This window comes from Nocardia flavorosea NBRC 108225, from assembly GCF_001613385.1.
Taxonomy (GTDB): Bacteria; Actinomycetota; Actinomycetes; order Mycobacteriales; family Mycobacteriaceae; genus Nocardia; species Nocardia flavorosea.
On record NZ_BDCG01000023.1, the window covers coordinates 171,917 to 220,245 of the forward strand.

Here is a 48,329-nt window from a genome sequence, read left to right on the forward strand (position 1 = left end):
GCACGCCGAGGACCGGGTTGTCGAGAACGGCGCGGAGCCGGTCCAGCGCGACCCGCGGCGGGGCAGGGACCGGGGTGGCCGGTGGGGCGGCGAAACCGGCCGCGATCAGATCACGTTGCTGTTCCGGTTTGCGCAGGTACTCGGCGAACAGGCCGGCGATGAGATTCTCGGCCTTGTCCACCCACGGCCCGGACATCACGGCGGCCGGATAGTCGGCCACGGGTGCCGCGCCGGCCGGGAGATAGTAGGTGGCGCCGGGGTTCGCGGCGAGCAACCGCTGAGTCACCGGCACCGCGTGGACCGCGGCCTCCGCCGGGGCGTCCGCCGACAGTGCCGTGATCGCCGCCGAGGTGTCCGTCACCTCCGGCGCGGCGGCCGCCAGCGCGGAGACAGCGGAAACGGCCTGCCCGCCGGTCGCCGCCTCCTCGGTGAGCGGCTCGGTTCCGGAGATGGCGCCGGCGACCGCGGCGGCCGCCGCCAGGGTGGTGTCGCCCGGCGGCAGCGCCAACTGCAAGCCGTTCCAGCCCGGCAGGCCGATGGCTTCCAGCGAACCCTGTTGCAGCCGGGGCAGATCCGCCCACGAGGTCTGAGTGGCGGCGAGCGCGTGACGAAGCACTTCGGGGACGGCCAGCACGATCGGGCTGGATGCGATGGAGCGCGGTGTGCCCTCGATCAGACCGGGCACCCGCATCGATTCGACCTGCCTGGTCGATACCGGAATCCACAGAGCGGGACGGGGTCCGAGCACGGGATTCCAGGTGGCGTCGGAGGTGAAGGCGGCGACCATATCGGTGGCCGGCCGCTCGGTGACCACTACCTCGGCACAATGGTCGAGGACCACCGGCCGGGCCTCGTTGTAGCGGGCCGCGATGGTGCGCACCGGATCGGCGATCTCCGGGTCGACGGTGACATCCAGGATGGCCGGACCTTCCGCACACGTGCCGCCGGCGGTCGTCCCGCCCGCCGAATCCGGCCGTAATTGCCACCAGCCGACAATGACCGCAAGCAGGGCCACGACCACCAGCGCGGTGATCACCGGCCCCTTGCTGATTTCCCGGGAAGAGCCGGTGCTGCGATGGGTACCCACAGGCAGTCAGTCTAAGGAGCACAACCGATCGTGGCGCTACGGACAGCGCTGCCCACGACGCCGGGGCGGCGCGGACAGCACCGCCTCCGGCGTCGTACCGGGTTGTGCCGGTTACTCGCGGATCATCTTTCCCCGGTCGAATTCGTGCCCGCCCCACACCCCGGACTGGCCCGTCCGTTCGGCGAAGCCGCGGCAGTCCGGCCGGATCGGGCACCGGCCGCAGACAGCACGCGCGTACTCGAAGTCCTGCGATGGATACGGAAACCACGCTTCGTGGTTCGGGTCGCCACGGCAGGCGGCGCGATGCCAGCCGTGGCTGTCGGATATGGGCAGCAGATCTGCCAGCACTTCGACGGTCATATCGATCCCCTCCTTTCGCGGATCGGTTCAGGGTGTCGCGGCCAGGTGCTTCCACACCTGCCGCTGTTCACGGGCCAGCGGTTGGGGCGCCCGCGGCTCCCAGAGCAGCCGCATGCCCGCCTCTTCGGGGGTACGGTCGGCCTTGCCGGTGTTGCAGGGCACACAGCAGGCGATCAGGTTCTCCCAGGTGTTGGGTCCGCCCCGGCTGCGTGGCCGGATGTGGTCGACGGTCGGTGCCCAGTCGCCGCAGTACCCGCACCGGTTGCCGTCGCGGCGCAGCACCGCGGCATGGGTAGCCCGGCTGCCCGGCGACCGGACGGTGATGTGAGCGAGGTACCGGTAGCGCACCAGCCGGATGGTCTCGGGCAGCAGGATCTCGGTGTGCCGGGACCGGATCGGGAAATGCGGCCGGCGCACCACGACCGATTCGGCGATCCCGCCGACCAGCAGCACCACTGCCCGGTCGGCGGTGACCTGGTCCAGTGCCTCGTAACTGGCGTTGAGCACCAGCACTCGGCTGTGTATCCAATTGTCCGGCGTGAGAGTCACCGGTCCGGCGACAGCAGGAATCGGCATAGGAATCACCAGGTTTCGACGGCCGGGGACGACCCGGACTTCAACAGGGGAGAGAATGCGAACGCGTCAGCGACGCTGCGGGAGGAGTCGGTCGATCACGCGATCGCCGGCGGGTTTCGCCTGCCGCGACTGTTCGGCGTCCGCCGGCGGTGCCGGCATCGGCGGGCACTGCGATACGGTGCGCTGCCGTGACCGGGCGCTGTTCGCCGGTGCGATGGGATACAAGATCACTCCTCCCTTCTGAGAATCGTCGGCCGCCCCTGTGGTGGCCGGGTGGAATACATGGTGGCACAGGGCAGTAGCGGTTGTCGGCCTATTTTCTCCGGGACTGCGCTGCCGGCCGTCCTTGGGCGGGTGCCTCGGTCGATGCCGGCCCGGGGCGGTGGCGGTAGGAACCGGCCGGCACCGGCTACTCCGATCGGGTGCGGGGCATACCGCACCGGCATTCGGTCACCGTCCGTGCCGGCCGGGTCGCATGTGGCCGGGCCCCGATCGGCCGGCGCCGCCTGGATGTTCTCCGGTATCGCGCGGCTCGAAGGTGCGCTCTACGACACAAGTGCCCGGGGTAGGGGCGGTCGGGCGGCGGCGCCCGGGGGCACCCCGCCGTCCGATACCGAGACCGCGGTGGTTACCGCAGGGCGCGGTACCCGGTGAGCCCCTTGCTGTGGGCGGGGTTCGTCCGGAGCCGCTGTCGCGGGTGCCGCGACAGAGTCCCGGGTGCCTGTCGGCAACGGAGTAGAGTCCGGAGCGGACAGCGGCACCCGCCCGCCCTCTCACCCGGCGGCCGAAGCAGCACTACCGGTCGGTAACATATCCATCGACTTTCCACCCGGTATTCGCGGAAGTGAGGCAAGTAGATGACAGAGCGGAAAAAGGTCGGCGGGCTCGAGGTTGCCACCGTTCTCCACGACTTCGTCGAGAACGAGGCGTTGCCAGGCACCGGCGTCGATTCCGCCGCGTTCTGGGCCGGCGCCGAGCGGATCATCAATGAATTCGCTCCGCGTAACCGGGCCCTGCTGGCCGAACGCGACGAAATCCAGGGCAAACTCGACGCCTGGCACAGCGAGCACCCGGGCGCGAACTACGATCGCTCAGCTTATAAGCAGTTCCTGACCGAGATCGGCTACCTGCGCCCCGAACCCGCGGATTTCACGATCGGCACCACCGGCGTCGACGACGAGATCAGCAGCACCGCCGGCCCGCAGCTGGTCGTCCCGGTCAGCAATGCCCGCTTTGCCATCAATGCCGCCAATGCGCGCTGGGGTTCGCTCTACGACGCGCTCTACGGCACCGACGCCATCCCGGAGACCGGCGGCGCGGAAAAGGGCACCGGCTACAACAAGGTGCGTGGCGACAAGGTCATCGAATGGGCGCGTAATTTCCTCGACGACGCCGTCACCCTGATCACCGGTTCGCATATCGGGTCCACCTCGTACACGATCGTCGACGGGGAACTCGAGGTCGGGCTGGAGGACGGCACCACGATCGGCCTGGCCGATGCCGGCCAGCTCGTCGGCTATATCGGTGACCCGGCCGCGCCCACCGCGATCCTGCTGAAGCACAACGGCCTGCATATCGAGATCCAGATCGATCCCGAATCGCCCATCGGCAGCACCGACACCGCCGGTGTCAAGGATGTCGTCATCGAATCCGCGGTCACCACGATCATGGACTTCGAGGATTCGGTCGCCGCGGTCGACGCCGACGACAAGACGCTGTGCTACCGCAACTGGCTGGGCCTGATGAAGGGCGATCTCGCCGAAGAGGTCAGCAAGAACGGCAAGACCTTCACCCGCACTATGAACCCGGACCGGATCTACACCGGGCTCGACGGTTCCGAGCTGGCGTTGCACGGCCGCTCGCTGCTGTTCGTCCGCAACGTCGGGCATCTGATGACCAGCGACGCCATCCTGGACGCCGAGGGTAACGAAGTGCCCGAGGGCATCATGGACGGCATCCTCACCTCCCTCATCGCCAAGCATTCGCTGCGCGCGGATGTGGCGCTGTCCAACAGCCGCACCGGCTCGGTGTACATCGTCAAGCCGAAGATGCACGGCCCGGACGAGGTCGCATTCACCAACGACCTGTTCGCCGCTGTCGAGGATGTGCTGGGCCTGCCGCGCAACACCCTCAAGGTCGGGATCATGGACGAGGAACGCCGCACCACGGTGAACCTGAAGGCATGTATCGATGCCGCCGCCGACCGGGTGGTGTTCATCAATACCGGCTTCCTGGACCGCACCGGCGACGAGATCCATACCTCGATGCTGGCGGGCCCGATGATCCGCAAGGCCGAGATGAAGACCCAGCGCTGGATCCTGGCCTACGAGGACTGGAACGTCGATACCGGCCTCGCCGCGGGACTGCCCGGCAAGGCGCAGATCGGCAAGGGTATGTGGGCCATGCCCGACCTGATGGCCGGGATGCTCGAACAGAAGATCGGCCATCCGAAGGCGGGCGCGACCACCGCCTGGGTGCCCTCGCCGACGGCTGCCACCCTGCACGCCACCCACTACCACCTCGTGGACGTGTTCAAGCGGCAGGCCGAGATCGCCAGGGGCGGTGCCCGCGCGAGTGTCGACGAGATCCTGGAGATCCCGCTGGCGGCCGATACGAATTGGAGCGACGCCGACAAGCAGCAGGAACTGGACAACAACTCGCAGTCGATCCTCGGTTATGTCGTGCGCTGGATCGATCAGGGCGTGGGCTGCTCCAAGGTCCCCGATATCTCCGATATCGCGCTCATGGAGGATCGCGCCACGCTGCGTATCTCCAGCCAGCTGATGGCCAACTGGCTGCGGCACGGCGTGGTCACCACCGACCAGGTGATCGCCAGCCTGGAGCGGATGGCACCGGTGGTGGACCGCCAGAACGCAGGTGACCCGGGCTACCGGCCGATGGCCCCGGATTTTGCCGGGAGCGTCGCCTTCCAGGCCGCGAAGGAACTGATCCTGGAGGGCACCACGCAGCCCAACGGCTACACCGAGCCGATCCTGCACCGCCGCCGCCGCGAGGCGAAGGCCAAGTGCAAGTGAGTGATGTTCAGTGATTGAAAAGTAGCTTTTGACAGCACTTTTCGAAACGAGTCCCCTCATCTGGAACACCAGGTGAGGGGACTCTGTTATCACTGGAGATCAGTGTGGATACCGGCTCGTCACGCTCAAAACGGTCACAAAAACGGTCACACGCGGGAAGGAGTCGGTGTTCAGAAAGCGAATGCTCTACCAGCACCGATGCCTGCCGTCATCGTTGATGGGCATGGTCGTGGCGTAAGGAAAGTGTGAGATTTTGGTGGGCGGCCGGTGGTGCGTTGCTCCGATACAGTGGATCGTCCAGTGCGTCAGCGGTCCACCGCCGGGGTGGGGTCCGAGCGTCAAACGCTTCCGCGACCGGCGCGGCCGCGCAGCTGCCGATCATGTTCTTCCGGCGTGTCGTCGCACCGAAACGCCGACGGATTTTCGCGGCAGCTAATCTTTGGCAATCGTCGGAGTCAACTACACGCGCCTGCCCCGACCAAGTCCTACCCCATCAGACACGGACCGTCACACGGGTGCTCGACCCGGCTCCTCGCCTGCGCCTATCGAGCGTGGATCGACCGCCGCGACCCCGGCATTGGTCACCGCAGATTCGGGGAGAAGCGCTCGTGATCCGTACGATTCCTAGCCTCCGACACTCGAGGCTCTCATCGTTTGGCGACCTCACCGGTGGGTCAGTGCGGCCGAACACAAGTGGGCCTGACGAGCAGTTGGACTGTGGCGCACCACTCACGCTGGCTACCTGCCACAAACGACGATGTGCGTCATCTAGACGCGATCCGGGCACAGTCCGCATCCAGCACCCGCTCTGGCCGCCCACATAAGTTCTCGAATCCGGGTTGAGTTCTCATTGGGCCCACCCTATTCTTTAATAGATCAATTATCTAACGTATACTCGAAACTGGTGTGGGAGGTTCCTGTGGTCGCGGCTGATCTGGGCGGCCGGGTGGCACTCGTCACCGGCGCCGGTCGAGGTCTCGGGGAGGCGCATGCGCGGGAGCTGGCGCGTGCGGGTGCCACTGTTGTCGTCAATGACTTCGGTGTCGATATCAATGGTGACGCGCCCGATTTCGCCGTGGCCGAACGGGTTGCTGCCGCCATCCGTGCCGATGGCGGCAAAGCAGTGGCCGAAACGTCCGATATCGCAAGCTTCGCCGGTGCTACCGGGGCGGTGGAACACACTGTCGCCGAGTTCGGTCGCATCGATATCCTGGTGAACAACGCCGGCATCATCGGAGCCGGCAGTGCCTTGGATTCGATTACGCAGGATGAACTCGAGCGTTTGCTTGCTGTGCATACCGTCGGCACGGTCGGTGCCATCGCAGCGGCCCTCCCGCATATGAGGCGAGCAGGGTTCGGCCGGATCATCAATACGACCTCCGAGGCCTCGCTGGCCACCGATATCGCCGCGGGTGCGGCCTATGCCGCCGCGAAGTCCGCGGTATGGGGAATCACCATGTCGGCCTCGAAGGAGGCCGGCGCGGGAATCACGGTTAATGCCGTGTCCCCGGGGGCGCTCACGCGGATGTCGGAGGGCTTCCTTCTCGAATCAGGCATCCCGGATGGCCTGGATCTGTCGCCGGTCCAGGTGTCTCGTGTTGTCGTGGCCCTGTGTACCGAGGAGGCCGGACGATTCACCGGACGGGTGCCGCACACCGCGGGCGGCTTTGTCCGGGAATATGTGCTGCGGCGGCGCGATGACACCGATCTCGCGGAATATCTGCGTGAACAGCTACTTCTCTGAACTGGGGGTCGTCGGCACGGGTGTCTGTTGCGTAATGACATGAGGAGCAAGTGATATGTCGGCCTCCGAATCGTATGCGCCCCATTTCGGCGCCGCTCGAACCGGCGATCTCGCCGGGGTGTCGCCCGTCGAACGCCTCGTTGCCCACGATGAGATACGGCAGCTCGCTTCGCGGTACGCACTCGCCATATCGGCGGGCGATCTGGACGCGCTCGTGGAGTTGTTCGTCGACGATGCTCTCGGTGCACACGGAGAGCGCGGGCCTGCGGCTCTGCGTTCCCTGTTCACCGGGCATCTGCGTCTTACACCCGTGAATATCCTGCTGATAGCCGGACATGTCATCAACCTGCGCGACGCCGATCACGCGGCCGGCACCGTGTCCTGTATTGCCGAACTGGGCGACGAGAACCGCTGGATCCGGCAGGCGATCGCGTACGAGGATCGCTACGAGCGGCGTTCGGGCCGTTGGTACTTCGTCGATCGGCGGCACCGCCTCTTCTACGGCCTCGAGGTGCCGGAGCGGCCCATGGCGCAGCCCGACGCCAAGTGGCCGCGCAACATCGTCGGAAGGGGCAGTATCCCGATGGGGTGGAGCTCATGGCAGGGCCTGCATGCAGGCGCGGAGTCCAGCCTTCCGCCGTCGCAAGGTCAGGGTTAGAGCTCTCCAGAGTCTGTTGGACGGCGGACTCGGCCACCGTCGATCACCCACACCTGTCTTGGGACGTACGGTGTTTCGTCGTCGTCCGCGAGAAAGCAACCACGGCGGGTGGTCGCCTGTATGCGCTGCGCCCCACCGCGGCGTACAGCCCTGGCAGCTCCCCGTACCGTCGGCGGGAATTCGGTCGGTTGGTTCGCTGACCCGGCACTCAGCGAACCAGCCGCCTTTCAGATCTTGGTCGCGCCGTGATCGACGGTGAGCTGCGTTCCGGTTACGGTTCTCGACTCGTCCGACGCGAGAAACAGGACGGCATCGGCAATGTCTTCCGGCTGTGAGATCGGGGGATCGAACCAGTACTGCCCCATCGCGCTCTGATACGACGGGTTGTCCTCGAAAACCTTGGCCCCCTCGGATCCCATCCGGCCCATCGGCGTATCGACTCCCCAGGGATGCACAGTATTGACGCGGATCCGGTACGGCGCGAGCTCGATCGCGGCGGCTTTGGCCAGCCCGACGACGCCATGTTTCGCGGCGCTGTAATGGGCCTGGCCGGGCAGCGATTTGATACCGGCGGTCGAACTCGTGCAGATGATCGATCCGCCGTTGTCCGCGTCGATCATGATCGGCGCGGCGACACGCAAGGTGTTGAAGACACCGGTGAGGTTGATATCGATCATCGCCTGCCACCGCTCCACCGATATTTCCCAGAAGCGGCCCCAGGAGACGATACCGGCGTTGGCGACCACGATATCGAGCCGGCCGAGCTCCGCCGCGCCGCGCCGGACGAGCGCATCCAGCGTCTCCAGGTCGCGAACGTCCACTGTCGCCGAGACGGCCCGGCGACCGAGCTTTTCGACACGGTCGACCGTCTCCGCGAGCTCGTCGGAGGTGGCCGGCGGATAGTCGAGCGCGGTGGGGGAGTCGCAGATATCGCAGATGATGACGTCGGCTCCCTCCTCGGCGAGCCGGATGGCCTCGGCTCGTCCTTGGCCGCGCGCCGCGCCGGTGATGAGCGCAACCTTTCCCTCGACTCGTCCCATATGCCCTTCTCCTATCACATCTTTCGCTTGGTGCCGGGCCCGTTCACCGGACGGCGCGTGTCTGGGACCGGGTAGCACCCCAGCTGTGCAGGACGGCCGCATGAAGACCGCCGAGTCCGCCGGCCGTCAGGACGATGACGTCGTCCGGGCTGTCGGCAAGGTGCACGAGTCCCTGGTGGTCCACTCGACCGAGGGCTTCGATCGGGCCGCGGTGGGTGCTGGGGAACTGATCCAGCGGGAGGGCGGCATGGTTCCACAACCGCGCTGCGACGTCGGTTATGTCGGGAAACTCCCGGCCGATGATATCGGCCCACACCGGGTTCACTGCGACCATAACCTCGGAAAACACTGTCGAGGTGAGGAACCCGTTCGCGCCCGGGTAGGCCATCGACTTGCCGATGATCTCCAGTAGCTCGGATCCGGTCGATGCCGCGATATCGCAGATGTTGACCGTCCCCATCGCGCCGTAGACGGTCACCGCGTCGCCGGGTACTCCGCGCCGCTCGGCGAGAGGTGCCCAAGGAGATCGTTCCTCCCACTCACCGAAGACGATTCCGGCCACACGACCGGGTGTGCCGTAGACACTCTGGGACGTCACGCCGACACGCTGGCCTGCGATATTGCGCATCGTCAGGCGTAGGGCGCGGCCGATCGACGGCGCTCCACCGTCCGCACCGCCCAGGCACCCCGGGCCGAACGGGATTTCCAGCTCGTGGCGGACCTTTCCGTTGACCACAACAGCCGGAACCACCGACCCGGTGGTCGCGTTCAGGGCATGGAGGTCGAAAGCGGGCTCGGCCATCGCCGCCAAGGCCGAGCGGAGCAAGGGGAGCGAAGCGGGTGGCGCTCCGGCCATCACCGCATTCGCGGCCAGTCCGGCGAGTGTGCACGGCGCACCCGACGGCGGAAGTTCGGCCACGACCTCGTCCGGGTCGCCGTCGACTGCGGCGAGGAATTCGTGGACTCGCTCCGGCGTCGGGGGGATCAGCGGCAGCCCGTCGGACCAGCCGGCCGTGCGGGCGTACCGGCTGAACTCGGCTGTGCCGGCGGGCACTTCGGTAAGGGCTTCGAGCGCGGACTGCCGCACGGTCTGGGTGGTCATCTCAGCTCACCGCCGCGCTGGTTGCCGCGAACTGTGCGGCGAGATCCCGGTAGTGTTCCCGGCCGATCTCGCGTACTTCCCGCTCGGGTCTGATATCGAGGGGATACGGCAGTTCGTGCACGCGCAGACCTGATCGGCCGTATTGTGCGGCCAGCGTCCGGGCGAGCGGACGGAACTGTGCGGTCGCGACAGCGACGGTCGGCAGCCCGGTACGTAGTGCGGTGACGGCATCCTTGACGGTCCACGACGTGCACGAGCCGCAGTTCGCCAGCCCGGATACCACCGCGTCCACCGAGGCCAGGAATTCGGCGTAGGAGGCTTCCTGGTCGTGGCCGGCCGCGCGGTCCAGGCCCTGGGCTCGCCGCCAGATCACGGGTTCCGCGCCGAGCGCGCGAAGGGCGGCCGCCCATTCGTCGACGATCCAGTCCCACGAGCGCCACAGCACGTCTACCCGGAATCCGATCCGTTTACCCGCCAGGTTGTCCAGGTCCGGGCCGGGATCGGCATCGTCGGCTACGGCGACCGCACAGGGGTCGACGACGCGAAGCGCAGCCCTTGTATCGGTGGCTTCGACACTCCCTTTCGGGATGGCGGAGGGGACTTCGCTCGCCTGGTTTCCATCCCCTACCCGGGGGTCGGCGACGAGGACGGCGTAGTCGCCGGGATGGCTTCGTTTCAGCGCCGATTCGGCCATCCGCTGCAAAGCGTCCGGCGGGAGAACACACTCGGCGCATTCTGCGGATTCCAGGTCGAGTTGCAATTCCACCTGACGGCGACGGGTGTCGATTCGGACGAGCCTGAGATCGGCGCCATCCCCGCTGACCGTCTCGCGCAGGCGGGCTGCCGCCGTCGCGATCTCGTTGATCTCCATAGTTAAAAGATACATCTAATTGTGCTATAAAATGGGCGAATCGTCCTCTTCGACCGGTCATTCGCGGACCGGATGTTCACGGGTAGCGGATGACTTCGTCCTGCGATTCCGGCGGCCGGAGTTCCGTATGGAACGTGATACCGAGATCGATAAAGGAGCAGTTCATGACCGACACAGTTGTCTGGATCACCGGAGCGACCCGAGGGCTGGGAGCCGGCCTGGCGCGGACGTGCCCGTACCCGCGGGCCCGGATCATCAACGCGTCACGATCACCGCATCCCGACCTCGAGAACATTCGCTTCGACCTCGGCGATCCGTCCAGTTGGTCCGCGCTGCGCGCATCATTCGACGAGGTGCTGAACGGTTTCACCGGCAAACGCGCCATTTTCGTGCACAACGCGCTGTTCGATGGATCGACGGGGTATGCGGGCGAGATGGACGAGGATCTCTATTACCGCGATGTGATCGGAAATGCCGCCGCCCCACTGGTATTGGCGGACTGGTTTCTGCGTGCGGTGGGGCCGGGATACGAGTCCGGAATCCTGCTGATGTCCTCGGCGGCGGCCCGGATGCCGATCGAGGGTCACAGCGTCTACGGCGCCGCGAAGGCCGGGGTGGAGCACTGGGTCCGGGTCGTGCGCCGTGAGCGCGCCACCCGGGGGACCGGCCCCTGGGTTGTTGCGGTCCGCCCCGGCATGGTCGACAGTGATACCACGCGGCGGGAAGCCGAACTCGACCCCGCTGTTTACCCCATGGCCGTCCATCTCGGGGCAGCGTTCGAGGCGGGGGAGGCGCTGAGCCCGGACGACGCGGCGCGCGATATCTGGGCGGCGATGCCGCCACCTCCGGATACCTCTGTGCTGTTGTTCGGCGCCCCTCCTTCCGGCGTGCTCGCCGCCGGATCGGCGAACCCCTCGGCTTCGGTCGAGTCCGGCTCATGAGCGGGGCACTGGCCGGCCTGCGGGTCATCGACACGGCCACTCTGTACGCGGCGCCGTATCTCGCGACGCTGCTCGCGGATCACGGCGCCGATGTCGTGAAGATCGAACCACCTGGTGGCGACTCCTACCGCCATCACCCTGGCCGGATGTGGCCGCTGCTGGCTCGCGGGAAGCGCTCCGTGGAGCTCGACCTGCGCAGTGAGGCAGGCTGTGCCGCGCTGCGCCGGCTGGTGGTCGATACCGATGTGCTGGTGGTGAATATGCCGCTCGCGACCCTGCGCAAGCGTGGTCTCGACTATTCGACACTCCGGGCGCTCAATCCCGGTCTCATCTATGTGTCCGTGACCGGCTACGGGCAGGACGGGCCCTACGCCGACAGGCCCGGCAACGGCACCATCGCCGAGGCGTTCAGTGGGCTCACCCATGTCACCGGCGAACAGGACGGGCCCCCGATTCTGCCGAGCGTTCCCACGGGCGACGCGGTGACAGCATTGACCGGGGCGTTCGGGGTGCTCGCCGCCTGTTATCACCGGTTGGCGCACGGCGGCGGCGGTCAGCTCATCGATGTCAATCCGATCGACAGCCTGCTGCAAGCGGTGGCACCCGTCCATACCGCCTACGAGGGCTCGGGAGAACCTCCCGCCCGTCTCGGCAGCAGATTGCGGGACTCGGTGGTGCGCAACGTTTTCCCGACCGAGGACGGCCGCTGGGTGGCCATCGGCGCGTCGACGCCCAGACATCTCGCCGACCTGGCGGCCTTGGCCGGGCACGAAACCCGCGACGAGGCCGGGGCCCCGGTGGGTGACGTGGAGGCGTCGCTGCGGAAATGGACGAGCAAACAGCACCACACCGTGGTGGTAGCGGAGCTGGTGGAACGGCGGCTGCCCGTCTCCCTGGTCCAGAACGCTCGCGATATACGCGATGATCCCCATGTCCGGTCCCGGGCATGCCTGACCGAGGTGACCACCGCCGAGCAGGGCGCGATCACCGTGCCCGCGCCTGCCCCGCGTCTCTCCGGTACCCCGGCGAAGCCGGCGACTCGGACTCCCGACCTCGGCCGGCACACCGGCGAGGTGCTCGGCGAATGACGGGCGTGGCGCGGGGCGGGCTGGTGGAACGTTTGGCACTGATGAACGGATGTCTCGCCACGGTCCCGTTCCGGCGGTTCGTCGCCCTCGCGGCCGCGGCCGGCTTCGAGGCGGTCAGCTGCTGGCCGAACGTATGGCGGCACGCTCGTCGCAAGGACGGTCTCGATCTGGCCGGGATGCGAATGCTTCTGCAGGACAACGGCCTTGTGCTGACCGACTGCGACGGCTGTCGCGAGTGGGTGGGCAGCGCACTCGGCACCGCCGCGACAGCCATCGACGCGGACCGCCATGAGATGTTCGAGGTGTGCAGTGCGCTCGGCGGCACCACGATCACGGCGGTCCACGACACCGGCGACGGACTCGACCTGGATCGCGATGCGGCCGCGTTCGCCCGGCTGTGTGATGACGCGGCCGAACACGGTCTGCGAGTTGCCCTGGAATTCGTACCGTTCACGACGGTAGGGGATGTGGGCACCGCGTGGTCGCTGGTCGAGGCCGCCGGGCGGCCCAACGGGGGACTGGTGTTCGACCTGTGGCATCACGCCCGAAGCGGCGCAGCCGATTCCGACGTGTTACGTGTTCCGGCATCGCGTATCTTCACCGTCCAGCTCGCCGACGGGCCGGGTCGTGCTCCGGGGCCGGACCTTGCGTTGGAGGCCAGGACCGGCCGCCGTCCGCCGGGCGCGGGCGAGATGGGCAATTCCCGGCTCCTCCGGATCCTGGCCGGGATGGGGGTGCGCGCCACCGTCGGGCCGGAGGTGCGGTTGACCGAGGACACCGAGATCGAACACCACGTCAACGACCTCTACCAGGCGACCGTGCGCACCCTTGCCGAGAAGTGATCGAGGTCGACCCGGCAGTGGAATGAACGTGCCTCTGTCGTCCGGGGCCGGGCGATCTCAGCGTCCCGTGAAGCGTGGTATCCGCCGTTCACTGAATGCCGCGAAGCCTTCGCGCGCATCGTCCGTGGCGAACAGATGGTGGAGCCGCTGGAACTCCAGGTCGATGAAGGAGCGGAAGTCGACCCGTGCTGCGGTCAGGTAATGCTGTTTGAGCGCGCGTGCTGCGAGCGGTGCCCGGCCCGCGAGGTGGGCGGCCACCGTGGCCACCGCGGCCGGGAAGTCGGCATCGTCGTGTACCGAGGTGAGCAGACCGAGCTCGAGGGCTTGGCCTGCGCTGAGCTTGTCGTCGAGCAGCGAGAGGCGTTTGGCGGCGGACTCGCCGATGAGCCTGGGCAGCAGCCACGGCAACCCCATATCGCCGGCCACGCCGATCGTCAGGAACGATGAGCGGAACACCGCCGAGCGCGCCGCCACCCGCAGATCGCATGCGCAGGCGAACCCGAAGCCGGCACCGGCGCACGCCCCGTTGACCGCGGCAATGGTGGGCACCGGCAGCTCGTAGAGCCGGATCGGAAGCGAGATATCCGCTGCCACCGGTGATACATCCGCCGGTGCCGGCCCGCCCTGGGCGTTGGATCCGTGCACATCCGCACCGGGACAGAACGATCGGCCGGCGCCGGTGAGCACCAGTACCCGCACCTCCCGATCGCCTGCTACGCGGTCGAGGGCGTCGGTCATCTCGGCAGCCATCGTGACAGTGACGCCGTTGAAGTGCTCCGGCCGGTCGAAGGTCAAGGTGGCCACGCCTGCATCATCGTGGTCGAGCCGGATGGTCGTGTAGTCGGTCATATCTGGCCTCCGGAGCTGAAACGAGTGCGCTCGCAACGTATCACCTATTAACTAAATGTATTAACTAAATCACTGTTGGGCGGGTAGGGTTGTGTTGCTGTGGGGCCGGTCCGCATGAGGGCCGGCGCAACGAGTCGCTGAACACGCTGGGCAAGGAGCTCAGCGATTCCGCCGAGCGGATCCAGGTGCTGTCCGGCCGGGTGGTCCGTGGCCTGCATCCTCTGCTCCGACGCTGAATCACCGCAACGGTAGTGCCGGCACGCCGGCCCGAGGAGGTCTTGTGAACGATTCTGTCTTCGTCGAGCGTATCGATGACGCTCTACTCGGTATCACCCTGAATCGTCCCGATCGGCTCAATGCGATCGAGGATTCCTTCGTGGCTGCCATGCACGCCGCACTGGACGGTGTCGAGGCAGAGCCGGGGGTGCGGGCTGTGGTGCTCACGGGCGCCGGGCGCGGGTTCTGTGCGGGCGCCGATCTGACGGTCACCGCGGATCTCGAACGGCAGACCTCTGCCGACCTCTATCGAGGTCAGCAGCGCCTGGCCGATATGGCGGTCCGGTTGCACGAGCTGCCGGTACCGGTGGTTGCCGCTGTCAACGGACCGGCGGCCGGCGGTGGACTCGCGCTGGCCGCCGCGTGCGATCTGCGGGTGGCATCCACTCGCGCGCACTTCGCGGTGGCCAACGTCCGCATTGGTATCTCGGGTGGTGAGATGGGGCTCAGCTGGCTGCTTCCGCAGTCGGTGGGCCGGGCCCGTGCAACGGAGTTGCTGCTCACCGGGCGTCGCTTCGATGCCGCGGAGGCCCTGGAATGGGGATTCGTCAATCGCCTCGCCGAGCCTGCCGATGTGCTGGCCGAAGCGTGCGCGCTCGCTCGCGCGGTGGCGGGCAACCCCGCGTTCGGAGTCAGGCTGACGAAGGAGATGCTGCGAACCACGGCTACGGCAAGCAGCCTGCGGGACGCGGTCATGCTGGAGAACCGCACACAGGTCCTGGCGGTATATGCGGGCGATATCGATCAGGCCACCGAATCCTTTCGCCGCGACGGCCCGCGCAGTGCCGGCCGGTGACCGGCGGCGTGAACCGCTGAACTCGGCTCGCCTGTATCGAGCGCGAGTACCCCCGATGGTGCTGCCGTGTCGCACGGGTGACCCGGAGAGTTTCGTGGAGTGGCGGCTGGACGGGGACCCGGTGCCCGCTGCCTCGAGCCCACGCCACGATCAGCCGGGTTTCGGTCCGCGCGGTCAGCGCCTTGCCGGAGGTGTCGCCGATCGCCGAGTTCGTCGAGTGGCTCGGGGGTGGGCCGCTAGGGCCGCATATGCGACAACTCTGCCGGCCGTCGAGCGCGGGCCGGTCTGTCACGCCGCGCGCGAGAGGGGGCGGTGCGAATATCGCAAATCGCGCCATTTTCGAGAGTTAGAGCAATTATTTATCTATATTGGTTCGAGCGGCAATGGAGGTGTCATGATCATCTGGAAGAGGTACCGATGACGGTCGAACGATTCCCTGTCGAGGCGGGGCACGTCCTGATGTTTCGACGCGCCGTAGGTCACCGAGACACCGAACGCGGCGCCGATACGTCGGCCGATCTCCCGGTCCCGCCCACATTCGTCCAGGCGGCCGTGCAGTTCGACCCCGAATACGTCCTGCGGCCCGCGCCCGGTCGCACCTGGCACGGCTCCGCGGACGACCCGGGCTTCATACCGTCGGGGGTCGACGGTCTGCATGCCGAGCAGCACTACGAGTTCCACCAGCCGGTTCGCGTCGGCATGGTGCTGCACACCACGGAGCGCGAAGGCCGGACCTGGCAGAAATCCGGCCGCTCCGGCACGCTGCACTTCTCCGAGCAGATCGTGGACTATATCGACGATTCCGGCACCCTGATCGTCACCGCGACGTCGGTCGGCGTACGCCGCGAGCCGGCCGCGGAGGTGCCCCGATGACCGCGCTTGCCGAACTCGAGGTGGGCGCTACGCATTCGGTCGTAGTGGTCGAGAACCTCACCCGGACCCGCCTGGTGCAGTACGCCGGCGCGTCCGGCGACTACAACCCCTTGCACACCGATGAGCCGTTCGCTCGCGAGATCGCCGGCTATCCAGGGGTTTTCGCGCACGGCATGCTCACCATGGGCATGACCGCCCGCGCGCTCACCGACTGGGTGGGCGAGGGACATATCACGCGTATCGGGGTCCGGTTCACCGCCCAGGTATGGCCGGGCGACACACTGACCGCCGTTGTCACCGTGACCGAGGTCGCCGCCGGCCGGGTCGGCTTCGACCTCACGACCACCAACCAGGACGGCACCGTCGTGCTGACCGGCACGGCGGACTGCGCCGCTGGTGCGGGCGGCCTCCGGGTCGCCGCCGTTGCGAGCGGGGCGGGCGCATGAGGGTTGACGTCACCGCGGAGCAGTCACTCGGTTCAGCGTCCGCCGTATCCGCTGAGGAGGCCGGGTACGACGCGATCTGGCTCGGCGAGACCCGCCACGATCCGTTCGTCTCCATTGCGCTGGCGGCGCAGTCCACATCGCAGGTCCAGCTGGGTACCGGCGTGGCGATCGCGCTGGCGCGGTCGCCGATGACACTTGCCGTGACGGCCAACGACCTTCAAACGGTCAGCAAAGGGCGTCTGCTGCTCGGCCTCGGGTCGCAGGTCGAGGCGCACATCACGCGCCGGTTCTCGATGCCATGGGTGCAGCCGATCGGACAGATGCGCGAGTTCGTGCTGGCCCTGCGGGCCATCTGGCGCTCGTGGCACGAGGGCGAAAAGCTCGACTTCGCGGGTGACTACTACTCACATACGTTGATGACGCCGTTCTTCGATCCCGGCCCGAACCCGTTCGGTCCGCCTCCGGTGTTGCTGGCGGGTGTCGGCGCAAAGATGACCGGGCTCGCCGGCGAGGTGGCCGACGGTTTCCTGTGTCACGGTTTCGCCACCGAGCGTTATCTGCGCGAGGTGGTCGTTCCGAGTCTGCGCGAAGGTCGTGCGAAGGTGGGCCGCGGCCTCGAGGGCTTCGAGATCAGCGGCCTCCCGTTCGTGGTCACCGGCGGTACCGAGGAGCAGATGGCCGCGTCCGCCGCGGGCGTGCGTGGACAGATCGCCTTCTACGCCGCGACCCGGGCCTACCGTCCTGTTCTGGAACTCCACGGGTGGGGCGATCTCCAGTCCGAGCTCAACGCGATGACCAAGGCCGGACGCTGGCAGGAGATGGGCGGACTCATCGACGACGAAATGCTCGGCACGTTTGCGGTGGTCGCCGAACCGGACAAGGTCGCGGACGAGGTTTTGCGCCGCTACCGGGGCCTGTTCACCCGCCTGCATCTGTATCTCGTGGGCGAGACCGACCACGAGATACTCGCCGGTATCCGCGAACAACTGCAAGCGGACACATGACCGGCGGCGACCCGGAGCGCACGCTTGAGATCCAGCGCGACCGCGGAGTGTGGATGATCACCCTCAACCGTCCGGGCCGGCGCAACGCGATCAACGCACGGCTCCAAGCGGAACTGGTCGCGGCGCTGGCCGAGTTCGACGCCGCGCCGGAGGCCCGCGTAGCGGTTCTCACCGGCGCCGATCCGGCTTTCTGTGCCGGAATGGACCTGCGGGAACTCGGCAGTGGATCCCTGGGCCACGAAGACGACGGGACGAACTTCGCTCAGGCGATGCGCATGGTCGGTAAGCCGGTCGTCGGCGCGGTCAACGGTCCCGCGGTGGCCGGTGGTCTGGAGCTCGCGCTGGCGTGCGACTTCCTGATCGCCTCGGAACGTGCCTGGTTCGCCGATTCCCATGCCGACGTAGGAGTAGTGCCGGGAGGCGGGCTGACCGTCTACCTGGCGCAGGCCGTCGGGGTGCGTCGGGCCCGGCAGATCAGCCTCACCGGCGAGTACGTGCCGGCCGAGCGTGCGCTCCGCGACGGGTTGGTGACGGAGGTGATCGCGCACGACCAGTTGCTGCCCCGGGCGGCCGAGCTCGCCACCGCGATCGCCGAGCGAGGTGAGCACGTGGTGGCGGCGATTCGCACGGCCTACGACCGCGCGCTCAACCTGCCGGCCGACGAGGCTCTCGACGCCGAGTCCGCCGCATCGCGGGCGGCCGGGATCCCCACCGGCCACGTGCACGAGGTCGCGGAGGGGCTCATTGTGCGAGGCTCCGGTACGACCGGCCGGAAATGAGTACCAGAGCACGCTCATTCGGACTGCGGTGCGGTGGTCCGCACGGCAACGTGTGCCAGCGGCGGTCTGCCGCCCGCCGCGCCGCCGCCGAAAGGGTTTGCGCGGCGTCGAAGGCTCCGGTGTGTCGAATCCTGCAACCGCAGCGGCCATATGGGCTCCGGCCGCGCCTTCGGCCCTCGGTGACCTGGCCCATACATGAGCATGCGGGGGTCCGGCCGGGAACACCGCCGCCATCACGCCGCTGCTGCTTGCGCCGGCGTGAGCCGGGAAGTCAGAGCTGTCCTGGCCGCAACTGCACGAACAAGCCCTCGGCCTCGGCGCATAGTGTGTCGCCGTCCCGGATCGTGCCACGCAGTACCCGTTTGCGGCCTTCCTCGGAGACGAACCATGCCTCGATGTCGAGCTCTTTCTCGACGGGTGTGATGCTGCGGAAATCGACGTGCAGGTAGGCCGTCCGGGCCACGGGCCGGCCGCCCGATACGCACAGGCGGCCGAGTAGATCGTCGAAGACCAGCGGGATCGTCCCACCGTGCGCGGCACCGTTTCCGCCGAGGTGGGCAGTGCCGAAACGAACCCGGCCGCGGATGCTCTTGTCGTCTTCTGCGATATCGCGGACCACCGGCAGCAGAGTCGATCCCCGGCCCGGTAGATCGGCCGCGAACCCACTGATCCGCGACCATTCGTCACGCTCGAAGCCGGCGAGGAGATCGGCTACGCGCCGCATCCCGCGTGCCGCCTCCGCGGTGGCGCGCTCGTCGGGGACCGCCGCGGCGATCCGGTCCTGCAGTTCGCGGGCTGCTTCGATCATCTCCGCGTAGCCGGCGGGTGGAACCGGAGTGGTCCTGCTCTGCCACCAGTTGGGTAGTACCGGGTCCGGAGCCTCGTGCGCCTGCGGCATGGACGACCGTCCTTTCTTCGTGCTGTCGGGGCGAGACCGGTCGGCCCGTGAGGTTTGCGGTGCGAAGGTGCGGAATACGTTGCGGGGTGGGCCGACAGAGCCTGCTCACCCGGTCAGCGCATCGAGAATGATCTGCGCCAGGAACTCCGGCGCGTCGCTCTGGACGGAGTGGCCCGCCCGTTCGACGACGCGGATATCGATGGCCGGCAAGCGTCGGCGAAACTGCGCGATATCGTCGTCTCCGACGAATCTCGACGCGCCGCCGACGACCAGGGTTGTCGGTATCGAGAGGGTGTCGACATCCGCCCAGAGCGGCTCGAAATCGGCGCCGGACAGTTCGTCGTAGCGCCATGTCCATGATCCGTCCGGTAAGCGGCGCGCATTGTGCAGCACGCCGCGACGCAGATGTTCGCGGTCACGACCGGGCGCGCTCCGGACGGTGTGTTCGAACATCGACCCGAAGTCGGGGAACACCCGTTGCCCGCCGACGAGCACGGTGGTACCACGATTCACGTCGGACATGGCGGACTGTCTCCGGGTGACCGAAGGGGTCACGTCGATCATCATCAACCGGCGTGCCAGATGTGGCGCCACGGCGGTGAGCCGCAGGGCGGTGAGTCCGCCCAGCGACATTCCCACCACCAGGTCGGCGTCCGGGGCCAGCTGTTCGAGCACGGGCGTGAGGGTGCGGGCGTTGGACCACGGCATGTAGTCACGGTCGGCCCGCCAGCTCGAGTGGCCGTGGCCCGGCAGATCCACGGCGACGGCGGGCAGCCCGGTGGCCAGGATCGCGGAATCCCAGGTGTGGGCGTTCTGCCCGCCGCCGTGCAGGAACACCAGACGCGGTGTGCCCGCACCCCAGCGGAGCGCGCTGACCTTCCCGTCGGCGGTCGTGACCGACACCCGGCTGACCGGTGGAAGGTCACCGGTCAGCCCGATGGATCGGGCGTTCTCGCGCAGCAGGGCGAACTCCGACAAGGCAGCGAGTTCGTCGTCCACGCTGACCCCGGGAACGTCGTCGGAATGCATCGACATCTCCGTCAATGGGTAGGGGACGGGGCCATTGCGGCCCCGTCCGCTGAATGGCGACGCGTCGTCAGCGGGTCGCCGTTTCATCGGTATGTTGCCTCGCCCGCCGCAGACCTTCGGTGCGGTCGTCGACGACGATCTCCCACCCCGAGCACGAGCAGGCACACCGGAAACCGCCCTCCGGGATCGGGATCACCGACTGCACATCGCAGCTACCCGAGGAGATCGCTTCCTGCATGAGCTCCAGCGGCGAGTCGTACATCACGTTGTCGTCGGACATCTGCTCGGTCCTGTCGTCAGGCGGCCGTCGGGACCGGCGGGACGGTCGGGAACAGCTCACGGAAAGCGCCGATGGTCACGCGTTCCCGCACCGCCGGGTCGGCATTGTCGAAGAGCTGGTGCAGGGTTTCCTGGGTGTGACCGAATGTGCCTTCCATATGGGGGTAATCGCTACCCCACATGACATTGTCGTAGCCCATATAACTTGCTGCCGCCACTGCCGACTGGTCGTGCTGGAAGGAAGCGTAGACCTGGGAGTAGATGATTTCTCGCGGAGAGCGTTTCAGTTTGGGTCGCACCGCCATCTCGTGCTGGCGGTAGCCCTCCTCGATCCGGTCGGCGATGAAGGGGACCCAGGTGGCGCCGCCTTCGGAGATCAGTACCTTGAGGTCGGGGTGGCGGTCCAGTGCGCCGCTGGCCACGAGTTTGGTGACGGCCCGCTGTCCTCCGTAGGTGGTTTCGGTGTAGTTGAGTACGGCGCCCCCGGGGCCACGGAACTTCACTTCGCCGTGGCCTGAGCCGGAGGAGAGGTCGACGGGATCGGTGCCGATATGGAAGGCCAGGACCATGCCGGCGCGTTCGGCTGCGGTCCAGAACGGTTCCCAGACGTCCTGGTTGTAGTCCTTCTGCTGCGGATGGGGCTGCACGGGGAGGAAGACCGCGCGGTAGCCCATCTCGGCGATACGTTCGAGTTCGGCGACGGCGTCGCCGATATCGAGAGTGGATACCTGGCCGGCCGTCACCAGCCTGGGGGAATGCTTCTCGATTTCCTCGTACGCCCAGTCGTTGCTGACACGTAGGGCCTCACGGAGGACCTCGGGGGTGCGGAAGGAAGAGCTCCACATACCCAGCGAGGGAAATACGAGTTCCGCCCAGACGCCCTCTTTGTCGAGATCTTTCATACGGAGAGACATATCCCGCGCGCCGGGGGCGCGATGGGTGGCCTCCAGGAATTCCTTGGCCCTGCCGGTCGGCAGTTTGCGGCGGAACGACATCCCGTCGATATGCACGGTCTCCCATTCCCCGTCGGGGTCTTTATCCGTGCGAGGAACCAGCTCGGCCAGCCGGGCGGGCAGGTTCTTCTGCCACAGGTCTTCGGGCTCCAGGAAATGCGAGTCACCGGAGTTCGCCCAGATCTTGGTCTCGGTCATTGTGTGTGTCTCCCTTCGGTACGACAGTTGATCGGGGCTACGCGGCAGGGTGGGACGGCTGCGGAGCCACCGGGAGGGCAGGTGATGGTGGTGGAACACGGTGCTCGATCGGGTATGCCGTGCCGCCGATGGTGACCCGCTGCATGGGACCTCCTGAATCAAGCCAACCAAAATAGGTATACCATTAAGTTATATTACGAGACTGCTGAATGCTGATATGGCTCACGATCCGTCGCATCGGTCACTTGCCGATGTAGACCGGCGGCCGTTTCTCCAGGAAGGCGGCTCGCGCTTCGGCCGCATCCACGGTGCTGTTGGCCAGGATCTGGGTGCGGTTCTCCACATCCAGTGCTGCGTCGAGGGACGGTGCATCGATATTGCGACGATAAACCTGCTTGGTCATCTTCTGGCCGAACGGGCTCAGTGCAACGATTCTGGCGAGCGTATCCTCGGTGACCGCGCCGGATTCGTCGTCGTCGACGACGGTGGTGACCAGGCCGAGTTCTAGGGCCTCGGCTGCCGACACCGTGCGGTTGGTGAGCATCCACTCCGCCGCTCGGCCCGCGCCGATCAGCCGGGGCAGGAAATAGCTGATCCCGCACTCGCCGGCGGACAGACCGATTCTCGGTGCGCCGATGAGAAAGCGTGCCGAGCGGCCCGCGAGCCGGATATCACCTGCCAAGCTCAACGCGAGCCCGGCCCCTGCTGCGGGACCGTTCACGGCGCTGACCACCGGGCACGGTGCCTGCGCAACAGCGAGAATCATCCGCCCGAACCGTTCTTGCATCGCCATTCCGTCGGCGTTGCTCCGGCCACGTTGGCGCTCGTCCGCGCCGGCGATATCGACTCCGGCGCAGAAGCCTCGTCCGTTGCCGGTGAGCAGCACGGCCCGGTGGGAAACGGCGTCGTTCAGGTGCCGGGTGATCGTGGAGACCATCTCCGGGGTCAGTGCATTGAGCCGTTCCGGCCGGTTGAAACGCACAACTCGTACGCCGTCGTCTCGATCTTCCACGATGACATCCGTCATGTTCGGCCTCTCCGTCGTGTCCACCAGCAACTCGTGTCATACACCGGCATATAGTGTGATAATTCTACTGTAGTTGTGCGCGGGTGAGTCGAACACCCTGGTCCGCGGACTCGACCCATCGATGTCGTGCGCCTCCATGTGTCGGGACGGCGTTCCGGGCAGGGCGCTGGGCGGTGAACCGCCTCGACGAGCGAGACGAGCGGAGGAGTATCGACGTGGATGAGCAACAGGGGGCAGTTGTGCCGGAATCAGTGAAGTTCCGTGGTGGTGCCGGATGGATTGCGGCGGACCGTTTTCCCGGGCGTGGCCCGGCGCGTGGCACCGCGGTGATGTTGCACGGAGGTGGACAGACCCGCCATTCCTGGCGGCGCGCGGCCGCGAAGATCTCGGCGGGTGGCTGGGATGTCTACACCCTCGACGCGCGTGGACACGGTGGAAGTGATTGGGCGGCGGATGGTGATTACACGATAGATGCGTTGGTCGGCGACCTTCGACTCGTCCTCGGCCAACTGGAACACGAGACAGGCGACCCGATTCGGCCGGTGTTGTTCGGGGCATCGATGGGCGGTATGACCAGCCTGGTCACTGAGGGCGAGAATCCGGCATCGGCTCGCGGCCTGGTACTTGTCGATATCACTCCAAGCGTGGAACCGGAAGGGATAGCGCGCATCAGTGAATTCATGCGCGGGGCGCCCGACGGTTTCGCCGATCTCGAAGAGGTCGCCGACGCGGTGGCGCGGTATCAGCCGAACAGGAAACGCCCCCGCAATCCGGAGGGGCTGCGCAAGAACGTTCGCCAAGGGGCGGACGGGCGACTGTATTGGCACTGGGATCCGGCTTTTCACCGACTCGGGGCCAATCTGGACAACCGCCGGGACAATCACATTCGCACCGCGGCGGCCGCGGCACGGGTCGAGGTTCCGACACTGCTGGTCCGGGGCTCGGATTCCGATATCGTCAGCAGCAAGGGGATAGCAGAATTGTGCGATCTCATCCCGCATGCGAAGGTCACCGAGGTCGCGGGCGCCGGTCATATGGTGGTGGGGGACGACAATTCGGTGTTCGTGGAACGGGTCAACGAGTTTCTCGAGTCGGTATGAACGGGCCGGCGCCGCTCCGTGCGCGCTACGCGCGTGGCAACCACGGCTGGCGAAGTGCTGCCGGCCGGGTCAGGTCTGTGTAATGGTCGGCGAGTGCCGCTGTCTGCCTGCACATCAGGCGTACCCGGTCGTCGGCGCCCCCGAGGTGTCGCAGCGCTCGATGTAGCTCGACCGAGGCGCGGGCGATCCGCTCGATCGTGCGTCCGATCGCACGTATGTCCTCGGCGGGCAGGTGCGGCAGCGCGGCCGTCAGCAGCGTCTCGAGGCGGTCGAGGATGTTGTCACAGGATGGGCGTATGTCCGTGTACGCCATCTTGCTGATATCCGTGGCATGCAGCTCTGCGAGGCGCAGTGCATAACTCGAGACCAGCCGGGCGAGTGGACCTCCCGCCGCGTCGACCGAATGCCCCCGCACCGCCCGCAGTAGTTCGAGCGAGGTCGGTAGCACGGCCCCGGCCTCGATATCGGTGCGGGTGGCGTGCATACCGGCGATCCGCGTCTTCGTCACGAGTTTCGGCCGAGCCGGGTTCGACGGTGTGAGAGCGGGTCGGCGCCTGCACTCCTCTTCCGGTGTTGATACGTCCCGGTCACGCAACTATCTCCTTCGACTTCCGTGGCCTGTTGGCGACCATGCTGATATAGCATAACTAATGCACCTATTGTGACCATCCTGGCTCCCGAGGGAGCGCCATCTATATGAGCTGATCGCCGGTGGCCGCCGGTCAGCTCGGCGGCCTGTCTCCTCGGCCGGATGTGCAGTTTCCGCCGGTCGCCCTGGTGGTGTCGGGGCCGGGTCGGCCGCCCTGGTGGGTGGGGGATATCGACTGCGCTGTGAGGCTGTTCCATCGGTATCGCTTCCCGTCGGGTCATATTTTCGTTACAGTGTAATGTATTAGATATATCGCGGATGATCGTTCGGCCGGAGGCGGCGGTTGCGCTCGCCGACATCACCGGTGATACCGGAACAGCGGCGGAAGGAGTCGGAGATGGTCTTCGTTTCACCATGGGATTCGGGCGTGCAGACGTCCGGGGCGGCTGGTGCAGGGAATGAACAGCGCGGGGATCGCGATGGCCGGGAAGGTCGTGCGGTGGTGGCCCGATCGTCGGTCCATGAGGTGCTGGACTATTTCGAGAACTGCCCGCAGTGCGGATATTCCGCCACGGCTACCGCAGTGATTCGAGAGCTGGTGGGCGGGAAGGTCGAGACCGAGGTGTACGTCAGCTGCGGTTTGCCTTGCAGATGGACCGGCGCACCTCGGATCCCGGTAGAGGAGTTGGGTCGTCGTAGGGTGAAGAGGCGCACCGGCCGCGGGGCGTCCGGATTCCTCGCCGGTACCGGGCGCGACCGCTGAGGGCTTCGCCCTGCGCAGTCTGCCGCCCACGCGGTGAGGGAATCTGATCTGCGTCGGGTTCTTCTCGGGTCCGCTCCGTAGCGTCCGGCGCCGAGGGTAATGCGCTGGGTAGTTGTGTCTGCCACGCCGATTCGGTTGTGTAAGAACGCCAATCGAATGCTGAGGCCCATGTGCCGCACCGCGAGCCTGCAAACATGCGACTGTTCCATCACATATGTACGGACAATTAGTGCAATTATCTTGACATATACCTGCAGCTGCTGCGAGTATCGATTCCATCGAACCGGGTCCGTGCTGTAGACGCACGCGGCGGACCGGTGGGCCGGGTGTGCGTATCGAGACGGATTGAGGTAGTCCACGCGTGGCAATGGATCAATCGGCGAACGGGAAGTACGTGGGCGGTCCGTATTTCGATGACCTGGAACACGGTGCCGTCTTCGATTCGGCCCCTGCTGTCACGCTGACCAGCGGGCTGGCGGCGGCCCACCAGGCGATTATCGGCGACCGTCTCCGCCTGCCGCTCGATACCGGGCTGTCCGAGGCCGTAACCGGTTCGGCCGCGCCGGTGGCGCATCCGGCGCTCGTATGGGATATCGCGATCGGCCAGTCGACCTCGGCGACCCATCACGTCAAGGCCAACCTGTTCTACCGGGGATTGCAGTTCCATCGTTTCCCTGTCCTGGGCGATACGTTGTACACCAGAACCGAAGTGGTGGGGCTGCGCGAGAACTCGCACAAACCGGGGCGCGCGCCGACCGGGCTGGCCGCACTGCGGATCACCTCCACCGACCAGCAGGGCCGCACCGTCCTGGATTTCCATCGCTGCGCGATGCTCCCACTGAGTGCCGAGGCCGCCGCGGACAGAACGCGCCGAGCCGATGACCTGGCGACGGTCGGTGCAGGCGATCTCCTGCGGCCCGATGCGGCCGGGGACTGGAATCTCGACGTGTTCCGGCAGCGGGTACCCGGACCGCACGGCGAATCCGCGCCGGTGGGCACGGTGTTCCGCAGCAGCGGCGATGTCGTATCGAGTGCACCGGAACTGGCCCGGCTGACCCTCAACATCGCCGCCGTCCATCACGACGAGCGCGCCGGCGAGGCCGGGCGCCTGGTCTACGGCGGGCACACCATCGGACTCGCGCTGAGCCAGGCGACCCGGGCGCTGCCGAACCTGGTCACGGTGCTGGACTGGGAATCGTGTGAGCACACCGGCCCGGTGCGCGAAGGGGACACTCTCACCAGCGAACTGCGCATCGAAGGCGCCGAAGAGCTCGAGCGGGGGACCGCGCTGCGATTGCGCTCGATTGTGTACGCGCACGATGCGACGGCACCGGATCGACCGGTATTGGACTGGCGATTCACGGGGTTGATGGCATGACGTCGCTGCCCCTCACCGGCGTACGGATCGTCGAGGTATCGAGTTTCGTCGCCTCCCCGCTGTGCGGCCTCACGCTCTCCCAGTTGGGTGCCGAAGTCATTCGAATCGATCCGATCGGTGGCGCGGGAGACAAGAATCGCTGGCCGCTCACCGCTTCCGGGGAAAGTATCTACTGGACCGGACTCAACCGCGGAAAACGGTCGGTGACCTGCGATATGCGCAGTCAGGAGGGGCAGCGCCTGGTGCAGCGCCTGATCACCGCGCCGGGGGGCGGCGTGCTGGTGACCAACGCCGGTGGCCGCGACTGGCTGAGCCATGCGGCGCTGAGCGCACTACGCCCGGATGTCATCACCCTGCAGCTCACCGGCACCCCGGACGGCGGTGCGGCCGTAGACTACACGGTGAACGCGGCCACCGGATTTCCGCTGATCACCGGCCCGGCCGACCATAACGCTCCGGTCAATCATGTGCTGCCCGCCTGGGACGTCGCGGCGGGTCTGTACGCCGCGCTGGCCCTCGTATCGGCGGTGCGACGACGCGAGCAGGCCGGACAGGGCGCCGAAATCCACCTGCCGCTCTCGGATGTGGCGTTGGCGATTTCCGGGTATCTGGGATATCTCACCGAGGTCCAGATCAACGGTGCCGGCCGGGAACCGTCCGGTAACGCGGTGTACGGCACGTACGGCAACGATTTCGTCACCGCAGACGGCGTGCGTTTCATGATCGTGGCGCTCACCCCCCGGCATATGCGTGACCTGGTCCGGGTCACCGAACGGACAGCGGTGATCGAAGCGCTGGAACAGGCATTGGGCGCCGACTTCTCGACCGACGGCGATCGCTACCGCCATCGCGAGGTACTCAACGCCCTTTTCGCCTCCTGGTTCGCCGAACACACCGCAGCCGAAGTCGAGGAGACGTTGCGAACCAGCTCGGTACTGTTCGAGCGCTACCGCAGTTTCGAGGAGCTGGTGACCGGCGGAGAGCTCGATACCAACCCGCTGTTCTCCGAACTGGACCAGCCTCGAATCGGCACGTACCTGGCGGCGGGTCTGCCGGCACGGTTCGACGGTGGCCACTTCGGGGCCGGCGCCGCGCCACTGCTGGGCGCCGACGGCGCCGCGGTGGTGCGGGAATTGCTCGGGTCGGCGCAGGCCGATATCGACGACCTGATCGCACACGGATATCTCGGCGGGCCGCCAGAGTGACACGCGGTCGCGCCCGGCAGACGTGAGTGGTTCGGCAACTCCCGCCGATCCGCACATTCGACAGAAACAGGAGTGAACGATGACCGCCGAGGACAGCAACTCCGGCGCGGAAACGGACCCGGAGGTCTCCGCGGAGGATTTCGCCGATATCCTGGCGCAGACCCGGGCGTTCGTGCGCGACACCGTGGTACCGCGCGAACAGGAGATCGCGGACACCGACGCCATCCCGGACGATATCCGCCGTCACGCGGCGGCGATGGGGTTGTTCGGCTATGCGATTCCGCAGCAATGGGGCGGGCTCGGTCTCGACCTCACCCATGATGTGGAACTCGCGATGGAGTTCGGGTACACGACGCTGGCGTTTCGTTCGATGTTCGGTACCAACAACGGTATCGCCGGTCAGGTGCTGGTGAATTACGGCACCGACGAGCAGAAGCAGCGCTGGCTCGAAGCCATCGCCTCCGGCGAGGTGGTCGCCTCGTTCGCGCTCACCGAACCGGGCGCGGGATCCAACCCGGCCGGACTGCGGACCACTGCCGTTCGAGAGGGCGACGACTGGGTGATCAACGGCGAGAAGCGGTTCATCACCAACGCGCCGTCTGCGAACCTGTTCGTGGTGTTCGCCCGGACCCGGCCCGCGGACTCGGACGGGCCGGGGATCGCGGTGTTCCTGGTGCCAGCGGATACACCGGGTGTCCAGGTAGGCGCCAAGGACCGGAAGATGGGCCAAGAGGGCGCGTTGACCGCGGATGTGCACTTCGACGATGTCCGGGTGCCCGGTTCGGCGGTCGTCGGCGGCAGTGAGGACGTCGGATACAAGGCGGCCATGGTGTCGCTGACCCGGGGCCGGGTGCATATCGCCGCGCTTGCTGTCGGGGCTGCGCAACGGGCACTCGACGAGTCGGTGAACTACGCCGCGACCGCGACCCAGGGCGGCACGGCGATCGGCGATTTCCAATTGGTCCAGGCGATGATCGCCGATCAGTACACCGGGGTGCAGGCGGGGCGGGCGATGGTTCGGGACGTCGCCGCGCGATATGTGTCCGGCGAGGACCGGCGGGTCGGTCCGTCGGCGGTGAAGTTGTACTGCACGGAGATGGTGGGGCGGGCCGCCGATCTGGCCGTGCAGATTCACGGCGGCACCGGCTATATGCGCGATGTCCCGGTGGAACGGCTGTACCGGGATGTGCGCCTGCTGCGTCTCTACGAAGGCACCAGCGAGATCCAGCGCCTGATCATCGGCTCCCAGCTGGTGAAGCAGGCCAAGGCCCAACAGCAGACCGGCGGAGGGCCGCGCTGAGATGAGCCGCCCCGCCACTTTCGAAAGGTTCACCGCATGACCCTCGCCCGCACCGCGGGCCTCACCGAGGTCCAGGCCGAGATGCTCGCCACCGTCCGCTCTTTCGTGGACCGCGAGATCATCCCCCACGCACAGCAACTCGAACACACCGATACCTACCCCGCCGATATCGTCGAGCGGATGAAGGAGATCGGTCTGTTCGGAATCACGATTCCGGAGGAGTACGGCGGTCTCGGGGAGTCGCTGCTCACCTACGCCCTGGTGGTCGAGGAGATCGCGCGCGGCTGGATGAGCGTATCCGGCGTGATCAACACCCATTTCATCGTCGCCCATATGATCGCCCGGCACGGGACCCCCGAACAGCGGGCGCACTACCTTCCGCGGATGGCGACCGGCGAGATCCGCGGGTCGTTCTCGATGTCCGAACCCGATCTAGGGTCGGACGTCGCGGCCGTCCGCACCCGTGCGACCCGGTCGGGCGACGACTACGTCATCGACGGAAACAAGATGTGGCTCACCAACGGGTCCACGTCGAACCTGACGGCCGTGCTGGTGAGAACCGATCTGGGTGAGGCGAAACCACACCGCAATCTGACCACGTTCCTGGTCGAGAAGCCCGTCGGCTACGGGGAGGTGCTCCCCGGGCTGACGATTCCCGGCAAGATCGACAAAATGGGCTACAAGGGAGTGGATACCACCGAGGCGCATTTCGACGGCTTCCGCATCGGTGCCGACGCGATCCTCGGCGGGGCGCCCGGCGCGGGTTTCGCCCACATGATGGACGGTGTCGAGGTGGGCCGGGTCAATGTTGCGGCCCGTGCCTGCGGCGTGGGGATCCGGGCGTTCGAACTGGCGGCGGCCTACGCCCAGCAGCGGTCGACCTTCGGCAAGCCCATCGCCGAACATCAGGCGATTGCCTTCAAACTCGCCGAGATGGCGACGAAGGTGGAGGCGGCCCATCTCATGATGGTCAACGCCGCCCGGCTGAAGGATTCCGGCACTCGCAACGATGTCGCGGCGGGTATGGCGAAACTGCTCGCCAGCGAATACTGCGCCGAGGTCACCCAGGAATCGTTCCGGATCCACGGCGGTTTCGGTTATTCGAAGGACGCCGAGATCGAGCGGTTGATGCGGGAGGCGCCGTTCCTCCTGATCGGCGAAGGCACCAGCGAAATCCAGAAAACCATCATCAGCAAGGGGCTGTTGCGCGACTACCGCGCATAGTCGCACTCCGGCACCGTCGCGGCGGGTCTGTATCCATCGCGGAAATGCCGTACCGGTCGGCGATCCATGGATCGCCGACCGGTACCCCTCATTTCATTCAGGTCAGCTGCCGGTTCCCGTCGCTTCTCCGGCGGGTCGGCAGGGGGCGGGGTCGCCGGCCATTTCGATACCTGCTCGCACAGGATCGGCCGGCTCGGCGCGTGGCTCGCCGACTGCTTCGCGATCGGCGGTCCGGGCTCTGCGCCCGGCGAGAGTGTTGCCGAGGGCGCGCCGGGACAGGAAGAGTACGACGAGCCCGGCAAGCGACACGATTATCACGAGATAAGCGGGCGCGAAACTGTTTCCGGACCAGTTCATCAGGTACTGCGAGACGGAAGGGGTCAGCCCGGCGCCGAAGATGACGCCGATGTTGAACCCGAGCGCAGCGCCCGAGTAGCGGATCCGCCGCGGGAAGAGAGCGGTCGCCAAGCCGAGCATCGGCGGTGTCTGGGTACCGGCGGCGAACTGCCAGATCGCCATGAGTGGCGCGACGACGAGCAGGGTAGGTGTCGCATCGATGAGCCAGAAGATCGGCAGCGCGACGGCGAGTGAACAGATCAGGCCGATACCCAGTACCCGCAGTGCGCCCAGCCGGTCGATGAGCCGTCCCGCGATCAGCATCGCCAGCGCGTTGAACACCGCCATGCCGCCCATCAAGAGGAATACCTGCGCTCGCGGCATGTGCAGGTCGGCGATCAGGTGGACCGTCATATAGGTGGTGCCCACCGCGCCGACCACGTTCACCACCAACGCGAAGCTCGCGACACGGGCGACGTTCGCCGGGTATGCGCGCAGGGCGGTCAGCACCGGAACCTTGGTGATCTCCGATTGTTCCACCATCTGGCGGAATTCGGGGGAGTCCTCGAGTCCCACCCGGACCCAGAGGGCCAGCAGCGTCAGGGGCAGGCACAGCAGGAACGGGATCCGCCAACCCCATTCGCTCATCTGCTCCGGGGTCAATGACAAGGCGATCACTCCCGCGGTGAGCCCGGCCAGGCCGATACCGCAGGTCGATCCGAGCGGAGTGAGCGAGCTGTAGAGGCCGCGCTTGGCTTCCGGTGCCGATTCGGTGACATAGGTCGCCGAGCCGATCATCTCTCCGCCGGCGGAGAAACCCTGGATCAGGCGGGTGATCACCAGCAGAATCGGCGCGAGGGCCCCGACCGCCGAATAGGTGGGCAGAAGCCCCAGGACGACCGACGCACCACCCATCAGTACCACGGTGGCGACCAGCGCGGCGCGGCGTCCGTGGCGGTCGCCGAGCCAGCCGAAATAGATTCCGCCCAGCGGGCGTACGAGGTAGCCCGACGCGAACACCAGCAGGCCCGACAGCACCGAGGTGGCTTCGTTGTCACTGGGGAAGAACTGCGGAGCGATGACGATCGTGAGATGGCCATAGCTGATGAACTCGAAGTACTCGATCAGCGTGCCGAGAAACCCCGCGGTACCGGCTCTTCTGCTGACCTTGGTGCTCACCGCTGGCGGACCGGAGGTATGTGGGGTCATGGCGTACTCTTTCGTGGGCGCACTGGCCGACAGCCGGTGATGTGCAGGCTGCGCGATGAGCGGAGTCAGGGCCGAAGGAGCGCCTTGACGGCTCGGCGGGAATCCATGGCCGCGTATCCGTCCGCCGCCCGGTCCAGCGGCAGCGCCAGGTCGAAGACCTGACCCGGGTCGATTCGGCCTTCCCAGATGAGTTCGATCAGCTCGGGCAGGAATCGGCGGACGGGCGCCGGACCGCCCGCCACCCGGACGTGGGAGAGGAACAGGTCCCGCCCGCTGACGGTGACGCCGTGCGGTAGCCCGACGATCCCGACACCACCGCCGGGGCGTGCCGAACGCAGTGCCTGCTCGAAAGATTCACCGGTGCCGACGCATTCCAGGACCGCGTCGGCACCGAGGCCGGCGGTGAGTTCCTTGATCTGGGCGACGCCGTCGTCGCCGCGTTCGGTGACGATATCGGTGGCGCCGAAGACACGCGCGAGTTTCTGGCGCGACTCGTGCCGGCTCATCACGATGATCCGTTCGGCGCCCAGCTGCCGGGCGGAGAGCACGCCGAGCAGGCCGACCGCACCGTCCCCGACGACCACTGCCGTCGAGCCCGGGCGGACTCCGGCGGCGACGGCGGCGAACCATCCGGTGCCCAGCACATCGGAGGCGGTGAGCAGGCTGGGTAAGAGTTCGTCGTCGGGCAGGCCGGGTGTGGCGACGAGGGTGCCGTCCGCGAGTGGTACCCGCAGCGCCTCGGCCTGGGCCCCGCCGGCGCCGACGTATTGCCGGTGCTCGCAGGAGCTCTGGTAGCCGGCCAGGCAGTGGGGACATGTGTTGTCGGAGGCGGTAAAACTGCCGATCACGAACTGGCCGGGCCGAATGGTGGTGACCTCGGCGCCGACCTCCTCGACGATCCCGCAGTACTCGTGGCCGATCGGCATGGGATCTTTGACCGGGTGGATACCGCGGTAGTCCCAGAGATCCGAGCCGCATACGCAAGTTGCGGAGATCCGGATGATCGCATCGGTCGGGTCGATGATCGCCGGGTCGTTACGGTGTTCGACGCGAACATCGCCTGGGGCGTGCAGGACTACGCCACGCATGAGTTACTTCCTTTCGGCCGGTTTGTCGCGCAGGTGGTCACAGGAGGCCGAGCGCGCGGAGATCGGCGACGTATTTGAGAATCAGCTCCCGGGTGAGGTGCGGGATCTCGGTGTGGCCGGCTACCGGCGTCGCCGCCACGGCGTCCTGAAGCCGCGGGGCGTTCACTGCGGCACCGTTCGCCGGCGGCAACGGGCGCTCGTAGGCCTTCAGCAAGGGCAGCAGGGAGCGCTGCCGTTGTTTCTCGGGGAGGTTGCGCATGACGGCCTCGACCCGTTTCAGCCAGTCGCCGTAGTCGAGACGCTGGATACCGTGGCCGGCCTCGATGAGCCAGTCGACGAAGGTGTCCAGGGAGATGCCGTCGTCGTGGGGGTTGATCAGGTGGTAGGTGTGATACCCCGCAGTGTTGCCGCCGAGGGTGGTGACCGCCGCTGAACTGAAATCTGCGGGCAGACCGTCGTAGTGCGCACGTGGCCGGGCGCCGTCCACCGCGCCGCTGTAGAAGGATCGGGGCGCGAGGCCGGTGGCGACGATGCTGAGCATGAGCCGGGTGAACATATCGGGCACATTGAGCTGTCCGGTGTACCGGCTGTGGGTGAGGATCATATCGGATCGGAAGACCGTCACCGGGAGGCCGAAACGTTCGTATGCCTCACGCAGCAGGACCTCGCCGGCCCATTTGCTGTTCCCGTACCCGTTGGCGTAACCGTCGTGGCAACGGCGGACCGGGCTCACGACCCGGATATCGGCGACCTCGTCGAACCGCGCCGGCTCGATATCGTGCGAGACAGCGATGGTGGACAGGTTCGTGAACGGCTTGATCCGGCCGGTGATTGCCAGGCGGATCAGTTCGGCGGTACCGATGACATTGGGGCCGAAGAGCTGGTCGTAGGGAAGCATGTGATTGACCAGTGCGCCGGGGTGGACGATGGCGTCGACCTCGTCCACCAGCCGTCGCCACGTATCTTCGCCGAGCCCCAGCCGGTATTCGCCGAGGTCGCCCGCGAGTACTTCGAGGTGGTTCGCGGCGAGTTCCCGGTAATGCCGGAGCAGGTACTCGTCGCCGGTGTCGAAGGTCTCCTCGAGCCGCCGACGGGCCGCCGCTTCGTCGGTCGCGCGCACGAGACAGATGAGCTTTCCACCGCGTGCGGCGAGAATTTCGAGCCAATCGATGCACAGGAACCGGCCGAGGTAGCCGGTCGCACCCGTAAGCAGGACGGTCTCGGGCGCGCCGCTCGCAGCGGCGGGCAGGCGTGCGGCCGCGTCGAGGGTCGCCGTATCGATGAAGCGATCCAATGTCAGGTCGCCGGCCCGGATCTCGGTCGCTCCGGCCCCGTGCACGGAGGCAAAGGTCGGACGGGTGTCGGTTTCGGTGCGCTTGGCACGTATGTAGTCGCTGAGTGTTTCCAGCGTGACCGCTGGACTGATCACCACGGAAACCGGCACATCGATCTCGAAGATATCCGCCAGCAGATTCGAGAACGTCAGTGCGGACAGCGAGTCCCCGCCCAGGTCGGTGAAATGCGCATCCGGGCGCAGATCGGCGCCCGGGCAGCCGAGCAGTGCCTGCGCGGCGCGGCCGACCGTCTCGTATACCGGCTGATCGGGACCGCCGGTTCGCAGTGCCTGTAGCTCGTCGGCTTCACCGCGGGCGAGGGTGGCGTAGAGCTCTTCGAGCCGTTCGCCGTACCGTTCGCGCAGGCGTGGCCGCAACAGCTTCCCGACCTCGGACAGTAGCCCGTTCGCGGTGCTGAAGGGCTCTTCCTCGATCAGGAAATCACGTGGGATCTCGTAGGATTCCAGCTCCGCGCGTTTCGCGCTCGACTGCAGCGCCTCGCTCAACCGGGACCGCAGCGCCTCGGCGCTGCCGCTGGTGCGCGCCACTTCCTCGGTCGGCACGATCACCGCCAGCAGGTACGCCTGGGCGCTGTTGCCGTATACGTAGATCTGCCGGATCGCCGGGTCGTCGGTATAGGTTTCCTCGAGCTGGGAGATGGTGACGAACTCGCCCTGGGAAAGCTTTTGCACATTGTTGCGGCGGTCGACATAGACCAGCTCGCCTTCGCCGACTTCGGCCATGATGTCGCCGGTCCGGTAGAAGCCGTCCGCATCGAACATCGACTCGGTGAGCTCCGGACGCCGATAGTAGCCGGCAATGATGTTCTCGGTTTTGACCAGCAGTTCACCCCGCGGATACGGCTTGTCGGTGCGGTGATAGCCGAGTTCCGGTGTGTCGGCGAGCTTGTAGGCGATTACCGGTGGACTCGATATCTTGCCGTCCCGCAGTACGTTCCCGGTCTCCGTCATACCGTAGGCGTCGCGCAAGGGCACTCCGAGGCAGGAGTGCACGAACTCCTTCATCTCCGCGGAGATCGGTGCGCTGCCGACGCTCGCTTCCTGGATCCGCCCGCCGAGAACGGTTTCGCGGACGTGGGTTTTCGCGGCCGCGTCCAGATGCTCCGGATCGCTGAATTCGCCGCGGCGGTTGGCGAGTTCGCTCTGATAGATCTGGTAGATCTGGTCCAGGATGCGGGGGACCGCGTAGAACTCGGTGGGCTTTGCCAGTGCGATGTCCTCGAAGAGCGTCGACAGATTCGAGTGGGCGGTGAAATGGCTGGTTCCGCCACGCTGGAAGGTACGCCAGAGGGTCGCGAGGCCGAACATATGGCCCATCGGCATATAGCTGAGAATGACCGGCGCCTTGCCTTGACTGATCTGGGGAACCTTGCCGGTCCAGTACTTCAGGAGCATGTTTTCGAGGTACATGGCCCCTTTGGGAGCGCCGGTACTGCCCGAGGTGTAGATCAGCAGAGTCAGCGGGTCCGCGCCGGCGTCGGGCACGTACAGCGGTGCGGTGGGTAAGGTCCGCCCGAAGGATTCGATCTCCCGCAGCGATTCGAGCGGGATATCGCCGAACTCCCGGCTCGTTGCTTCGATCGATTCGCGGTCGTCGTCGACATCGGGGTCGTCGTCGAAGAGAACGACCGATGCCCTGGTGCCGGCCGCCGGCACCAGCGCGGCGGCTTTCGCGAGGTGTTCTGTGCTCGCCGCAATCACTCGGGGTTCGGTTTCGGCCACGATGGCGCGCAACGGCTCGACCGGCGCCCCCGCCTGCAGGGGCACGAAGACCCCGCCCAGGGCGGCAACCGCGAGGTGGACCGTCACGTAGTCCACGCTGGCGAATCCGATCGCGACGACGCGATCGCCGGGTTTCACTCCCTGTTCGGACCATGCCGTCGCGATCGCTCGGGCTCGAGACCACAGTTCGAGATAGGTGAGGGTGGTGAACTCCGGCAGTAGATGGCGGGACCGGCGGCCGGTCGCGGAATCCTCGACGAGTTCGGTGGCGCGGCGGGCGAGTGCCGGACGATCCGCGTATCTGGTCATGACCGCGTCGATTGCCTGGGCCAGCCCTTGGCCCGGCTGGGAATCATTGGCCTGGTTCGCGTCGGCTGTACTCATGCGATTGCGCCGTGCCTCCGGCTGGCCAGTGCTCATGGCTTACAACTCCCGTTTGTTCTCTGTACGAGCGACGCCGACTTCGGTGCCCACCGCGACGGTGTTCGTTGCCGGCGGTCGTGCGCTTGCGAGGGCTACGATCGGTAGCCGTGCGAACGACATTAACGGGTTGATTAGTTAACTGTTTGCGTTTTCGCTCAAATTCCCTGCTGCCGACTGTCGGATGCCGGCATGTACTGCGCCGGTCCTCGGCGGTCAGTGGGGCAGCGACCGTGCGACCTCGCCCCAGCGGCCCAGCGCGTCCGGGTCCGACTGCATCGAGTCCTCGGCGAGGGGGCAGACGATGCGGGCGGCGATGCCGCCGTATCGGTCGGTGAGCCGGTCGGCGATTTCGTCCCAGCGGCCGACCACGGCGAAGTGATCCAGCACGTCCTCGGTCACGAGGTCGCGCATGCCGTCGGTATCTCCGCGCTTCAGGCGTTCGTGCAGAGCGGCCGACAGTCCGGTGAACCCGAGGTCGTCGAACTGGAACGCGAAGGCGCGGGTGGTCCCGTAGAAGGCGATCTGGTCGAGGGCGGCGCGGCGCAGCGGGGCGCGTTCCGCCGCGGTGTCCCCGGCCACGATGAACACCGGGATGATGAAGTCGATCGAATCCACCGCCCGCTGCGCCAGTTCGCATCCCTCGCCGACCGCGGGCAGCAGTCGCTCGTGCAGGTAGTGCGCCGAATGCAGCGGATGGACATGGACACCGTCGGCCACCTCGCCGGCCATCCGGCACATCCACGGGCCGACCGCCGAAATGTCTATGGGTATGTGATGACCGTGCGGCTCGGGTGTGCGTGCGGGTGGCAGCAGGTTCATCCGGTAGAACGGTCCCGCGTGGTCGAGCGGCCGGTCGCCGGCGAAGGCGGCGAAGCAGTCTCGCACTGCCGTCACATAGTCGCGTAGCCGTGGGCCCGGGTGGTCGAACTCGGCCGAGTACCGGCGTTCGATATGCGCGCGGACCTGGGTGCCGAGGCCCAGCCGGAACCGGCCGCCGGTATTGCCGGCGAGTTCCCACGCGGTGAGGGCGGTGACCATCGGGCTGGTGGGGAAGGCGACGGCGATACCCGTCGCGAGGTCGAGTTCGGGTGCCGCCCCGGCGGCGGCCGCGACCGACATCCAAGGCGTCTGTGTCGTCTCGGTGAACACCATTCCCGAGATGCCCGCGTCCGCGGCGGCGCGGGCGATGGTTGCGGTCTGCGCCCAGGGTCCCGCGCTCCGCGCTATATCGAACTTCACGATCGTGCCCTTCCTTCGTTTGTGCAGGCCGGTTGCGTGGCCATTAAATAGATAGATATTATGGCTATTTGTGGGCTTCGGTTGTAGGTTCGGCCTGCGGGATGGTTCTCCTACGAAGGCCCCGCTGGCAGCCTTCGTCCGGCTGCCCGGCAGCGGGACGGCGACCGTCCACCAACTGATTCGACTCGGTGAGGAGAACTCGACCAATGGGCATGCTCGAAGGAAAGGTCGCGATCGTGACCGGTGGGGGGCGCGGTCTGGGCCGCGCCCATTGCCTCGCGCTGGCGGCCGCCGGTGCCACCGTCGTCGTCAACGACATCGGTGCCGGGTTGCACGGTGAGCCCGGCCGAGAAAGCCCGGCCGACGACGTCGTGCGCGAGATCACCGAAGCCGGCGGCACCGCCACGGCGAACGGCACCTCGGTGACGGACTGGGCAGGTGTCGAGGGCATGGTGAACTCGACGGTCGAGCAGTTCGGCCGGCTCGACATCGTGGTGAACAATGCCGGAATCGTGCGCGACCGCATGCTGTTCTCGATGTCGGAGGAAGAGTTCGACGCGGTCATCGATGTCCATCTCAAGGGCACGTTCGTTCTCACCCGGCACGCCTGCGCATACTGGCGCGAGGCGAGCAAGGCCGGTGAGCCGGTCAGCGGCCGCATCGTCAACACCACCTCCGGAACCGGCCTGTTCGGCAATGTCGGTCAGGGAAACTATGGCGCCGCCAAGGCCGGGATCGTCTCGCTGACGACGATCACCGCACTCGAAATGGCTCGCTACGGGGTAACGGCCAACGTGGTGTCACCCATCGCCGCCACCCGGATGACCGAAGGAATCAGCTCGGTCGAGGCCGACGTGCGCGCGGACGGTTTCGATCCGCGCGACCCCGCGAACACCTCGGGTGTTGTCGCGTACCTGGCTTCGGACGAATCGGCCTGGCTCACCGGCCAGGTGGTGCGCGTCGACGGCGATAAGTTCCAGCGCCTGACCGGTTGGGCGATCGAGGGCGAATACGCCAGCAGCAGCGGCCGGGCGCTCACACCGGAAGAGCTGGTGGCCGCCGTACCGCGCCTCTACGGCGCGGCGCCCCGGGGCCGGGCCTACCACCGGTGAACACAGCAGACAACTCGGTGTCGGAAATTCAAGAGAGGCGAGACGCGTGATCTCGAACCGTATTACAGAAATATTCGGCGTGGACCATCCCATCGTGCAGGGCGGTATGCAATGGGTGGGGCGCGCGGAGCTCGTCGCGCCGATCGCCGAAGCCGGTGCACTGGGCATGATCACCGCCCTGACCCAGCCGACTCCGGCCGATCTCCGTACCGAGATCGCCCGGTGCCGCGATATGACGGACAAGCCTTTCGGCGTGAATCTCACTGTGCTGCCGTCGATCCGCCCGATGCCGCACCGCGAGTACGCGGAAACCATTGTGGACTGCGGGATCAAGGTCGTGGAGACGGCCGGTTCCAACCCGGAGCCCTTCATGGATCTCTTCAACGAAGCCGGGGTCAAGGTCATCCACAAATGCACCAGCGTGCGGCACGCGGTGAAGGCTCAGCAGGTGGGTGTCGCCGCGGTCAGTGTGGACGGTTTCGAATGCGCCGGGCATCCCGGTGAGGACGACGTCACCAATCTCGTGCTGATCCCGGCTGCCCGGGACGCCCTGGAAATTCCGATCATCGCGTCCGGCGGTATCGGCGACGGGCGCGGGCTCGCGGCGGCGCTCATGCTCGGTGCCGAAGGTGTCAATATGGGCACCAGGTTCATGTGCACCGCCGAGGCGCCCATCCACGAGAACGTCAAGCAGGCCATGGTCGACGCGACCGAACTGGAGACCGACCTCATCCTGCGCACGCTGCGCAATACCGCCCGGGTCGCGAAGAACAGCGTCAGCCAAGAGGTTGTCCGGATCCTGGACGAAGGCGGCCAGTTCGAGGATGTGCGGGAGCTGGTCGCCGGGGCGCGCGGCCGCACCGTGTACGAGACCGGCGATGTCGAGGCCGGCATCTGGACCGCGGGCCTGGTCGTCGGACTGATCAACGATATCCCGACCGTGCATCAACTGGTCACCAGGATGGTTTCCGAAGCCGAACAGTTGATCGCGCGCGCCGGCGCGATGGTCAGCGTCGTGGCGTGACGCGCGAGAGACGTGCAGAGGAGCCCCCATGCCGTTGACCCCTGAAGAGATGAGCGCTCGCGATGCCTGGTTCCGGGAGCACTGGAGCCGGCATGTGCCGTTCAACACCGATATCGGTCTGGACATCACCGACTGGGAGCCGGGGACGGTGCGGGCCCGGCTGAAGTATCAGCCGCGACTCTCGGCGCACGACGGTATTTTCCACGGTGGTGTGCTGGCGACAGCGCTCGACGCCGTCGGTGGCGGAGCGGTCGCGGCGGGCCACGACTACAACCTCGGAAGCCGATTCACCACGGTCACCATGACGGTGCAGTATCTATCGGTCGCCCCCGGTGAGCCCGAAGTTCTCGTCGAGGGGGTCTGCACCAAACGGGGTCGTCGGCTGAACTTTTCCCGTGCCTCGGTACTGACCCGGGACGGGCGAGTTCTCGCCGAGGCAGTGCTGACAGTCAGCGCATCGGGCGAACGACCGCGGGTCGGAAACCCGGAAGGAGCCTGAAATGACGACGACTTTCCGGCGGGAAGTATCCGAAATTCTGGGGCAAGCACGTCTCACCGACGTACTCACCGCCTATATCGGCGGTGAGTTCACGGGGCTGGGTCGTGGCGGCTGGATGGATGTCGACGACCCGGCCACCGGTGCGGTCATCGCCGGTTTCGAGACCAGTTCCGCCGAGGTCGTCGACGCCGCGGTGCGCGACGCGCACGAGGCCTACCGGCGATGGCGCGCGGTATCGCCCGCCGAGCGGGGCCGGCTGCTGGCCGTCGTCGCCGCCGCCATCCGCCGGGACGCCGACCTACTGGCCCGGCTCGAAAGTATCGATTCGGGCAAGCCCCTGATTCAGGCGCAGGCCGATATCGCCGGCAGTGCCCGTTATTTCGAGTACTACGCCGGGCTCGCCGACAAGATCCACGGCGAGACGCTGCCGCAGGCCGCGGGCACTTTCGCGTTCACCCGCCGCGAACCGCTGGGAGTGGTAGCCCACATCACCCCGTGGAATGCGCCGCTCACCCAGTTGACCCGTGGCGTCGCGCCCTGCCTGGCGGCGGGTAATGCCGTGGTGGTCAAACCGTCGGAGCTGACTCCGCTGACCTCGGTGTATTTTGCCCGGCTGCTGGTGGAGTCCGGGCTTCCGGCCGGACTCTGCAATCTGGTCCTGGGCGCCGCGGACCCCACCGGGAAGGCGCTCACGGAGCACGAACTGATCCGCCACATCACGTTCACCGGATCGGTTGCCGGTGGGCGCGCGGTGGGGGAGGTGGCCGCCCGCCGGATCATCGGTGTCAACCTCGAACTGGGTGGTAAATCGCCCACAATAATCTGTGCCGACGCGGATCTGGCGGCTGCCGCCAGGGCGGGCGCTCAGGCAGTGGTCCGCAATTCCGGTCAATCCTGCTTCGCCACCACGCGACTGCTGGTCGACCGCACCGTGCTGCCGGAGTTCGTCGAACTGCTCGCCGCCCGGATGGCGGGACTGTCGGTGGGCCACGGCCTCGACGACCCCGACGTCGGTCCGCTGATCTCCGACCGGCAGCTCGAGCGGGTCGTTTCCTTCATCGATTCGGCGCGGACGGACGGCGCCCGAGTGGTGACCGGCGGTGACCAGCCGGCGGCCGGCGGACGGTTCATCAACCCGACGCTCGTCCAGGGCGTCACCAACGATATGCGAATCGCGCGTGAAGAGGTTTTCGGGCCGGTCCAGTCAGTCCTCGAATTCGGCACGCTCGAGGAGGCCATCGCGATCGCCAACGACACCGAGTACGGACTGTCCGCCGGAGTCTTCACCCGCGACGTGGCGACCGCACACCGGGTCGCCGAACGGCTGGAGGCCGGTCAGGTTCAAGTGAACCGGTATATCGGCGCCGGCGTCGAGGTGCCGTTCGGCGGTTACAAGAACAGCGGGCTGGGACGAGAGAAAGGGACCGAGGCGGTGCAGCATTACACCCAGGTCAAGAGCGTCATTATGGATATCTCATGAGCGAGTCGGGCCCAGAGGCGGCGACACTAGGTTTCATCGGGCTGGGCGTCATGGGTTCGCGGATGTGCGCGAATCTGATCCGCCGCAGTGACCATCCGGTGGTCGTCTACGACCCCGTGGCCACCGCGGTGGCGGCCGCCACGGAACTGGGCGCGCGGGCAGCGGACAGCACCGGTGAGGTCGCCGGGGCCGCCGATATCGTTTTCCTGTCGTTGCCGTCGATCGTGCAGGTCGAATCCGTATGTGCCGAACTCGTCTCGGCCGCGCAGCCGCCCCGGATCATCGTGGATATGAGTACCAGCGATGTCGCGGGTACCCGCACGCTGGCAACCCGCCTCGCCGAATCCGGGACCACGCTGGTTGACGCGCCCGTCGCCCGGCTGCGCCAGGCCGCGGAAGAGGGCACGCTGTTGATCACGGTCGGCGCGGACGCCGAGACCTTCCGTGAGATCGAGCCGCTGCTGTCGTGTATGGGCAGCGATATCGTGCACGCGGGAAGCACCGGCAACGGTCAGGTTCTGAAGATCCTGAACAACATGGTGCTGTTCCTCAATATGAACGCGCTGGCCGAGGCGCTGGCGATCGGCCGGGCGGCCGGCGTCACCCCGGACACATTGTTCTCCACGCTGAAGCTCGGTTCCGCCGACAGCTTCGCGCTGCGCCGCACGGCATCGGCCACCATGCTGGTCGACGAATTCCCCGAACGAGCGTTTCCCGTCGACTACGCGATCAAGGATCTCGCGCTCGCGCTGAAACTCGCCGAGGAGTCGGATATCCCGGCCTCCGCCGGCCTTCAGACGATGGACCTGTTGCAGCGCACCCACGACGCCGGGTACGGCGCGAACTACTACCCGGTCATGATCAAACTGGTCGAAGGCGATGCCTGAGCCGGTCGCCGCGCCCTGGCGGCTCTGGGGCGTCCGGATGGGCCGCGGCGAGCGCCGCACCCAGGACAACTTCCTGGTGCCGGGGGACCGGTGCGGTCACAGCGATATCGACTTCATCGTCTGGGTGGCCGCCCGCGGCGACGATGTCGTGGTCGTCGATACCGGATTCGGTCCCGAGTCGGGCCGGCGGCGCGGTCGCGAACTCGACCTCGGGCCCGGCGCGGCCGTCGAACTGCTCGGGTTCCGGCGCAGCGATGTCCGCGCGGTCGTCCTGACCCACTTGCACTTCGACCATGCCGGAAACCTCGGTGACTTTCCGGACGCGCGCATCGTGGTGCAGAGCGCGGAGATGGCCTATGTGACCGGCTCGGCGATGCGGCACCACCGGCTGAGCCATTTCTACGAGCCCGGCGATGTGGCCGAACTCGTCCACCTGCTGTTCGCCGGCCGCGTCGACATGGTCGACGGCCACCACGAGGTGCTCCCGGGCATCGAGGTCGACCTGGTGGGCGGACACACCCGGGGTTCACAGGTTGTCGCGGTCGATACCGGCCGCGGCCGGGTGGTGCTGGCCGGGGACGCCATCCACTTCGCGGAGAACCTGCGCGACGCGAATCCGTTCCCGGCCATGGTCGATGTCGAAGGTGTGCTCGACGGGTTCGACACCATCCGCCTCCTGGCCGATTCGCCCGCCCACATTGTCCCGGGCCACGACCCGGCGCTCTTCGAACAGTATCCGTTGCTCGACCCCGATGCGGCCGGCCGTATCGCCGTACTGCACGAGCCCCCGCTCGTACCCAGCCAGGAGGACAACCAGTGATCGACGACCCGGAGGTGCTCGCCGAATTCCGTACGGCCACCGAGGCGTTCGCGGCCGACCAGCTCGCCCCGGACGCATTGTCCCGTGCGCATTCACCGGACTACGAGCGTGATACTGCGCGCCTGCTCGCCAAACAAGGTTTGCTCGGTCTGAGCATTCCCGAAGAACTGGGTGGTCAGGGCGCCGGGCTGCTCGCCGCGGTCACCGCCATCCAGGCTGTCGCGAGCGGTTGCCCGCGCAGCGGCGACATCGTGCAAGCCGGCAACTTCGGTCCGATCCGCACGTTCGCCCAGTACGCCTCCGCGGACCAGCGGGCGAAATACCTGCCGGGTCTCCTCTCGGGTGATCTGCTGATCGCACTGGGCATGAGCGAACCGGAGGCGGGTTCGGCCGCCACCGAGATGACCACCAGCGCGACCCGCCGCGGTGACGGCTGGGTGGTGAACGGCACCAAAGTCTTCTCCACCCACAGTGCCGACGCGGATGTCTACCTGGTGTATCTGCGATTCGGACCGGGTGTCGGCGGTATCGGCTCCGTGCTGATCGACCGCGACACCCCCGGCCTGACCGTCGGACCCCCGTCGCGGTACATGAACGGCGAGCACTGGTGCCCGCTGTACTTCGAGGACTGCTTCATCCCGGACGCCCAGGTTCTGCTGGGGGAGGGCGGGTTCAAGAAGCAGATCAGCGGCTTCAACGTGGAACGGCTCGGGAACAGCGCCCGGTCGATCGCGGTCGGCCGCTACGCCTTCGACCGAGCCAAGGAATACGTCCTGACCCGGGAGCAATTCGGCCGGCCGCTGGCGGAGTTCCAGGGGCTGCAGTGGATGTTCGCCGACGCCGCGGTAAAGCTGGAGTCGGCGCAACTGCTGCTGGAACGTGCCGCGCGCAACGGTGACCGGGACGGCCTGCCGACCGCCGGGGAGACCGCCATGGCGAAGCTGGCCGCGAACCAGGCCGGCTTCTTCGCCGCGGACGTCGCGGTCCAGGCGATGGGCGCGACCGGATTCGGCGAGGAAACACTCGTCGAATACTGCTTCCGCCGCACCCGCGGATGGATGATCGCGGGCGGTTCGGTGGAAGTGCTGAAGAACCGCATCGCCGAGGACGTCTTCGGCCGCCGGTTCTCGCAGCGGGCGCGGTGACGGGATGGCACCGGATTTCTATCGGGCGCTGACCGACCCGCGGACTGTTGCCATCGTCGGTGCCTCCAACACACCGGGAAAGACGACCGCACGACCACTCGGTTACCTCCGGGAACACGGCTGGGACGGCGAGGTCTACCCGGTGAACCCCACCCGCGAAACGGTGCTGGGCGAGCGGGCCTGGCCGAGCCTGAGCGCTCTGCCCACCATCCCCGACCACGTCCTGATCCTGACCGGCGCCGATGCCGCCGTAGCGGCGGTCCGCGAATGCGCGGAACTCGGAGTGCCGGTCGCGACCGTGATCGCCGACGGATTCCTGCCCACCGATGCCGACGGCAGGCGGCGCCGCACCGAACTCGCGCAGATCGTCGCCGGTTCCTCGTTGCGGCTGCTCGGACCGAGCAGCCTCGGTATCGCCAACCTGCCGCGCCGGATGGCATTGACCGGCAACGCGGCCTTCGCCGACGACTCGCTGCCCAGCGGTGACATCTTCGTGGCCTCGCAGTCGGGCAGCGCCCTCGGCGCACTGCTGTCGCGGGGTGCGGAGATGGGGCTCGGCTTCGCGTCGATGGTCTCGACCGGTAACGAGCTGGACCTCTCGCTGGGCGAGATCTGCCGCAGCGCCGTCGACGACCCACAGGTCGCCGGCTTCGCATTGTTCCTGGAAAACCTCACCCACGCCGAAGATCTCGCCGACTTCGCCCGGCTGGCCGCCGAACGCGGTAAACCGGTCGTCGCCTACAAACTCGGGCGGTCGGATGCCGGCGCCCGGTTGTCGGTATCGCATACCGGTGCCCTGGCCGGCGACGATACGGTGGCCGAAGCATTCCTCACCTCCCTCGGCATCGCCCGCGTGCGGACATTCGAGGCGCTGCTCGAATCCCAGCACCTGGCCCGGCGGATTCCAGTGGCCGATACGCCGGCGCGCCCACGGGTTGGGGTCGTATCGACGACCGGCGGGGGTGGCGCGATGATCGTCGACGCCCTGGCCGACCGCGGCGCTATCCTCACCGGGCCGTCCGCCGAAACCGCGGCGCGCCTGGCCGATCTCGGGGTGCATACCCACGGCGGTGCGCTCATCGACCTCACCCTCGCCGGAACCAAGTACGCCACGATCAAGGCCGTCCTCGAAGTACTGCTCGACGCACCGGAATTCGATGCCGTGGTGGCCGTCCCCGGAAGTTCGGCGCGATTCACCCCGGAGGTCAGCGTGGCGCCGATCATCGAATGCGCCGACCGCGGTACACCGCTGGCCGCCTTCGTGGTCCCCGCGGCGCCCGACGCTCTCGCGATGCTGCGGGCCAAGGGAGTCAGCGCATTTCGCACCCCGGAGTCGTGCGCGGATGCCATCGCGGCCACCTTCGCGCGGCACGCGCCGGTCCGCACGCCGGTCGCTGTGCCGCCGGCGGGAGTTGAGCCGATGCCGTTGGACGAGAACGATTCCTACGCTCTACTCGAGGAGTTGGGGGTGGAGGTCGCCCCGCGCGAGGTGGTCCGGCTCGACGACCTGCCCGCGGAGCTGCCCATCCCCGGCCCCGTCGCGGTGAAACTGCTCGACGCCACAGTGGCGCACAAATCGGAACTCGGTGGTGTGGTGCTCGGTGTCGAAGACGCTCCCGGGCTCGCCGCAGCGGCCACCCGGATCCGTGAAACGGCCGAGCAGCGCCGGCCGGGCCTGACAGTGGACCGGGTCCTCGTGCAACAGATGACCAGCGGAGTCGCCGAAGCCCTTATCGGTTTCCGGCGCGACCCCGATGTCGGCCCGGTGGTTCTGGTCGCTGCCGGCGGTGTGCTCACCGAGCTGTATCGCGACAGCGCCGTGCGGCCGGCACCGGTCGATCCCGCGACGGCCCGCGCGATGATCGATGAGGTCATCGCGTTCCGCGCTGTCGCCGGCTACCGCGGCCTGCCGCGGGGCGACCTGGACGCATTGGCGCACGCGGTGAGTGCGGTCTCCCAGCTCGCGCTACGGCACCCGGTCGTGGCCGAGGCCGAGCTGAACCCCGTCTTGATCCGCGCCGACGGTGTCGTCGCGGTCGACGCGGTGGCCTCGTACTATCCGGAGGAGCGGTGATGGCGGCTACCGGAGTGGTCGAGGCCCTGGCCGGTCAGGCGGTCGCGCACCGGGCGCGGATGGCGGAACCGGATGTACAACGCTGGGCGCGAAGGGTATTCGTGGACTGGCTCGGAGTGGCACTGGGCGGCTCCACGGGTCTGCCGGCCCGGGCGTTGCTCGCGGGACTCGTACCGGCGGCAGGGCCGAGCCGCGTCATCGGCAGCACCGAGCGAGTGGCCCCGTCGGTGGCGGCGATGGTGAACGGTGCCGCGGCCCACACCCAAGAACTCGACGATATCTACGCGCCCGGGCTGTATCACCCCGGTGCGCCGACCGTGGCCGCGGCGCTGGCGGTTGCCGATCGGCTCGATACGAGTGTCGGGCGGATGTTGCGGGCGATCGCCGTCGGTTACGAAATCGGATGCCGGGTCGCGACCGACCTCGGCCCCGCCCATTACGCGCACTGGCATACGACCGGCACCGCGGGAGCCCTCGGCGCGGCGGCCGCCGTGGCCGACCTGCACGATGCGGACATTCCTACCTTCGCGAACGCGATATCGCTGGCAGCGACGATGTGTGGTGGCCTCCAGCAGACGTTCCGCAGCGACGCCGCGGGCAAACCGCTGCACGCCGGGGCCGCCGCCCAGGCCGGAGTGGCCGCCGCGGCCGCCGCTGTCGGCGGGCTGACCGGGGCACTCGACGTGCTGGAGGGCCCCGCCGGACTGGCCGTCGCAACCGGCACCGATACACAGTGGCAGTCTTCTCTCGCGGAGTGGGACGAGCAGCCGGCCGTCGCGCGCATCACCGTCAAGCCGTATCAGTGTTGCGGTCACGCATTCGCGCCGATCGACGCGGCGCTGTCGCTGCGGGACCGGGTCCGGGGGGCCGCGGTGGACGAGATCCTGGTCGAGACCTATTCCGCGGCGGTCGCGGTGGCGGGTATCGCCGAACCGGTCAGCCTGGCCGAACGGCGGTTCAGTATCGCGCACCTGGTATCCGCCGCGCTCACCCACGACCCGGCGCAACCCTTCGACCCGGGCGTCGAACCCGACGCGGAGTTGCGCACGCTGACGCGCCGTGTCCGCCTGGTGGTGGATCGCGGGTTCGACGAACGGTTCCCGTCCCGGCGTGGTGCGCGGGTGACCGTCTCGGTGAACGGCGACCGGTACAGCGCCGAGGTACCGGACCGCTCCGGAAGTCCGGAGAAGCCTCTCGACGACGAGCAGCTGGCGGCGAAGTTCGTGACGGCCAGCGGTCGTGGGGCCGGGTCGGCCAGGGAACTGCTGGCCCGGCTCGCCGCGACGGATCCCGGTCGGCCGGTACGCACCCTCGACCTCGGCTGATCGCGCAGAGGCGATACCTCCACCGGGGCGTTGGCGTGCAAACGAGAGTGCGGCCTGCGCCTACAGCTGACATGATCCCTGGTTCGGCCAGGTGGACCCACCACAAGGGATCCAGTCTGTGTGGCAGTGCGCGCCGGTCCACCTGCTTCTTGGTCGACCACCTGGCGTAGCGCGGTCCGGGACAACGCCGCCTGCGGTTCTTGCCGCTTCCAGGCCAGAGTCCGGGGATCTCCTCATTCGGCATGGGGATCGCTCAGGGTTTGTCTCGGCGTTCAGGCAGCG

The 48,329-nt window shown here is 67.2% G+C and carries 42 protein-coding genes (1 of these 42 cut by a window edge); 25 read left to right on the forward strand and 17 right to left on the reverse strand.

The annotated features are described in order from the left end of the window. The 3 genes from NFL01S_RS30085 to NFL01S_RS30095 all read right to left on the reverse strand — a co-directional run. Positions 1-1,087 carry the 5' portion of a VWA domain-containing protein gene (locus tag NFL01S_RS30085; RefSeq protein ID WP_218019642.1) on the reverse strand. Its footprint begins 581 nt before the window's first position, so 1,087 of the gene's 1,668 nt are visible here — the first part of the coding sequence; its start codon is at positions 1,085-1,087; its stop codon lies beyond the left edge, outside the window. A 111-nt stretch (positions 1,088-1,198) separates the two neighbouring features. Continuing rightward, on the reverse strand, positions 1,199-1,447 hold the full coding sequence (locus tag NFL01S_RS30090) for a WhiB family transcriptional regulator (protein WP_033242055.1): 249 nt from the start codon (positions 1,445-1,447) through the stop codon (positions 1,199-1,201). A 27-nt stretch (positions 1,448-1,474) separates the two neighbouring features. Then, on the reverse strand, positions 1,475-2,023 hold the full coding sequence (locus NFL01S_RS30095) for an HNH endonuclease (RefSeq protein ID WP_062979686.1): 549 nt from the start codon (positions 2,021-2,023) through the stop codon (positions 1,475-1,477). An 857-nt stretch (positions 2,024-2,880) separates the two neighbouring features. On the opposite strand from NFL01S_RS30095, the gene NFL01S_RS30100 reads away from it, so the two are divergent. From NFL01S_RS30100 to NFL01S_RS30110, 3 genes are all read left to right on the forward strand, one after another. Next, positions 2,881-5,058 carry a malate synthase G gene (locus tag NFL01S_RS30100; protein ID WP_062979687.1) on the forward strand — a complete coding sequence of 726 codons (2,178 nt, stop codon included), beginning with the start codon at positions 2,881-2,883 and terminating at the stop codon, positions 5,056-5,058. 850 nt (positions 5,059-5,908) lie between these two features. Next, positions 5,909-6,802: an SDR family NAD(P)-dependent oxidoreductase gene (locus tag NFL01S_RS30105; RefSeq protein ID WP_245670954.1), complete on the forward strand. Its 894-nt coding sequence runs from the start codon at positions 5,909-5,911 to the stop codon at positions 6,800-6,802. Between the two features lie 55 nt (positions 6,803-6,857). After that, entirely contained in the window at positions 6,858-7,460 is a 603-nt protein-coding gene (locus NFL01S_RS30110; protein ID WP_157117102.1) for a nuclear transport factor 2 family protein, read from the forward strand. A 227-nt stretch (positions 7,461-7,687) separates the two neighbouring features. On the opposite strand, the gene NFL01S_RS30115 is transcribed toward NFL01S_RS30110, so the two are convergent. From NFL01S_RS30115 to NFL01S_RS30125, 3 genes are read right to left on the reverse strand one after another with little or no spacing between them, the layout of a single operon-like run. Continuing rightward, positions 7,688-8,500 (reverse strand): mycofactocin-coupled SDR family oxidoreductase, encoded by an 813-nt coding sequence (locus NFL01S_RS30115; protein WP_062979688.1) that lies wholly within the window; start codon positions 8,498-8,500, stop codon positions 7,688-7,690. Between the two features lie 43 nt (positions 8,501-8,543). After that, positions 8,544-9,602 (reverse strand): hypothetical protein, encoded by a 1,059-nt coding sequence (locus NFL01S_RS30120; RefSeq protein ID WP_210744992.1) that lies wholly within the window; start codon positions 9,600-9,602, stop codon positions 8,544-8,546. A 1-nt stretch (position 9,603) separates the two neighbouring features. Continuing rightward, positions 9,604-10,473, reverse strand: coding sequence for a UGSC family (seleno)protein (locus NFL01S_RS30125; RefSeq protein ID WP_210744993.1), 870 nt, complete (start codon positions 10,471-10,473; stop codon positions 9,604-9,606). 164 nt (positions 10,474-10,637) lie between these two features. Here NFL01S_RS30125 and NFL01S_RS30130 point away from each other — a divergent pair, with 164 nt between their 5' ends. From NFL01S_RS30130 to NFL01S_RS30140, 3 genes are read left to right on the forward strand one after another with little or no spacing between them, the layout of a single operon-like run. Then, positions 10,638-11,414, forward strand: coding sequence for an SDR family NAD(P)-dependent oxidoreductase (locus NFL01S_RS30130; protein WP_062979689.1), 777 nt, complete (start codon positions 10,638-10,640; stop codon positions 11,412-11,414). Then, positions 11,411-12,502: a CaiB/BaiF CoA transferase family protein gene (locus tag NFL01S_RS30135; RefSeq protein WP_062979690.1), complete on the forward strand. Its 1,092-nt coding sequence runs from the start codon at positions 11,411-11,413 to the stop codon at positions 12,500-12,502. The genes NFL01S_RS30130 and NFL01S_RS30135 overlap by 4 nt, the downstream gene beginning before the upstream one ends. After that, positions 12,499-13,344, forward strand: coding sequence for a sugar phosphate isomerase/epimerase family protein (locus NFL01S_RS30140; RefSeq protein WP_062979691.1), 846 nt, complete (start codon positions 12,499-12,501; stop codon positions 13,342-13,344). Before NFL01S_RS30135 ends, NFL01S_RS30140 begins: the two co-directional genes overlap by 4 nt. A gap of 57 nt (positions 13,345-13,401) precedes the next feature. Here NFL01S_RS30140 and NFL01S_RS30145 read toward each other — a convergent pair whose 3' ends face one another. Continuing rightward, complete coding sequence (locus tag NFL01S_RS30145; RefSeq protein WP_062979692.1) at positions 13,402-14,193, reverse strand: enoyl-CoA hydratase/isomerase family protein; 792 nt, start codon at positions 14,191-14,193, stop codon at positions 13,402-13,404. A gap of 280 nt (positions 14,194-14,473) precedes the next feature. Here NFL01S_RS30145 and NFL01S_RS30150 point away from each other — a divergent pair, with 280 nt between their 5' ends. From NFL01S_RS30150 to NFL01S_RS30170, 5 genes are all read left to right on the forward strand, one after another. Further along, complete coding sequence (locus NFL01S_RS30150) at positions 14,474-15,265, forward strand: enoyl-CoA hydratase/isomerase family protein (RefSeq protein WP_062979693.1); 792 nt, start codon at positions 14,474-14,476, stop codon at positions 15,263-15,265. Positions 15,266-15,682: 417 nt separating this feature from the next. After that, positions 15,683-16,138 (forward strand): FAS1-like dehydratase domain-containing protein, encoded by a 456-nt coding sequence (locus tag NFL01S_RS30155; protein ID WP_063916095.1) that lies wholly within the window; start codon positions 15,683-15,685, stop codon positions 16,136-16,138. Further along, positions 16,135-16,584: a MaoC family dehydratase gene (locus NFL01S_RS30160; RefSeq protein ID WP_063916096.1), complete on the forward strand. Its 450-nt coding sequence runs from the start codon at positions 16,135-16,137 to the stop codon at positions 16,582-16,584. The genes NFL01S_RS30155 and NFL01S_RS30160 overlap by 4 nt, the downstream gene beginning before the upstream one ends. Then, positions 16,581-17,588 (forward strand): TIGR03617 family F420-dependent LLM class oxidoreductase, encoded by a 1,008-nt coding sequence (locus NFL01S_RS30165; protein ID WP_062979695.1) that lies wholly within the window; start codon positions 16,581-16,583, stop codon positions 17,586-17,588. Before NFL01S_RS30160 ends, NFL01S_RS30165 begins: the two co-directional genes overlap by 4 nt. Continuing rightward, entirely contained in the window at positions 17,585-18,367 is a 783-nt protein-coding gene (locus tag NFL01S_RS30170) for an enoyl-CoA hydratase (RefSeq protein WP_062979696.1), read from the forward strand. Before NFL01S_RS30165 ends, NFL01S_RS30170 begins: the two co-directional genes overlap by 4 nt. A 271-nt stretch (positions 18,368-18,638) precedes the next feature. Here NFL01S_RS30170 and NFL01S_RS30175 read toward each other — a convergent pair whose 3' ends face one another. From NFL01S_RS30175 to NFL01S_RS30195, 5 genes are all read right to left on the reverse strand, one after another. After that, positions 18,639-19,265 (reverse strand): PaaI family thioesterase, encoded by a 627-nt coding sequence (locus NFL01S_RS30175; RefSeq protein ID WP_245670955.1) that lies wholly within the window; start codon positions 19,263-19,265, stop codon positions 18,639-18,641. 105 nt (positions 19,266-19,370) lie between these two features. Next, positions 19,371-20,294: an alpha/beta fold hydrolase gene (locus tag NFL01S_RS30180; RefSeq protein ID WP_062979748.1), complete on the reverse strand. Its 924-nt coding sequence runs from the start codon at positions 20,292-20,294 to the stop codon at positions 19,371-19,373. Positions 20,295-20,361: 67 nt separating this feature from the next. Further along, entirely contained in the window at positions 20,362-20,574 is a 213-nt protein-coding gene (locus NFL01S_RS30185) for a hypothetical protein (RefSeq protein WP_062979697.1), read from the reverse strand. A gap of 16 nt (positions 20,575-20,590) precedes the next feature. Next, positions 20,591-21,724, reverse strand: coding sequence for an amidohydrolase family protein (locus NFL01S_RS30190; protein WP_062979698.1), 1,134 nt, complete (start codon positions 21,722-21,724; stop codon positions 20,591-20,593). A gap of 241 nt (positions 21,725-21,965) precedes the next feature. Continuing rightward, the gene (locus NFL01S_RS30195; protein ID WP_062979699.1) at positions 21,966-22,751 is read right to left on the reverse strand and encodes an enoyl-CoA hydratase/isomerase family protein; all 786 of its coding nucleotides are present in this window, start codon (positions 22,749-22,751) and stop codon (positions 21,966-21,968) included. Positions 22,752-22,966: 215 nt separating this feature from the next. Here NFL01S_RS30195 and NFL01S_RS30200 point away from each other — a divergent pair, with 215 nt between their 5' ends. Beyond that, positions 22,967-23,851, forward strand: coding sequence for an alpha/beta fold hydrolase (locus tag NFL01S_RS30200; protein ID WP_084493379.1), 885 nt, complete (start codon positions 22,967-22,969; stop codon positions 23,849-23,851). Between the two features lie 25 nt (positions 23,852-23,876). Here the strand turns inward: NFL01S_RS30200 and NFL01S_RS30205 are convergent, their stop codons facing one another. After that, positions 23,877-24,359 (reverse strand): hypothetical protein, encoded by a 483-nt coding sequence (locus NFL01S_RS30205; RefSeq protein WP_062979701.1) that lies wholly within the window; start codon positions 24,357-24,359, stop codon positions 23,877-23,879. 1,211 nt (positions 24,360-25,570) lie between these two features. Between NFL01S_RS30205 and NFL01S_RS30210 the strand changes: the two genes are divergently transcribed. The 4 genes from NFL01S_RS30210 (at position 25,571) to NFL01S_RS30225 (ending at position 30,310) form a co-directional block, all read left to right on the forward strand. After that, positions 25,571-26,581, forward strand: coding sequence for a MaoC family dehydratase (locus NFL01S_RS30210; RefSeq protein WP_062979702.1), 1,011 nt, complete (start codon positions 25,571-25,573; stop codon positions 26,579-26,581). Next, a complete protein-coding gene (locus NFL01S_RS30215) occupies positions 26,578-27,786 on the forward strand; it encodes a CoA transferase (RefSeq protein ID WP_062979703.1) in 1,209 nt (402 codons plus the stop codon). The genes NFL01S_RS30210 and NFL01S_RS30215 overlap by 4 nt, the downstream gene beginning before the upstream one ends. 79 nt (positions 27,787-27,865) lie before the next feature. Further along, positions 27,866-29,086, forward strand: a complete 1,221-nt coding sequence (locus NFL01S_RS30220) for an acyl-CoA dehydrogenase family protein (RefSeq protein WP_062979704.1) — start codon at positions 27,866-27,868, stop codon at positions 29,084-29,086. 36 nt (positions 29,087-29,122) lie between these two features. Beyond that, the gene (locus NFL01S_RS30225) at positions 29,123-30,310 is read left to right on the forward strand and encodes an acyl-CoA dehydrogenase family protein (RefSeq protein WP_062979705.1); all 1,188 of its coding nucleotides are present in this window, start codon (positions 29,123-29,125) and stop codon (positions 30,308-30,310) included. Positions 30,311-30,412: 102 nt separating this feature from the next. Here NFL01S_RS30225 and NFL01S_RS30230 read toward each other — a convergent pair whose 3' ends face one another. The 4 genes from NFL01S_RS30230 to NFL01S_RS30245 all read right to left on the reverse strand — a co-directional run bounded on the left by NFL01S_RS30230 (position 30,413) and on the right by NFL01S_RS30245 (position 37,681). Further along, a complete protein-coding gene (locus tag NFL01S_RS30230) occupies positions 30,413-31,855 on the reverse strand; it encodes an MFS transporter (protein ID WP_084493380.1) in 1,443 nt (480 codons plus the stop codon). A 65-nt stretch (positions 31,856-31,920) separates the two neighbouring features. Further along, entirely contained in the window at positions 31,921-32,943 is a 1,023-nt protein-coding gene (locus NFL01S_RS30235; protein WP_062979707.1) for a zinc-dependent alcohol dehydrogenase family protein, read from the reverse strand. Between the two features lie 37 nt (positions 32,944-32,980). After that, a complete protein-coding gene (gene car, locus NFL01S_RS30240) occupies positions 32,981-36,403 on the reverse strand; it encodes a carboxylic acid reductase (protein ID WP_157117107.1) in 3,423 nt (1,140 codons plus the stop codon). 252 nt (positions 36,404-36,655) lie between these two features. Next, positions 36,656-37,681: a TIGR03617 family F420-dependent LLM class oxidoreductase gene (locus NFL01S_RS30245; RefSeq protein WP_062979709.1), complete on the reverse strand. Its 1,026-nt coding sequence runs from the start codon at positions 37,679-37,681 to the stop codon at positions 36,656-36,658. A gap of 206 nt (positions 37,682-37,887) precedes the next feature. On the opposite strand from NFL01S_RS30245, the gene NFL01S_RS30250 reads away from it, so the two are divergent. The 9 genes from NFL01S_RS30250 to NFL01S_RS30290 are packed head-to-tail and all read left to right on the forward strand — an operon-like array spanning position 37,888 to position 48,047. Then, a complete protein-coding gene (locus tag NFL01S_RS30250) occupies positions 37,888-38,793 on the forward strand; it encodes an SDR family NAD(P)-dependent oxidoreductase (RefSeq protein WP_062979710.1) in 906 nt (301 codons plus the stop codon). 46 nt (positions 38,794-38,839) lie between these two features. Continuing rightward, positions 38,840-39,817, forward strand: a complete 978-nt coding sequence (locus NFL01S_RS30255; protein ID WP_062979711.1) for an NAD(P)H-dependent flavin oxidoreductase — start codon at positions 38,840-38,842, stop codon at positions 39,815-39,817. Positions 39,818-39,845: 28 nt separating this feature from the next. Beyond that, positions 39,846-40,316, forward strand: a complete 471-nt coding sequence (locus tag NFL01S_RS30260; protein WP_062979712.1) for a PaaI family thioesterase — start codon at positions 39,846-39,848, stop codon at positions 40,314-40,316. Position 40,317: 1 nt separating this feature from the next. Next, positions 40,318-41,796, forward strand: coding sequence for an aldehyde dehydrogenase family protein (locus tag NFL01S_RS30265; RefSeq protein WP_157117109.1), 1,479 nt, complete (start codon positions 40,318-40,320; stop codon positions 41,794-41,796). Further along, positions 41,793-42,683, forward strand: coding sequence for an NAD(P)-dependent oxidoreductase (locus NFL01S_RS30270; RefSeq protein WP_062979713.1), 891 nt, complete (start codon positions 41,793-41,795; stop codon positions 42,681-42,683). The genes NFL01S_RS30265 and NFL01S_RS30270 overlap by 4 nt, the downstream gene beginning before the upstream one ends. After that, complete coding sequence (locus NFL01S_RS30275; RefSeq protein ID WP_062979714.1) at positions 42,676-43,503, forward strand: N-acyl homoserine lactonase family protein; 828 nt, start codon at positions 42,676-42,678, stop codon at positions 43,501-43,503. The genes NFL01S_RS30270 and NFL01S_RS30275 overlap by 8 nt, the downstream gene beginning before the upstream one ends. Further along, positions 43,500-44,648 carry an acyl-CoA dehydrogenase family protein gene (locus tag NFL01S_RS30280; RefSeq protein WP_062979715.1) on the forward strand — a complete coding sequence of 383 codons (1,149 nt, stop codon included), beginning with the start codon at positions 43,500-43,502 and terminating at the stop codon, positions 44,646-44,648. The genes NFL01S_RS30275 and NFL01S_RS30280 overlap by 4 nt, the downstream gene beginning before the upstream one ends. A 4-nt stretch (positions 44,649-44,652) precedes the next feature. Beyond that, positions 44,653-46,722 carry an acetate--CoA ligase family protein gene (locus NFL01S_RS30285; protein ID WP_062979716.1) on the forward strand — a complete coding sequence of 690 codons (2,070 nt, stop codon included), beginning with the start codon at positions 44,653-44,655 and terminating at the stop codon, positions 46,720-46,722. Then, a complete protein-coding gene (locus NFL01S_RS30290) occupies positions 46,722-48,047 on the forward strand; it encodes an MmgE/PrpD family protein (protein WP_062979717.1) in 1,326 nt (441 codons plus the stop codon). Before NFL01S_RS30285 ends, NFL01S_RS30290 begins: the two co-directional genes overlap by 1 nt. The last annotated feature ends 282 nt before the right edge of the window (positions 48,048-48,329 follow it).

Coding starts and splice junctions, on each gene's coding strand:
- NFL01S_RS30100 (WP_062979687.1), top strand. CDS start 2,881: ATGACAGAGCGGAAAAAGGTCGGCGGGCTCGAGGTTGCCACCGTTCTC.
- NFL01S_RS30290 (WP_062979717.1), top strand. CDS start 46,722: ATGGCGGCTACCGGAGTGGTCGAGGCCCTGGCCGGTCAGGCGGTCGCG.
- NFL01S_RS30110 (WP_157117102.1), top strand. CDS start 6,858: ATGTCGGCCTCCGAATCGTATGCGCCCCATTTCGGCGCCGCTCGAACC.
- NFL01S_RS30190 (WP_062979698.1), bottom strand. CDS start 21,724: ATGACCGAGACCAAGATCTGGGCGAACTCCGGTGACTCGCATTTCCTG.
- NFL01S_RS30265 (WP_157117109.1), top strand. CDS start 40,318: ATGACGACGACTTTCCGGCGGGAAGTATCCGAAATTCTGGGGCAAGCA.
- NFL01S_RS30230 (WP_084493380.1), bottom strand. CDS start 31,855: ATGACCCCACATACCTCCGGTCCGCCAGCGGTGAGCACCAAGGTCAGC.
- NFL01S_RS30095 (WP_062979686.1), bottom strand. CDS start 2,023: ATGCCGATTCCTGCTGTCGCCGGACCGGTGACTCTCACGCCGGACAAT.
- NFL01S_RS30135 (WP_062979690.1), top strand. CDS start 11,411: ATGAGCGGGGCACTGGCCGGCCTGCGGGTCATCGACACGGCCACTCTG.
- NFL01S_RS30145 (WP_062979692.1), bottom strand. CDS start 14,193: ATGACCGACTACACGACCATCCGGCTCGACCACGATGATGCAGGCGTG.
- NFL01S_RS30185 (WP_062979697.1), bottom strand. CDS start 20,574: ATGTCCGACGACAACGTGATGTACGACTCGCCGCTGGAGCTCATGCAG.
- NFL01S_RS30285 (WP_062979716.1), top strand. CDS start 44,653: ATGGCACCGGATTTCTATCGGGCGCTGACCGACCCGCGGACTGTTGCC.
- NFL01S_RS30220 (WP_062979704.1), top strand. CDS start 27,866: ATGACCGCCGAGGACAGCAACTCCGGCGCGGAAACGGACCCGGAGGTC.
- NFL01S_RS30160 (WP_063916096.1), top strand. CDS start 16,135: ATGACCGCGCTTGCCGAACTCGAGGTGGGCGCTACGCATTCGGTCGTA.
- NFL01S_RS30275 (WP_062979714.1), top strand. CDS start 42,676: ATGCCTGAGCCGGTCGCCGCGCCCTGGCGGCTCTGGGGCGTCCGGATG.
- NFL01S_RS30170 (WP_062979696.1), top strand. CDS start 17,585: ATGACCGGCGGCGACCCGGAGCGCACGCTTGAGATCCAGCGCGACCGC.
- NFL01S_RS30125 (WP_210744993.1), bottom strand. CDS start 10,473: ATGGAGATCAACGAGATCGCGACGGCGGCAGCCCGCCTGCGCGAGACG.
- NFL01S_RS30215 (WP_062979703.1), top strand. CDS start 26,578: ATGACGTCGCTGCCCCTCACCGGCGTACGGATCGTCGAGGTATCGAGT.
- NFL01S_RS30165 (WP_062979695.1), top strand. CDS start 16,581: ATGAGGGTTGACGTCACCGCGGAGCAGTCACTCGGTTCAGCGTCCGCC.
- NFL01S_RS30130 (WP_062979689.1), top strand. CDS start 10,638: ATGACCGACACAGTTGTCTGGATCACCGGAGCGACCCGAGGGCTGGGA.
- NFL01S_RS30225 (WP_062979705.1), top strand. CDS start 29,123: ATGACCCTCGCCCGCACCGCGGGCCTCACCGAGGTCCAGGCCGAGATG.
- NFL01S_RS30235 (WP_062979707.1), bottom strand. CDS start 32,943: ATGCGTGGCGTAGTCCTGCACGCCCCAGGCGATGTTCGCGTCGAACAC.
- NFL01S_RS30195 (WP_062979699.1), bottom strand. CDS start 22,751: ATGACGGATGTCATCGTGGAAGATCGAGACGACGGCGTACGAGTTGTG.
- NFL01S_RS30140 (WP_062979691.1), top strand. CDS start 12,499: ATGACGGGCGTGGCGCGGGGCGGGCTGGTGGAACGTTTGGCACTGATG.
- NFL01S_RS30270 (WP_062979713.1), top strand. CDS start 41,793: ATGAGCGAGTCGGGCCCAGAGGCGGCGACACTAGGTTTCATCGGGCTG.
- NFL01S_RS30115 (WP_062979688.1), bottom strand. CDS start 8,500: ATGGGACGAGTCGAGGGAAAGGTTGCGCTCATCACCGGCGCGGCGCGC.
- NFL01S_RS30090 (WP_033242055.1), bottom strand. CDS start 1,447: ATGACCGTCGAAGTGCTGGCAGATCTGCTGCCCATATCCGACAGCCAC.
- NFL01S_RS30210 (WP_062979702.1), top strand. CDS start 25,571: ATGGATCAATCGGCGAACGGGAAGTACGTGGGCGGTCCGTATTTCGAT.
- NFL01S_RS30175 (WP_245670955.1), bottom strand. CDS start 19,265: ATGCCGCAGGCGCACGAGGCTCCGGACCCGGTACTACCCAACTGGTGG.
- NFL01S_RS30120 (WP_210744992.1), bottom strand. CDS start 9,602: ATGACCACCCAGACCGTGCGGCAGTCCGCGCTCGAAGCCCTTACCGAA.
- NFL01S_RS30180 (WP_062979748.1), bottom strand. CDS start 20,294: ATGCATTCCGACGACGTTCCCGGGGTCAGCGTGGACGACGAACTCGCT.
- NFL01S_RS30260 (WP_062979712.1), top strand. CDS start 39,846: ATGCCGTTGACCCCTGAAGAGATGAGCGCTCGCGATGCCTGGTTCCGG.
- car (WP_157117107.1), bottom strand. CDS start 36,403: ATGAGTACAGCCGACGCGAACCAGGCCAATGATTCCCAGCCGGGCCAA.
- NFL01S_RS30155 (WP_063916095.1), top strand. CDS start 15,683: ATGACGGTCGAACGATTCCCTGTCGAGGCGGGGCACGTCCTGATGTTT.
- NFL01S_RS30250 (WP_062979710.1), top strand. CDS start 37,888: ATGGGCATGCTCGAAGGAAAGGTCGCGATCGTGACCGGTGGGGGGCGC.